Raw genomic sequence first — 57,671 nt, 5'->3', positions numbered from 1 at the left:
TTTGGGATCAAATCTTTGAAGAGATTAGTAAAGAATATCCGGATGTGAAAACAGCTTCTTATTTAGTAGATGCAGCTGCAATGTTGATGATTAAAGAGCCGCACCGGTTTGAGGTTGTTGTGAAATCGAACTTATTTGGTGATATTTTAACGGATTTAGGAGCGGCTCTTGCCGGTGGTTTAGGCTTGGCAGCAGGAGCAAATATTAATCCTGAAAGACAGTATCCATCGATGTTTGAGCCAATTCATGGTTCGGCGCCTGATATTGCAGGGAAACAAATTGCCAATCCTTTAGCGGCAATATGGTCAGCAAGCCAAATGCTCGATTTTTTCGGATACGAATCTTACGGAAAATTAATACTAGATGCATTGGAACAGACTTTGATAGAGGGGAAAGTTTTGACACCAGATATGGGGGGAACTGCTTCTACATCAGATGTTGGAAACCGCATAGTGGAGATTTTAACATCTCTTATTCTTATTCAAACGCATGAAAGCGTGTAAGTAGAGAGGAATGCTTCCATACTCGGCAGGGGATATGAAAAAATTCTTGCCGAGTTTAGGGCATTCTTTTATAGAAAGACAATGAATCTATTGAATGTATTTCTGAAGCGCTTTCAAATAAGTGCTCGTAAACTACGTTGTATTTTATCCTGCTATTTATACCATATAAAGTGTGAAATAGATGAGAAGAACGGCTTGTAATCTGGGGGAGCACGGATGGAAGGTTCACTTTATTTTTTCTATGAAATTCACAGTATGAAGAGAATAAACAGCTAGAAAGAGTCTTGCCAATTTTGAGGAGGAGGAGCTTTTCATGAAGAAAGTTTTCATTTGGATATTAGGATTGCTTCCTGTTGTTGGTTCATTCACGGTTGTAAACAGAATTGAGCCATATGTATTTGGTTTACCTTTCATTGTATTTTGGGCGGCTGCTTGGCTAATTTTAACTTCTGTCTGTTTATATGTGATGAGCATTATTCAAGATCGGCAGGAGGGGAAGCTTGATGAATAGTGCTATATTTATATTGATAGGCACCTTTTTACTTACCTTTTATTTAGGAATGCATGCTCGTAAAGGGCGAGAAATGCAGCTGGAACAATGGGCGGTAGGAAATCGGAATTTTGGTTCTGTTATTATGTTTGTTTTAATGGTTGGCGAAATTTTTACGACGTATGTATTTCTTGGTGGAAGTGGTGGGGCTTATCGAATGGGAGGGCCGATTATTTATATTTTTAACGCATTTTGTTATATTGTCCCATTTTGGATTCTTCCCCCTATTTGGCGCTATGCAAAGAAACATACACTTCTTACGCAGTCTGACTTTTTTGCGAAAAAATATAATAGCAAACCTCTAGGTTTATTAGTAGCGGTCGTTGGGATTGTTTCCATGATTCCTTATATTGTTTTGCAGTTAAAGGGGCTTAAGATTATTGTATCGGAAGCTTCATATGGTATGGTTTCCCCTAATTTAGCCGTTTGGATTGGCATGATTGCCGTCACTATATTCGTTTCACTGTCCGGTATACACGGTTCAGCATCCACAGCCATCTTAAAAGATATTCTCCTTCTCATTGTCATTTTATTTTTAGGTATTTATTTACCTTATCATTATTACGGCGGTATTAAGCCAATGTTTGAAACATTGGATGCAACTAAGCCGGAGTTTTTACTAATTCCGAAAGAAGGGTACAGTATATCGTGGTATATTTCTACTTGTATTACGATCGGGTTAGGACAATATATGTGGCCACAATGTTTCGGGGCTAGTTTATCATCAAAGGATGAGCGGACATTGCGAAAAAAATGCTGCTATTTTACCGCTGTACCAAATTATATTAGTGTTTATCTTATTTATCGGCTTCACAGCCCTGTTGCAAATTCCAAACTTACAAGGTGCAGATACCGATTTGGCGTTATTTAAAATTGCAAAAGCAACCTTTGATCCGTGGGTAGTCGGAGTAATCGGAGCGGCAGGTATTTTAACAGCACTTGTTCCATGCTCTATGTTATTACTGACAGCATCAACCATTTTATCAAAAAATATTTATAGGGCAATGAGACCAAATACAACGGATGCACAGATTGGACGATTGACTCGTATATTTGTTCCGATTGTTGCGCTAATCGCTGTATTTTTTACGTTTTATGGTGGAAGCAGCATTATTGCATTGTTGATTATGGCTTATAGTTTTGTATTGCAATTATTTCCACCGTTGTTTTGTAGCTTATGGAAAAGGAATCCGATTAATAAAGTAGGTGCTTCTGCAGGGATTATAGCTGGCGTCATTATCGTTGCATATATCACTATAAAACAAGCGACGATGGGAACATTCTTTCCACAAGCTCCGCAGTTTATAAAAGACATTGATGTCGGCATAGCGGCTCTTGTAGTGAACATAGTAATCATGTTTGTTGTCAGTGTTGTTATAAATAAAGGAAAGGAAAAATCAGAGCCTGAGATTACGTTGCAAAAAACAGTATAGATTCTTGAAGAAGAAAACTAGCTGAAAGAAACGATGTGTTCACAGTTGGGTTAGATTTTTTTATCCCGCATTAACGGGCAGTAAGACTCCCACCTCAAGATTCAGAGAAAAGCAAGGAAGATAGGTGGGAGTAGGGCTGCCCGTAACAGCCCGATTGGTGAGGGCTCATAATCAGTGGGGGATGAAGAAAACCCCCACTGATTAAAGTTTCACTTTATGAGAGTACATGATTAAGAACATAAAATATGTTACAAATACAAAAATGAAACCGTTCTGTATGTGTCGAATATTCCCCGTTTGTCATTTGAAAATGATCTCCCAATATGAATCTTTAATACGAATGAAAGTTAAGATATATGCAAAATTTTCAATTTTTGTTATAAAATAAGAATGTTGAGAAAAAAATAAAGGGATTAAGGGGAAAGGTGGAAATGCAGCATGAAGATTAAACAGTTTATGAGCGTTTGTTTTGCCGCTATTCTTACGGTAGGTTTTGTAAGTGGTTGCAGTTCATCTGAAAGTGCGACGGAAGTAAAAGAAAATAAGGTATACGAAGTTGGGGATACAGGGAAAACACAAAATGTTGAGCTGAAATTGGAAAGTGCGGAATTTGTCTTACCAGAACAATTTACGAAGCAAACAAATGATAGAATTTTAAAGGTGAATGTAAGTTTGAAAAATAAAGGTGATAAGGTAATTAAAATGTTGCCACAAGATTTTTATCTCTACCAAAAAGATGAGAAAACCAACCTGTATTATACGACAGATCCAAATATGTTAAAAGGGGGAGACGTCGATAAGGGGAGAAAAGTATCTGGAGCTATTTATTATGATGTGAAAGATTCGTCTTCTTATGAATTGGTTTATAAAAAGTTCGTAATGGAACCGAAAAAAGAAAAAGAAGAGAAAATTTCATTTAAAATTCAAGGAAAAGAATTGGCGAAAAAAGCAAAAGAGTTACAAAGACCTGCTGAGGCTTTGAGCGCATATTTAAATGCAGCCTTCTATGATAAAGATTCTGATAAAATTAATGATTTATCAGGTGAAGATGGGACTGCGTTTGTGAAAGAAGTAGAATCTTCTTTTAAAAGTACAAATGATAGAATCTTTAACAATCAAATCGATGAGCAAGGGTTGTTAAATTACTTTAAAGCTTTAAAAACAGCATTCCAAAAAAATGTGAAATTTGAAACGAAAGTAATATCCCAAAATGGAGATAAAGCGCAAGTTGAATTAAAAGCGAAGCCAATTATATTGAACGATTTGAGCTCTAAAGTTCAAAGTGAAGGGATGACAATCGCAAATCAAAACCCAAATATCACGGAAGAGGAGCTAACGAAGAAATTATTCGATTATGCAGTACAGTTAATACCAGAAGCAAGACCTAGTGATACGGAAGAAATAGTTAAAATTACTATGCTGAAACAAGGAAAAAATCAATGGCGTTTAGATACAGCCTCCGCAAATCAAATTATGAAAGTATTTATTAAATAATCGTAGTAAGCATTTTGTGTCTCTTATATGTCAACGCCGAATAGTAACTATGAACTAGGCGTGTGTAGACGGGAAAGCTATTGATATAGAAAGACAGATTATCGCATGAAAAGTACAAAACTTTGGAGATAATAAAATGTAACTGTTTGATGGTGAGAATTTCTAAACATCCCATTTCGTAAAACAAAAATAAACGTAGGAAAAGGATTAGGTGCTGCAACCTAGTCCTTCTCCTAATAAGAGCGCGTAGAAACATCATTGAATTAAAATGGATTCTGACCATTTGTGTATGTATTGAAAAGTTAGCTGTTATCTCAATACTGAGGCAAACTCTGCCGATTTTGTTATTTGAGCGCAATCCAGTATGTATAAAGAGAGGCAGCGCCATCCGATAGATATGGTAAGTGTTCTTTCAACTTGTGAGATTCGTAATGTTCAAATTTCAGCATATCTTTTCATGTTAACGAGAATTTTATTTTGTTAGTTTGCTAGTAATGTGGCGGTCCTCTTATTAAAGGGAAACAGTAGAAGAAATGTAGTTTTTTATATCATGCTTTACAAAGTAGTTGTCTGTGCAATTCATTATGATTCCGAAGCTACAAATATTTTAGAATTTGTTCAATATTGCATAATTTATTTTCGAAATCTTGTGCTATGATGAACCTGTAATTGAAATGTAACTCTTACATTTTGTCCAAGTATTGGTTATAGCGGTGTAGATAAAAGTTGTTAGATGGACTCATTGAAATTCTAAAATATGAAAGGAAGATCGCATATGAAAGCAGTAGTGGTTAATAAAAACAGCAAAGCAAACATTGAAGTTATCGAAAAAGAATTGCGCCCGTTACGAGCAGGCGAAGCGTTAGTAGATGTAGAGTATTGCGGAGTTTGTCATACTGACTTACACGTTGCCAATCATGACTTTGGTAACACGGATGGTCGCATTCTTGGGCACGAGGGCATAGGAATTGTAACGAAAATTGCGGATGATGTTACTTCACTTCAGGTTGGTGACCGTGTAAGTATCGCATGGATGTTCCAATCTTGTGGTCGTTGTGAATATTGCGTAACTGGTAGAGAAACATTCTGTCGTGAAGTTAAGAATGCGGGTTATACAGTAGATGGCGGTATGGCTGAACAATGTATCGTTACTGCTGATTATGCGGTAAAAGTACCAGAAGGATTAGATCCTGCTCAAGCATCATCCATCACATGTGCCGGTGTAACTACATATAAAGCGATTAAAGTATCCGATATTAAACCTGGCCAATCTATCGTAATCTACGGTTGTGGTGGATTAGGTAACCTTGCTGTCCAATATGCGAAACATGTATTTGGTGCAAAGGTTATTGCAGTAGATATCAATGACGACAAATTAGCATTGGCAAAAAAGGTTGGTGCGGATATGACAATCAATCCAACTACTCAAGGTCTTGCTGATAAGATAATTCAAGAGGCATTTGGTGGTGCTTATGCTGCTGTAGTAACAGCAGTTTCTAAAGTGGCCTTCAACTCAGCAGTTGATGCAGTCCGTGCTTGCGGTAAAGTCGTTGCGGTAGGTTTACCAGTAGAAACTATGGATTTAAGTATTCCACGACTTGTGTTAGATGGAATTGAAGTAGTAGGTTCTTTAGTTGGTACTCGTAAGGACTTAGAAGAAGCATTTATGTTCGGTGCAGAAGGCAAAGTAGTGCCGGTTGTTCAAACTTGTTCATTAGATGAAGTACAAGATGTATTCGAAGAAATGGAGCAAGGTAAGATTCAAGGTCGTATGGTAATCGATTTTAAACAGCATAAGTGTAATTGTTAGTGAAAACAAATTTATTTTGTTTTCACGATTGTTGGTGCGGTTCTCTTAGTAAATATGAAAATGGGATTAGTCTAGTATGAAATGAAGTCACTAAAAACTCCATTTGGTTTCACTCGGCGAGATATTCACCGATTCAATCGACGAATATCTCGCTTCTTTATTTTATAATAGAAAGATTAAATCAACGAGCAATCTAATTACAACATACATTCTATTCTTTTGATAAATCACTACACCGAAGATGAAAGATATCATCTTTTTCTCTTATTTTCTCCGAATACCAATTGTTCTTCCAGCTTGTTTCGGTTTTTGTAAACTTTTATGTGATTTGCCAAGCCTTTCAATACGCGTGTAAATCTCAGGTGGGAAAGGGGCAGGGCGGCCTTTGTTCATATCCATGCCCATCAACATTTGTTCACTCGTTGCGAGTAGTTCTCCTTGTTCATTTTCCATTGTGAAAAAGATATGCAATCGTTTGGAGTCATAATCTAACAGCTGGATTTTGACTTGAAGGGCTTGTCCTTCATGAGCCTCAGCTATATAGCAAAGGTGCGTTTCCAATGTGTAAATGGAATATTGCTGATTGTTACGAAAATCAGCATGGATTCCTAATTCAATCATGAATTGGTCTACGGCCTTGCTGAAGACGACAGCGTAGGCCGCATCTGTCATATGCCCATTATAGTCGATCCAATCTTTTTGGACGTTTTCTTTTAAGAGCGGGTTTTCCATTTGAGGCAATTGAATTTCTCCTTTCCTGTTAGAGCTTTCCGTTTAAGTTTGCTCCTGGCCAATATTTTTCAAGTAATTGAATCAGCTCAATTAAGAATTTATCACGACGTTGTTCTAGTTCTGTCATGGAATGTCCAGTTGTTTGCGCTTCACATCCTGCAACGACTTGATTGGTTAGTTCGGTAGTTAGTTCTGGTGCGACTAATTTCGTCCATGGCAGTTGTAAGGCTGGACCAAATTGCTTCAGCATATGTCTCATTCCTTGTTCACCACCTGCAAGATGAAGGGTGAGAAACGGTCCCATAAGTGCCCAGCGCAATCCTGGGCCATATATAATCGCTGCGTCCACTTCTTCTGTTGTGGCAACACCGTCATTGATAAGGTGTAGTGCTTCGCGCCATATCGCTTCCATAAGGCGGTCAGCAACATGGCCTTCCACTTCTGTTGAAATGACAAGCGGTTTCATATGAATAGATTGATAAAATTGCTCTGCAATTTTTATCGTTTCAGGAGAAGTAGCTTTTCCGCCAACTACTTCTACGAGTGGAATTAAATAAACGGGATTGAATGGATGTGCAACAATGACGCGTTCCGGTCGTTGGCAATCTTCTTGTAACGTACTTGGCTTTAGTCCGGAAGTGCTTGAGGCAATAATGGCTTCCGGTTTAGTGAAACGGTCAATTTCAGCTAAAACGTTTCTTTTTAACGCTTCTCGCTCAGGGACATTTTCTTGAATTAAATCGGCATCTGCTACAGCTTTTGCTAAGTTTGGTTCGAACGTAAGTCTATCTTTAGAAGCTCCTTTTGCTAATCCTTGTTTTTCAAGTGCTGGCCAAGCATTCTCTACACTTTGTCTCATACGTATTTCTGCATGTTCTGCTACGTCAGTTGCAACGACATCATAGCCTTGTGATAGAAAACGAGAAATCCATCCATTTCCAATAACACCTGTTCCAACAACGGTTACTTTTTTCATCATATTTGCGCTCAAATTATTCCGCCTTTCCATAAGGATTTCTTAATCCTAGCTGTTTCCGTGTTTCTTCTGGTGTCATGGGTGTAGCACCTAATCCGTTCATGCTTGTGACAACGCGGTCTACTAACTGTGCATTTGTTGCAAGCACGCCTTTATCTAAATAAAGGTTATCCTCCAGTCCTACGCGAACATTTCCGCCTAGAAGGATGGACTGAATCGCCATTGGTAGTTGCATCCGGCCAATTCCAAATGCTGACCAGTGAGCATTTTCAGGAAGTTTATCGCGCATATACAGCATTGTTTCTGCATCTGCATCTGCTCCCCATGGGATTCCGAGGCAAAATTGGAACATCGGATCACCATCGATAAGGCCTTCTTCTATTAATTGTTTCGCAAAGCGAACATGACCGGTATCAAAGCACTCTAGTTCAGGTTTCACACCGCTTTTTTGAATGAGGAGCGCTTGCTTGCGTAGCCAATCTGTTGGACTGACGTAAAGTTGGTCACCAAAATTTAGACTTCCACAATCTAATGTACAGATTTCGGGTAATAAAGCTTCTACAGGCTCATGACGCTCTTCTGGTGTTTGCATATCCGTTCCAGGACCACCGATTGCCGGATCCTCTTGGCTCGGAATCCAATCACCGCCGCCTCCAGCCGTAATATTTAAAATAACATCTGTATCGGATTCTCGAATTCTTTCCACTACTTCTCTAAATAAAGCAAGATCATGACTTAGCGCTCCCGTTTTTGGATCACGTACATGGATATGAGCGATTGTGGCACCGGCCTTCGCAGCTTCAATGGATGCTTGTGCGATTTCTTTCGGGGTAACTGGTACGTGTGAGCTTTTTTTCGTCGTTTCTCCAGCTCCTGTTACTGCGCATGTTACGATTACATTTTGATTCATGTTATCTCCTCCTTTTTTCATCCTGTACGAACGGGCACTTATAAATTAAGAGAAGCGAAAGTGCCTGACTCGTTCAATGAACCATGAGTGAGAATACGGATGGTTCATTCATTTTTTTGAATCCCTTCCATTTTAAAACTAATAATTCGAAATAGAAAGATATTTCTTGAAATAACAACATCTTAAACGGAGATTATTTTTCAAACAATTCAACTTAACTTTTATTCTGTAAATGAATGAAGCAAGCAATTAAAACCTATTTTGTTCCTTTAATATGTAACAAGAGATATGAAAATACGGTAAAATATTGGTAATGAATGAAGGGGATAGAGTGCTGATTTTCCCGAATTATTGCATTTTCTCTCTTGATTGTTGCAGTCGTTTTTACGTAGAGGATTTGCTAGTTTACTCTTTGTTTCTATGATTTAGCTAAAGGGATATTTGTATAGATTAGGAGGAAAGAGAATGAAAATTGTATGTATAGGAGATAGTTTGACAGAAGGATTAGGTGTTGAGAAAGGAAAATCTTGGCCAATAGTTTTAGCGGAGTTAGGAAAATTTGACGTTATAAATAGAGGGATTTCTGGTGATACAACAGCGGGTATGCTCGGCCGTTTTTATCACGAAGTTATCAATGCTCAGGCTACGCATTGCATCATTATGGGTGGTCATAATGATCTATGGTGGGACATGCCGATCAATATAATGTTAGCCAATGTATACAGTATGGTAAAACAGTCACTTCATCATAATATTACGCCGATTATCGGAATTCTTATTCCGCTCTATATGGAAGGAATTAGTCGTCAAAGCGTTGGGGAACCCATCGCTGGTTATGAAGTGTTTCAGCATAAGCAATCTCAATTTATTCATGATGTAAAACATATGGCGAGAGAAAACGGATGGCATTATATCGACTTTTATCGTCTGTACATGAATGAAAGAGAGGATGTGAATTCTTCTTATTTTGTAAAGACGGACGGTATTCATCCGAATGAAGATGGGCATCGGGATATGGCGGCGTTTGTATGGGAAGAGCTTAAGAAATGGTATCCATCTTATTTGTCTTGATGAACTGATATGGATAAGAACCCCTTATAACTCCCTACTAATACATAAATCATTAAAAAGAAACAAAATAAAAAACAACGACAAGCTTTTCTTCGAAGAATAGTAGTCGTGAAAAAATATACAATCATCCCGCCAAACTTCCTCGTTGATTCCTATATACATGATGGAACGATTTATTACATATGTTTCATTAAGGAATGGAGGAATCGAAATGGCAGTGTATCGTAATGTACAGGTGAATTTTTGGCAGGATGATTTTGTGATTGATTTAACGCCGGAGGAGCGCTATTTTTATCTTTATTTGCTGACTTGTTCGAAGACGACACAATGCGGGATTTATCCACTTCCGAAACGTTTGGCAGAGATGGAAACAGGCTATAATCGGGAGACGGTTGAGAAGCTATTGACGCGCTTTATTGAGTATGGAAAGATATTGTATGATGCGGAGACGAAGGAAGTATACGTTGTAAATTGGCTACGTTATAACCCGGTTACAAATACGAATATCGAGAAGTGTGTGTTACGCGAGTTAAAGACTGTGAAAAGTGTAGCGTTTATAAAGAGATTTTTGAAAAAATGCTTGGAGGAGAAAATGAATATTCCGCTACTCTTAGAGCATTTCGGCTCTCCGTATGATCTGTCTGATATTGTTACGCCAAAATTGATTGAGCAATATAGATCTGAAGAGGAAGTAGAGGAAGAAGAGCCAGAAAGTGATATATTTACGTTTTATGAACAGCACTTTGGCAGTGTATCGCCTTATGTGGCGGAGGAATTGAGCGAGTGGATGGCGGATTTATCGGAGGAGCTTGTGTTAAAGGCACTCCAGATTGCTTTTGAAAATAATAAACGGACAATTGCTTATGTGAAGGGGATTTTGCGAGAGTGGCATAGAAAGGGCTATACAAAGCTGAGTGAAGTAGAAGAAGCGGAAGCAAAGTTTCGAAAGAAGGAACTTCATGGCGTGCGTGAGACAGAGAAGTTTTTGGCGGAGTGTGAAGAGTGGGAGAAACATGCACCATCTGAAGAGGAATTGCAGAAGTTCTTGCAAGAGAATGGGTGGAGGCCGTGAGCATTCAAAATGTGGAAGCTGAACAGACCGTACTAGGGGCTTTGCTGCTTGAAGGCGAGCGAATGAAAGAATGCCGACTTACGAAGCAGCACTTTTCTACAGTGATACATCAAGCGATCTTTAAGATGATGCGAGAAATAGTGGATGGCGGGCAGCCGCTTGATATTGTTACGCTTGTGTCTAGGATGGATCCTCGTTTTTTGAAGGAAGTTGGTGGTGTTGAATATTTTGTAAATATGATAGAGAGTGTCCCAACCATAGCAAACTTCTCCTATTATGAGGGGCTTGTTTGGAGCGCGTGGAAAATGAATCAGGCTGGGAGTGTAGCACATCATATGTGTGAACAGCTTCTTGCGGAGAAGGATGAGAGAATTATTGGTGAGACAATTACGAGACTTTGTGAACTGGAAGAAGGAATTGATACGCTTGATTTTGATTTGAAGGATACGCTGGTAAATCTGTATGAGGAACTTCATGAAGATACAGATGAGATAACGGGGATTCGGACAGGTTTTACAGCGTTAGATAAAATGACATGTGGCTTGCAGGAAGGCGACTTCGTTGTAATTGGGGCACGACCTTCCATTGGAAAAACGGCGTTTGCTTTAAATATTGCACTTCATGCGGCGAAAACAAGTGCAGCCGCTGGAATCTTTTCTTTAGAAATGAGCAATAAACAACTGTTAAAGCGGATGGTTTCCTGCTTAGGTGAAGTATCTGGGGGAAGGTTAAAGAATCCGAAGCACCGTTTTACAATGGAAGACTGGAAAAAAACGAGTCAGGCATTTGCAGAAATTGGGGATTTACCTTTAGAAATCTATGATAAAGCAGGTGTTACAACGCAAGAGATTTGGATGCAAGTGCGGAAGCTGAAGAGAAAGTATGAAGGAAAAAAGTTACTTGTGATCATTGATTACTTACAGCTGATTACAGGAGACTCAAATTATAGAGGAAATCGGTTTCAAGAAATGAGTGAAATCTCTCGCAAACTAAAAGGGATGGCACGTGATTTAAATGTATGTATAATCGCATTGTCACAATTGTCCCGCGGAGTAGAATCCCGGCAAGATAAACGTCCGTTTTTATCTGACTTAAGGGAAACGGGGCAAATTGAACAAGATGCGGACTTGATTATGCTTATGTACCGAGAAGATTATTACAATAAGGAAACGGAGCATAAAGATATGACAGAAATTCAAATCGCAAAGCATCGAAACGGGCCTGTTGGAGGGATAAAGCTGCGGTTTTTGAAGGAGTATGGGAAGTTTGTATATGAGGAATAAATGAAGGCGAAGAGTAAACAGGAATAAGAAAGCTTTTGAATGAAATATCGATAAAAATAGTTTTCAATCATTTATAAATTGGTTCTATAAGTTTAGATTGTTCAACACTTATAGAACCAGTTTTCTTTTTATCCCGCTATTTGAGGGTAGTAAGACGTCCATCTCAAGATTTAGAGGGAAGCCAAGGAAGATAGGGGGAGCCTTACTGACCGTAAAAGCCCAATTGGTGAAGACTAATGATTAGAGAGGAACGAAGAAAACCCCACTGATTAAAGTTTCATTTTATTAGTGTTGATTATTTACGCTTATTATAGGGAGTTCAAAATGAATTGACGATTTCTACAACTAAAACTATCTTCAGCATAGGCTTCTTTTTTTATATGAAACGTTATAACTATAGGATGGCAATAAAAATCTAGATAAATTTTCTCAATATTCTGTATACTAAAAATATGTTAGGATGAAGACAAAAAGATAAAAGGGGGGAACGAAATGAATATTCAATTAAAAGAAAATGAAAGAGTTAAACAAATGTTAAACAAATGGCATCATGAAATTCGTAAAAGAAATATAGAAAAATCTCGTGAATTAAAAAGTGAAATTGAAACATATATTCATAATGTAAATGATGATCAAAATGTGCATTTACATTATGCTTTATTAAAGTTTAGATTTCAGTATTTAATAGATAGTTTGAGTATCGGTAAAGATAGCTTTAATAAAATAGAAGAGTTTGGAAAACCAACTGATCCTCTATTATCGTATTACTATCACTTTTTTAAAGCGATGCATTTAACTATGACTGGTGAATATAGTTTGGCTAAAAATCAATATGAGGAAGCAGAAAAGAAACTGCAACATATTTCGGATGAATTAGAACATGCAGAATTCTACTTTAAGCTTTCTACATTCAGTTGCCATAATCAACAATATGTTTTAGCTTTAAAACAAGCATCTAAGGCTAAAGAAATTTTTTCTAAACATCGCGATCACGAATTAAATATTGGGTACTGTGATAACCTGTATGGTTTAGCATGTATTCACTTGAAAGAATACGAATTAGCTGAAGAACATTTGATTTCTGCTTTAGATATATTTAAAAAACACGGTGACGATCATGCAAGCTTATATAGTCGTCATAACTTAGGGTTCCTATACGGTAGCCAGAATTTATCAGAATTAGCAGTTCGTCATATATCTGAAGTGATTGCTAAAATACCAAATAACTATAAAGCAATTTTAATTAAGGCATGCGAACTGGAAAAACTAGATAATAATAACGAAGCAAGAGAACTTTTTGAAAAAGGTTTAACAATTAGCGCTGATTTACAGAATAAAGAATATCAACACCATTTCCAAATTTTAAAAGGTATACATGAAAATATTTCAGGAGAAGAATTAGAACCATTGATAATGGCAGGTAATGAATATTTCAAACAAGAAAATTTATTTGAATATATTCAAGCATATAATGAAAAATTAGCAATAAAATTTTACAAGGAAGAAAATCATTTAAAAGCAAGTAAATACTTTTATTTAGGCTTAGAAGCAAAAGATGTAACACAAGAAAAGGGGGCTTTAAAATGAAGAAGATCATTTACTTATTAGTAGGCGTTGCAGCAGCTTTCACCTTAACTATAGGGAGTGCAGGTGTTTCTAAGGAAACTCAAATGTCAGCTGAAGACGTTACACAATATTCTCACGGACATACTGGTGGTTGATAAAACTATAAGCTTATCACTATAAACATATGGTGATATCTTATTTCATTGAAATATCAATTGATAACCTAGAGAGTTGATGGATAAAAAACCTATTTTTTGCAAAATAGGTTTTTTATATTGTATTCTATTTGATTTTGTACTTTTAACAGCATATAACTATATTCTATAACTTCTGAGTTATATTGTATTTTTTTCTTTTATTTTATCCCGCTATTTTAGGGCAGTAAGACTCCCACCTCAAGATTCAGAGAGAAGCAAAGAAGATAGGTGGGAGTAGAGCTGCCCGTAACAGCCCGATTGGTGAGGGCTCATAATCAGTGGGGGATGAAGAAAACCCCCACTGATTAAAGTTCCACTTTATCTGTAAGGATGTAATTGTTGTTCATTTAAGGGTGAATTTGTAAGGAAAGAAATACACCTTTTGCTTGCAAAAAATATCGATCTGCATGAAAACAAAACGGTGATAAATGTAAAAAAGTATTATAAAACCCAATGCGTCTTTTCTTAAGTATAGTGCGAGTTGTTTTTATTTTTTGTTATTTGGCATGCATCTTATGTATTTTGATAGAACGGTACTTGAGTGCGATTAGTATGGGAACAAAGGAACATCTGTAGTGGGAAATCACTTTATTGATGAGCAAAGTAATATTTCTGTACAAGGCTTATTATATGAGACCTACCGTTATGTTTTTGAATCGTTATTTTTCCACCATACGATTGTTTCTTCAATCCCGGAATGAATATCATATGATGGTTTCCAGTTTAGTTCATATTTTAAACGTGTAACACTTACGCCGATAAATAAAGGTTCATCCTTTGGAAAAGGAATTGCACCTAACTTAATTAAATGTTCTTTATTCATTTTGTTTGCGATTATATTCGCAATTTCTTTAATTGGAATAGAGTGGCCAGAAGCTATGTTAACCGTGCCTGTAATTTGAGAATGTAATAGTGATACAAGGGCGTTAGCAACATCGCTTACATGGAGGAAATCTCGAGATTGTTCGCCGTGTGTACATAAAGCTTCTTTGTTTTTTAATAAGGAAGTAATAATGTGAGAAATAAGGCGATTCCCCTGTTCATGTGGGCCGTATAAATGGAAAATTCGGCTCCAACATACACTGAGATTTGTTTGCTTAGCGTATGATTGTAACCAAGAATGTAATGCATTTTTGCATAAAGAATAAGGGTTTTTATAGCATAGAAGTTTAGAATCTTCATATAATACACCATTTATCCATTGATACTCTGCACCTGTGCCAGCTACGACAATTCTTTGGCCGCCACAATATGAGAAATGTTGGATTAATGTAATACTAGATTGTAACCAATAAAAATTGTTAATAGATTCATAACATTTTGGGGGTACAGCCTCCCAAGCTAAAAGAACAAGATGACTCGGTTGAAGATGGAATATGAGTTTTTTTATTTCTTCATCACAAAGTAAATTTACTTTGTGCCAATGACAAAGAAGTTGCTGAGGTGGTTTATTTTTATTGTAAGTCGCGTGAACTTCATAGCCCATTTGTACAAGGAAATGTACGACATATTTACCAATCCAACCATTCCCGCCCGTTACAAGAACTTTTTTCATGATTCAATCACTTCAACTTTAGGAATTGCCACAACAAACTTCCCACCCCATTCCTTTATAAATGAGCATTCTTTCATAATCTCTTCTTTTAAATTCCACGGTAATATGAAAACATAATCTGGTTTTGTGCGTTTCATTTCTTCTATTGATTTTACGGGGATGCGAGTCCCTGGCAAAAATAGATTTTGTTTATAAGGGTTTTTATCGACAGTATAAGGAAGAAATTCTTTCCCGATGCCGCAATAATTTAATAGAGTATTCCCTTTCGCGGGGGCGCCATAACCGATAATTTGTTTATTTAAAGAGTGTACGTCAATAAAAAAATTTAAAATATCCATTTTTAATTGTTTCACTTCTTTAGCGAAAAGAAGATAGGAATCTAGTTTATCTAAACCGTAATCCATTTCTTTTTGAATAATATTTGATACGTTTTCACTTATTTTTGCATCTCTGTTGATATGCTGTATAAATAAACGTAATGAACCACCATGTGTAGGGAGTTCCTCTGCGTCTATAATTTGCAAGTTATGGTGAGAAAAGATCTTTTGAAGACATATGAGTGAAAAATAGGAGAAGTGTTCGTGATAAATTGTATCAAATTGTTTTAAAGATATGAGGTTTAATAAGTGTGGGAATTCAATCGTTATACTGCCATTTGGCTTCAATAAAGTTTTTAAACCGGCGATAAAATCGTGTAAATGAGGAACGTGAGCTAATACGTTATTTGCAATAATTAAATCAGCTTGGAAATTTTCGTCTGTTAATTGTTTTGCTACATTGTTGCTAAAGAATTCTATTTTAGTTGGAATTCCTTTTTGAATGGCAATATCGGCAACATTTTTTGCAGGTTCAATCCCTAAGCTTGGAATCTTTTCTTTTTGAAAATATTGGAGTAAGTATCCATCGTTGCTTGCAATTTCAATGACTTGTGAGTCCTTCGTTAATTTGAATCGTTCCATTGCCATTTCTACGTATTGTTTCGCATGTAATAGCCAACTTGAGGAGTAAGAGCTAAAGTATAAATAATCATGAAAAATATTTTGTGGGGATTCGAATTCATCTAGTTGGACAAGTAAACAATGATGACAAACGAACGTATGCAATGGATAGAAAGATTCCATTTTGTGTGCATGTTCTGAGGTTATAAATGAATTTGCGAGGGGGGAAACACCTAAATCTAAAAAAGTGTTCTTTAGTGATGTGTGACAAAAGCGACATTTTTTCTGATTCATTGTATAGCCTCCCTATAATTTTTTAAATGCATCTATTTGATCGTTTGTAAAGGCTTCTATGTTTTCACCACATGCATATTTTTTGTACCATTCGACGGTCCAAGAAATAGAGTCTTCTATCGGTAGTTTTGGAGACCAACCAAGTTCAGACATCGCCTTTGTACTATCAAGTGTTAAGATGGAGGCTTCATAAGGTTGTAGCGTAGTAGGGAGCAGTATGTTTAATGGTTTATCCCAAAGCTTCATTACAGATTGAATAAGTTCATGAACTGTTATGTGATTTTGATTATTCGGCCCAAAATTCCAAGCATCAATATATCGATCGTTATCCCAAAGCTTCTCTACTAAAAGGATATATCCGTGTAGAGGATCTAATACATGCTGCCAGGGACGAATGGCATGAGGGTTTCTAATGTTTAATGTTGCACCATGTAAATAAGAACGAATAATATCTGGAAGTAATCGGTCTTCTGCCCAGTCTCCGCCGCCAATTACGTTTCCGGCTCTTACAGAGGCGAGTTTGGGAAAATACTCAAAGAAAGACTTTTGATAGGAAAGTGCTACTAATTCAGCGCAAGCCTTACTAGCGCTATAGGGATCGTGCCCACCTAACCGATCGCTCTCTTTAAATGCTCGATTGCCTGTCCCGTCGTTTTCATAACACTTATCACTGGTAACATTAATCATAACCTGTACGCTGTCAACATGTTTTGCAGCTTCTAATACGTGCGCTGTACCTAAAACATTTACTTTAAATGTATCAATTGGATTTTTGTATGAAGTAGTGACAATCGGCTGCGCCGCTAGGTGAAAAATAATATCTGGTTTATTTTGTTTTATGACCTGTAATAAAGAATCGTAATCTGTAATATCCCCTGTAAATGAACGGCATTTTTTTATAGCGTTCGATTGTTCGAATAAATATGGTGTTGAGGGTGGATGAGAAGAGTATCCGGTTATTTCTGCACCTAAAGAATGTAAAAAAAGTGTTAACCAAGTTCCTTTAAAGCCAGTGTGTCCAGTAATAAATACTTTTTTCTTATGCCAAAAATTTGAAGAATTCATTTTACCAAACCTTCCATGGAGCAGAGTTACTTTCCCACAACTCTACTAATTTTTTCTTATCACGAAGTGTGTCCATCGGATGCCAAAAACCTGTATGTTGATATGCTTCGAGTTCATTTTGAGCAACTAACTGTACGAGAGTATCGGTTTCAAATACAGATGTATCATCTTTCATATAGTTGAATACATCTTTATTTAAAATGAAGAATCCCCCGTTTATCCAGTTCCCATCCCCTAGTGGTTTTTCTTTAAACGCTGAGACAGATGTGCCATTCATAATGAGAGAGCCGAATCTACCAGGAGGTTGCACTGCAGTTACGGTGGCGATTTTTCCATGCTTTTTATGAAATTCAGCAAGTTTTTTTAAATTTACATTACTTAATCCATCGCCGTAAGTGAGGAAAAAAGAATCTTCGTCTATATATTTTTGTATTCTTTTTACCCGCCCAGCAGTTTGAGTGTTTTCTCCCGTATCAATGAGTGTAATCTGCCATGGTTCTATATGATGAAAATGATTGGTAATGGTATTATCTTTTAAATGAATTGTGAAATCAGACATGTGTAAATTGTAATTCAGAAAAAATTCTTTAATAGCATAGCCTTTATATCCTAAACAAATAATGAATTCAGTAATGCCATAATAATAAAATAAACGCATAATATGCCAGAGAATGGGCTTTGTGCCAATTTCAATCATCGGCTTTGGTTTCAAATGTGTTTCTTCACCAATTCGAGTACCATATCCCCCAGCAAGAATTACAGCTTTCATATCTGAAATCCCCCAGTTTAAAAGCATTTTTTAATGGCCATATCAACAACTATTATATGAAGTGATAACAGGTCTATGAATAAAACACATGATAATTTGCATGAAAAAAAGTAACCAAAATTGGTTACTGAAAACAAGGAAGTTGTATGACATCCCTGGAAAATAATCTGCAATAATAACATATGGCTTTACGGAGCATTTTATAACGAAAAATATTCAATCTTCTCATAATGGACAAAACGGTTGCTTATATATGGTAGTAAAGAATCGTTTAGGAGGGGGATATTATTGCCACTTTAATCTCTCACTTTTATAATGAAGAATACTTGCTACCTTGGTGGTTAATGCATCATAAACAGATTTTTAATCATGGGATTTTAATTAATAGGGGCTCTACAGATCAATCGGTAGAAATATGTAAAATATTTGCGCCAGACTGGGAAGTGAGAACTTCAAAGGTACCTGAGTTTGATGCAGAACAAGTTGATAATGAAGTTATGGATATTGAAAGTGAAGTGCACGGTTGGAAGATGGCTTTAAACACTACAGAATTTCTTTGTTGTCAAAATAAAACAAGCTTCTTTCATTCATTAAATGAGCTACAAAAAAGAATGTATGCGATTCGAATGATTTTAATGGTGGATCCCTTAAATAATCATTATTCTAATCCAAGGTATTCTATACCTCTAGTGAAACAGAGGTTTCATGGATATTTTCCATATGATCCATATCCTAATAAAAGTTGGAGATTCATTCATAATTATAAAAAGGGATACTATACACCAGGGAGACATTCATCCGCTTATCCATTTGAATTGTATACCTTGCCCGCCCTTGTACTAAAGTTTTATTTTAGTCCATGGAATGATCAAATGAAAAAAAGAAGGTTGCAAATTGCCCCGACTCTTTCGCAACGTTGGAGTGCCTTAAAAACTTTCTATGGAACAACTTTAGAAGAATTGGAGTCAAAATTTATCGGTGTTGCAGAACACACACAAGACCTTCGTCTAAATCCAGTATATCAAGAAGTATTTTCTCAAAAACAGGGTGAATCGTATATGGGAGGATTGACATGAACGAAAATAATGTTAAAAAAATCTTATTTATTCGATCAGGAATTCCTTCTTATTTCCCAGCACTAGAAACAGCAATTTTTAATAGTCTACAAAGGGTAAGTAGTAATGTAATGATGGTACATATAGAGAAAGCAATCAAAACAGCAGTACGGACAAAGCCGGATTTTATTTTGGTATTGCATGGTTTAAGAGAAGAGTTTAATCAAATAATCCCCGCATTAAAGAATTTGGGCTTTACGACAGGGATTTGGTTGACAGATGATCCTTATTATACGGATTTAACCCAAAATATTGTTCCGCATTATGACTACATATTTACTCAGGATTTAAATTGTATTAAATTTTATAGGAGCAGGGGATGTAAAAATGTTTTTCATCTCCCTTTAGCAGCGGATCATAACTTATATAAACCCGATTTTAAAGATAAGTCTAATCATTATGAAATTAGTTTTATTGGTACAGCGTTTGAAAATAGAATTGAATTCGTCGACTCGATTTCTGAATATTTAGTTTGTAAGAACTTGAAAATTGTAGGATTTGGTTGGGAAAAATTGAAGAGTTATAAAATCTTGAAAGATAAGATAAAACTCTTACCACTTGGTAAATATGAAGATGCGTTACAATATTATTTATCTACTAAAATTAATATTAATTTGCACCGTTCACCATATGATAAGGACATGAATAGTAATTCAGCAAATATTGCTGCATATTCAGTAAATAATAGAACATTTGAAATTAATTCTTCAGGTTCTTTTCAGTTAACTGATATACGTCCAGATATAGCGAAGCACTATATACCAAGTGTTGAAATTGAAACTTTTTGTAACCCACAGGAGTTTATAGAAAAAACGGAATATTATTTGGAAAATGTAAAAGAGAGAAAGCAAATAGCGAAAAATGGGTTGATTAGAACTTTAAATAATCACACATATGATAAACGTGTCATACAATTATTAAACTATATTAATGAAATGGATAAGTATCCAAAGAAATAGGGGAGGGGTCAAATAAATTCTAGTGACGATTTGAATGATCGTCATGTTGTATTTTTCAGCTTAAGTGTATATCTTTTAAAAGGATATACCAAGTTCTTTTATTTAGATAATTACTTGAAACTTGAATTGGAAAGACATGATTCATTCCCCATTCCAACTCATTTATCTCATTTTCAAGTCCTGTTGGATAGAGTAAAAGTATCTTAAAGTTATTTTTAACAATATTTGATAAAATTGATTGTAATTCTAACGTTTCAGTCAAATCTCCGCCCCATCTAACAAATAAAATAGATTGAGAATTTTGCATTCTTTTGTAAAAATTATCAATCCTTCGATCTAATTTTTGTTTGAAATCTTGGTATGTGATAAACCAATCTTTATTTGAGATGATAGGGAAATCATGATAGGATGTTACGTTATATTTTGTGTCTTTTATAATGTGAGAATAAACAGGTTGTATTACGCCATCATGAAAAAGAACATTTTTATCTGGCAATGCATGCATATTTTTCAAGTCCATAAAGTCTATAAAGTTATTTTTTAGTAATTTATTAATAGAAGAAAGGTCTGGAGACACAAACCAATCTAGAGGACCAGCATATTTACGTAGCCCATATTTTCTTAGATGGATAGCAGTATAACAATTTTGCCCTAGACTAATAACATCATCATATATCCCTTGAGCTCCTTTAATTTCCAATACAATCATCCTTTTCTTCATACAAATTAAAAGGTATTTATATGACAGCTTAAAATAATGTACCCTCATTACATATATTTTTTGAGAAATGTAATATTAAAAAAGTTTTACAGAATTAGGAAATTGATTTCTCATGAATAATATATGTATGTATAAATATGAATGTGAAAATAGTTTAAAAAGATTTATACAACCTTAGGGTTCTTTTTACTTGCCTATTGAGGGCTTTTTTTTTGCATTTAGAAACATAGAGCTTAAAAGGCTTTCCATTTTTTTAATCGTCATTGATAAAAGAAGAGAGAACCGGTTGAGTCACTTTGGATCATTAGAACTTTTGTGATTGGGCCTTCTACATATCCATTATCAAATATTTGTGCTTGGTGTAATTTTTATGATCAAAGTTATTTCACAAGAGTGTTCAAAAAAATATGTCACATGACTCCTAGGCAATATTGTGAACAGTATACGATAATATAAGTTTAATTGTTCAAATAAGATGCTGTTTTCCAAAAGGACAAAGTACGGTTTTTTGCGAACTCTAGTACATCGATGCAGCCTCCCATCAAACGTTCTTTTCTAATGCTGGAACCTTAAAGAGGCTCGTATCCATTATTTTTTCGCATAGTACGTCGTATGTTTTTGTTTGATGCAATCCATTCTAAACGTTCACAGTTTTGTCTAAAGTTCTTCTATTATCCTGTTGCAAACGCTTACTTGTTTGTGTATAATGAAGACAAACTTAAAGGATTGTTACTGTTCGGCAGGCAAAACCTAAATTGATTCGAAGACTACTATTACTATGTAGTTTTTGAAAATCAGTTTAGGTTTTTTTATTATTTGTGATCACATTAGAAATAAAAAGAGGCGGACAAAATGAAAATCCATAAAATTTTAAATAATAATGTTGTTTGTACAATAAAAGAGAATAATAGTGAAATGATATTGATGGGCAGAGGGTTAGGATTTCAGAAAAAAGTGGGGGATACAATTGATGAATCTAAAATTGAAAAAACATTCGTTTTAGAAACAAAAGAAGTATCTGAGAAGCTTGCTACGCTATTAACTGAGATTCCTGTAGAGCATTTAGAAGTGACAGAGAAAATTGTACAATTAGCGAAAACCATTTTGCCGGGTCGTTTAAGCGAATGTATTTATCTTACATTAACAGATCACCTTAGCTTTGCGTTCACGCGGCATAAAGAAGGAATTGAGCTGAAAAATGCACTTCTTTGGGAAATCAAAAAGTTTTATCAAACAGAGTTTGAAATTGGTTTACGAGCTTTAGAAATAATTGAAAAAGAAACAGGCATTAGGCTTTCAGAGGACGAGGCTGGTTCAATTGCACTTCATTTAGTAAATGCTCAGCAAGGGGAACCAGAAATGCAGCAAACAGTAACAATGACAAAAATCGTTCAAGATATTTTAAATATTGTGAAGTATCATTATAAGATGGATTTGGATGAAAATACATTTAACTATAGTCGATTTGTCACTCACTTACGATATTTTGCTAAGCGGTTACTTCAGCATGAATCAAGCTCAAATGAAGAGGGCTTTTTATTTGAACAAGTGAAACAAAAGTACAATGAAGCTTATCGTTGTACAGAGAAAATAGAAGAGTATTTACGTAGTAGACATAACACTCATCTTTCGAAAGATGAAAAAATGTATGTAACGCTTCATATTCACCGTGTAACGAAGCGGAATCAATTTGAATAAAATATAGGATTGTTACTGATTAGCAGGCAAAACCTAAATTAATTTCCATTCGCATGAAAATAAATTTGTGCAAGTGGGGGTTAGTTTAGGTTTTTATTTTTAGAATGACTGAAAAAGGGAGGCGTGCATGCGATGAAATACGAACAATTAGCAAAAGATATTCTTGAAAATGTTGGTGGAACCGAAAATGTAAATAGTGTGGTTCACTGTATTACCCGCCTAAGATTTCAATTAAAAGATGAGGGGAAAGCAAATACAGAAGTGCTGAAAAGTATGGAGGATGTCGTTACCGTTATGAAAAGCGGCGGACAGTATCAAGTTGTAATTGGCAATCATGTTGCTGATGTGTATAAGGCGGTTGTCAAGGTTGGAGGCTTTCAGACAAAAGAGGCTGAAAATACGAATGATCAAAAGAAAAGTAGTTTTATAGATATTGTTTCTAGTATTTTTACACCTGTTTTAGGTGTACTAGCCGCAACAGGAATGATTAAAGGGTTTAATGCGCTTATTTTAGCATTAGGTTGGTTAAGTCAAGAATCAGGAACGTATCAAATCTTAAATGCAGTGGGGGATTCATTATTTTACTTCTTCCCAATCTTTCTAGGGTATACAGCGAGTAAAAAGTTCCAAGGTGCACCATTTATTGGGATGGCAATTGGCGGCGCGCTTGTTTATCCAGCTTTAGCTGGTTTAACTGCCGGGAAACCGCTTTATACATTATTTGCAGGGACAATGTTTGAATCACCTATTCATATTACCTTTTTAGGCATACCTGTTATTTTAATGAATTACGCGTCATCTGTTATTCCGATTATTTTAGCTGCTTATTTTGCTGCTAAAGTAGAAAAAGCATTAAAGAAAATCATTCCAGATGTTGTAAAAACATTTTTAGTGCCATTTTTCACATTGCTGATTGTTGTACCGATTACCTTTCTTGTCATTGGACCAATTGCAACATGGGCAGGTCAATTTTTAGGGCAAGCTACACTATGGGCGTATCATTTAAGTCCGTTAGTCGCAGGTATTTTCCTTGGAGCGTTTTGGCAATTGTTTGTTATATTCGGTCTTCATTGGGGCATTGTGCCAATTGGATTTAACAATTTAGCAGTACATGGCGAAGATCCAATATTAGCTCTTATATTCGCTGCTTCTTTTGCACAAATTGGTGCTGTTCTTGGCGTTTGGATAAAAACAAATGAGAAGAAATTGAAAGAACTTAGTATACCTGCTTTTATTTCCGGTATTTTCGGGGTTACAGAGCCAGCTATTTATGGGATTACACTTCCGCAGAAAAAACCTTTCATTATAAGTTGTATCGCTGGTGGTATTGGCGGAGGAATTCTTGGCGTATTTGGTACAAAAGCGTATATGGCAGGTGGTCTTGGCATATTTCAAATTCCAACGTTTATTAGTTCAAAAACAGGTATTACAGCGGGACTATGGGGATCTATTATTGCGATGATTGTTGCATTTGTATTAGGATTTGTGCTTACTTACTTGTTTGGTATAAAGAAAAAAGAACAATCTGTTCAAGTAGATCCTGCCCAGACAAAATTATCTCAGCATGAGGACGTTCGTGCTACTATGAATAGTGAAGTTATTGCGAGTCCTTTTTATGGAGAAGTAAAACTGTTAAAAGATATTGAAGATGCAGCGTTTGCCTCAGGTGTTCTTGGAAAAGGGGTAGCGATTGAACCTTCAGAAGGAAAATTATTTTCACCAGTTTCCGGTACGGTTTCCGCCCTTTTTCCAACGAATCATGCGTTAGGAATTACGACTGAAACAGGGGCGGAGCTTCTCATTCATATCGGGATGGATACTGTGAAATTAGATGGGAAATTTTTCACTTCTCATATTGCACAAGGAGATTATGTCGAAAAAGGACAATTATTGATTGAATTTAACATAGCTGAAATTCAAAAAGCAGGCTATATTGTGACAACACCAGTTGTTGTGACAAATCATGATCAATATAACGTAATGATAAAAGAGAATGGTCAGGTAACACCTGAAGAATCTGTAATTGAACTAGAAGTAAAGTGATTTTTGAAATTTCATATTGTTTAAAATGAGGGGAGACATATTGCATGCCTTTCCTTCGATAATTCTTATATAAAGGAGTTTTCATATATGGCTAAAGTTACGTTTCCAAAAGGTTTTTTATGGGGTGGGGCAATGGCCGCTAACCAAGCTGAAGGAGCATATTTAGAAGATGGAAAAGGGTTAACAACAGTGGATCTACTTCCAACTGGTGAAAAACGTTGGGATATTATGAAAGGAAATATTCAATCTTTTACACCGATGGAAGGAGAATTTTATCCATCGCATGAAGCAATTGATTTTTATCATCGTTATAAAGAAGATATTGCTCTGTTTGCAGAAATGGGATTTAAAGCGTTACGAGTTTCGATTGCATGGACACGTATTTTCCCGAATGGTGACGAGAAACAGCCAAATGAAGCAGGTTTGCAGTTTTATGATGATTTGTTCGACGAATTATTGAAATATGGAATTGAGCCGGTCGTGACAATGGCTCATTTTGATGTACCTGTTCATTTAGTCGAAACATATGGAAGCTGGAGAAATCGAAAGCTTGTCCAGTTCTTTGAAACATATGCAAAAACGATTTTGAAACGATATAAAGATAAAGTGAAATATTGGATGACGTTTAATGAAATTAATATGCTATTGCATTTACCTTTCGTTGGTGCTGGTTTAACTTTTCAAGAAGGCGAAAATAAAAAACAAATTCAATACCAAGCAGCGCATCATCAGCTTGTTGCAAGTGCTTTAGCAGTGAAAGCGTGCCATGAAATAATACCGGATGCTAAAATTGGTTGTATGCTTGCAGCAGGAGCGACGTATCCATATACATGCAACCCAGATGATGTTTTCCGCGCGATGGAACAAGATAGAGAATCATTCTTCTTCATTGATGTACAAGCAAGAGGAGAATATCCTGGATATGCGAAGCGATTCTTTAAAGATCATCATTTAAAAATTGAAATGGAAAAAGAAGATGAAAAGATTTTAAAAGCACATACAGTGGATTATATTGGATTTAGCTACTATGCTAGCCGGGCAGCAAGTACAGACCCTGAAGTATTAAAGAGCATTACAAGCGGAAATGTGTTTGGCTCTGTTGAAAATCCGTATCTGGAAAAATCAGAATGGGGCTGGACAATTGATCCGAAAGGGTTCCGTATTACAGCAAACCAACTGTACGATCGTTATCAGAAGCCGCTGTTTGTTGTGGAAAATGGTCTAGGTGCCATTGACACATTACATGCTGAAGAAGAGATTAACGATGAGTATCGCATCGATTATTTACGAAAACATATGATTGAACTTTCAGAGGCAATCCAAGATGGAGTAGAGATAATTGGATATACAAGCTGGGGCCCAATTGACCTTGTCAGCGCTTCAACAGGTGAAATGAAGAAACGTTACGGATATATTTATGTTGATAAAGATAATGAAGGAAAAGGATCATTAAAAAGATTCAAAAAGAAAAGTTTTGATTGGTATAAACAAGTCATTGCAACAAACGGTGAAAGTTTAAACGCTTAAATCGTAAGAAAAACCTGTGTCAAAAGGTCGTACAACATGACCTTTTGGTGACAGGTTTTTCTTTTTTACACCATATGAATGATGCACACTTCATTATCTGCACTTCGATATGAGATGTCGACCAGTCGAAAAAAGGCCGTACATATCATTCTACGATCCTAGTTACATTTATAAACATTTGATATAATGTTATATTGATATTATATATGTATGATTTATATTTTTGATTTATATAATCGTTCATTACTCATGAAAGAAAAGAGGTACAAAATAATGGGTACGAAAAAGACTGTAGTGATATCTACACTTGCTTTAGCGATGATTACGGGAGTTGATACGACTCATGCTCAAGCGGATGAACCTACTCAAATACAGGATTCTATGAAACAAAATGTAGACGAGAAAGCTTCTGAATGGAAACAGGCGAAGCAAAATGTGAAAGACAAAGTTTCTGAATGGAAACAGGAAAAGCAGAATATAGAAAACAAAGTGGATGAATGGAAACAGGAAAAGCAAAATGTAAAGGACAAAGTCGAGGAATGGAAGCAAGAAAAACAAAATATAAAAGACAAAGTCTCTGAATTGAAACAGGAAAAACAAAATATAGAAAACAAAGTGGATGAATGGAAACAGAAAAAACAAAATATTGAAGAGAAAGTAGATGAAATGAAGCAGGCGAAGCAAAATGTGAAAGACAAGGTCTCTGAATTAAGACAGGAAAAGCAAAATATTGAAGAGAAAATGCCTGAATTGAAAGAAATTAAGCAAAATGTGGAAGAGAAAATAGCGGCATTCAAGCAGTTAAAGCAAACTGCAGAAGAAAGAGTGGCGGAACTGAAACAAGCAAAGCAAAATATAAACGAGCATGTGTCTGAATTAAAACAGCTTGTTAAACAGATGGAAGAAAAAGTGGACGAGCTAAAACAAATAAAGCAAACGATAGAAAATAAAATAGCTGAATGGAAACAGACGAAGCAGCCAGAAGACAAAGTCTCTGAATTAAGACAGGAAAAACAAAATATAGAAGAGAAAATCGCTGGATTAACAGAGGCGAAGCAAAATGTAGAAAAGCAAGTCTCTGAACTAGCGCAGAAGAAACAAGCGAAAGAGGAGAATCGCATTACCTTTTTTAAGTCGAAAACTGAAAATAGAGAACTTCCTAACGCCGGAGCGAGCGAATCTCATACAATGCCTTTAGGAGTGTTATCGATTTTAGGTGGCATTCTATTACTCGTGCGAAATAAAGTGAAACTTTAATCAGTGGGGGTTTTCTTCATCCCCCACTGATTATTAGTTGAACCAATCGGGCTGTTACGGGCAGTTGATCTCCCACCTATCTTCCTTGCTTTTCTCTGAATCTTGAGGTGGGAGTCTTACTGCCCTAAAATAGCGGGATAAAATGAAAAAAGTATGGTAAGCAACATACAAGAAAAAGAGCAGTTTTAAAAAATGAAAACTGTTCTTTTTTGTCTGTTTACTGTAAAGCGCTTTCATTTTAATATAGGTAATAATACGCTTTCAAATATAACATAACGGAAAGGGAGTTGGATCGAGGTAGGAATTTTCTATGAATTCATCTAATGATGTAAACATGTGAAAAATAATTGAAGAAAACAACAAAACGAATAAAGGTGGAATAGCAAATGAAAAAAATTATAAATAAGCCGGAAACGCTCGTGATGGAGATGTGCAATGGAATGGTTATGGCGCATCCAGAACTTGAGTTATTAAAAAAGTATAAAGTAGTGAAGAAAAAAGAAATGAATGAAAATAAAGTTACATTAATTAGTGGTGGCGGCAGTGGCCACGAACCAGCTCATGCAGGATTAGTTGGACAAGGAATGTTAGATGCGGCAGTGTGCGGAGATGTGTTTGCTTCCCCTTCACAAATTCAAGTATATCAGGCTATTAAAGCAACAGCGAGCAAAAAAGGTACGCTCCTTATTATTAAAAACTATAGCGGCGATATTATGAATTTTAAAAATGGTGCTCACTTAGCTACTGAAGATGGCATTCGAGTCGAATATGTTCGCGTAGATGATGATATTGCGGTGGAAGATAGCCTTTATACAGTTGGTCGCCGCGGTGTTGCTGGAGTTATACTTGTGCATAAAATTGCCGGTGCAGCAGCGGAAGAAGGTATGGACTTAATGCAGGTTAAAGCTGTAGCGGAAAAAGCAGCGGCGAATGTTCGAACAATTGGTATGGCGCTAACTTCTTGTACAGTTCCGGCTAGTGGTTCCCCTACTTTCAAACTAGGTGAAGATGAAATGGAATACGGGGTTGGTATTCACGGAGAGCCAGGAAGAAAGCGTGAAAAAATTATGAGTGCAGATGAGCTAGCAATGCGCATGACAAATGATCTTTTGAAAGATTTAGAGCTAGATGAAGCGGCGGAAATTGCTGTTTTAGTGAACGGTTTTGGCGGTACACCGCTTCAAGAATTGTATGTATTTAACAATGCAGTTACGAGAGAACTAAGTAAACGAAACATACGAATTAATAGGACGTTTGTTGGTAACTATATGACAAGTATTGATATGGCTGGGCTTTCTTTCACTATTATGAAATTGGATAAAGAGCTAAAGACATTGTTATCGAAAGAGTGTCATACGCCAGCATTTCAAGTAGATGGTCCGGTAGAGAGTGTAGCATATATGCCTCTAGAAGAAGAGGAAGAAAAACAAGTTTCGTTTGAAGTAGAAACAGCGGAGAAACATGCGATCATTCAAAATGAGGTAATCACAATAGACAATATGATGTATCTTGTTGATAAAATGAGTGAAGTTATTATTCAAAATGAAGTACCATTTTGTGAACTAGATACGCATGCAGGTGACGGAGATTTTGGAATGAGTGTTGCGAAAGGATTCAAGCAGTTGAAGCGTGAGTGGAGCTCGATATTGAAACAAGAGCCTTTCAATATTGGAACATTTCTAGATGCGTGCTCTATGGTCATTATGGAACATTGCGGCGGTGCTTCTGGTCCAATTTGGGGCGGAGCTTTCCGCGCTGCGAGTAAGGCTGCCGGAGATCGAACAGAATTAACAGTTGGAGAATTTGCCAACATGTTAGAAGCTTCCTTAAAAGGTATACAATCGATTGGAGAGCGCTCTTTCGGACGAGGAGCTGAAGTAGGCGATAAAACACTTGTGGATGCATTTGCACCTTGTGTACAGTCTTGGTTAGACAGTGCTACAAATGGTGTAGACTGTAAAACGGCTTTTGAAAAAGGAGCAGAGGCTGCTATTAAAGGGGCGGAATATACAAAAGAAATCGTTGCTCGAATGGGCCGTGCTGGTACAGTTGGAGAACGAAGCTTAGGATATCCAGATGCTGGTGCTTATGCATTAGGGGTAATCTTTACGGAGCTTTCTCGTGCTTTAAGATCATGAAAGGAAGAAACAGTAAAGCAAGTGTGAAGATCCATTCCTTACAAATCTGTCACGCTCTTGTAAGATGATGCAATAGTTTCATTTTTATTTTCGTGTAATAATAAAGATAAGAAATACAAAAATATGATAGGAGTGTCAGTCATGATTGTAACAACAACAAATGAAATTCAAGGGAAAGAAATTAGCGAGTATATTGATATTGTAAATGGTGAAGCGATTATGGGGGCAAATGTTGTCCGTGATTTGTTTGCTTCTGTTCGTGATGTTGTCGGTGGTCGTTCTGGAGCGTATGAAAGCAAGTTAAAAGAAGCGCGTGATGTTGCGATGGCAGAAATGAAAGAGCTGGCAAAACGAAAAGGTGCCAATGCAATTGTTGGCGTTGATGTAGATTACGAAGTTGTTCGTGATGGAATGTTAATGGTTGCGGTAAGTGGTACAGCGGTACGTATATAATAGAAAAAGTAGGTCCTCTTATAGTAGGCAGCATTTGCTTATTGTAAGAGGGTTTTTCTTTTTAATAGAAAATGTTTAGTTTATACATTTAGATAATTCTACATAAATAAAATATACTGTAAATATAAGGGTATAATATTACTTGTTCGACTAGTAAATAGATAAGGGGATTGGAGAGATTACAGTGTATTGTAAGAAATTTGTAGGGATTAGGGCGCTTACACTTGGGGGATGAGCGCTTGCAAATCAGCAGAAAGTACAAAGGAAGTCAAACAAGAAAGCTCTTCTAAGGGGCAGAAAGAAGAAAAGAATCAAAAGAGTAAAAGTTATGAGATGACATTAGAAAGTATAGAGTATACGCTGCCTGAACAAGATTCAACACCTCTTAATGGACGAGTTCTGAAAGGGAAGGTAAGTATTAAAAATATAGGGAAAGAAGCGTTGAGATGATCTCCAGAAGATTTTGCCCTATATGTCAAAGATGAAAAAATGAAAGCGTATTCGAAGTGTGATGAGGGTAGACTTTCTTTTGATGTGGTAGATCCAGGTAGAAAAGTATCTGGAGCTATATATTTTGATGTGAAAGAAGCTTCTTCTTATGAGTTAGAATATAAGAAGCATCGCACGACTCCTTCTGAAAAAGAAAAGCCGGAAAAAACAAAGTTTGTAATTGATGGGAAAGAACTTGCAAATAAGGCAAAAGCATTGGAACGTCCTGCTAAAGCGTTAGAAGCTTACTTAAATGCAGGTTTTTACAATAAAGATGTAGAGAAAATGAAAGACCTTACAGGTGAAGATGGAGCGGAATTCCAGAAGATGGTCGCAGAATCAGTTAAGAAATCCTCATTAGCAGGTTCTTCCTTATCTGGTATGACAGAAGAATCGCTCGAAATTTATATAATAGAAGAAAAGAAGCAATGCTCAAAAGCGTTGCTTCTTTTCTTCTATTAAGCAGATTGTCTTTTTACTTTTTCAAGTAAGCGAGCCAATATATGTGCACGATAAGATTCTAGTTTTCTACCTTCATACGTGCGAATACCTAATTTTTTCAGTTCTTTTACGTACCAACCTTTACTTCCGAAATGCATAGTATCTCTCCCCTTCAAGTTATTTTTTTATAATTGCTTCTGATTTTTGGAGCGGGACATAGATGAAGGAAATGAATTTCGTGTAAAATAGTTAACTTTGTTGCAAAAGACATATATACTAAAGGTAGTATATAACGAGGTGGACAGACGTGATTATAGAGAAGCACGAAATTCAAATTGACCAAATTACGAGCGGAAAGGTAAATATTTTTACTTTTTACCGAAATAGAAAGCAAATTGATGATCCGTTTTTAAAATTGCAAGAACCATCGCTAACAGCTAACTACTTTTTCCATTTTCATTTGGACGTAGAAGGTTTAAGCGTGCTGCAGGAAGAATTTCCAAGCATATATCCGTACGACGGGAATGGAACCATTCACGACTGGACGGAGAAAATGAAACAAGAATTAACGCGCCAAATTCAAACTGGACAGTGGAATAGACGCGTGCGTATTGGAAATCGTATTCTTGATGTGGTATTTACGTGGTGTGATGAAGATGTTGAATGAAAAAGAAGCGAATCACGCTTCTTTTTTAGCGCTGGAATAAAATAAGTTTTCCTGCAGAGGATGTGCAGCGATGTGTTTTTTCATACAATCCTTTGTCTCGTAAGATAGATTCTCCTTTTAATTTCGCTTCTTTTTCTGTTGCGGCCTCGAACGATTTATCTAATGCTTTGGAACCATCTTTTTCAAAGACTGTTAGAACGTATACTCCCATGAAAATTCCCCTCCAATTTAAAATCAGAATCTTATAACTATTTTGTCATAAAACGATAGAATATGCAAAGAAATATATGACATAGCGTGTTACAATAAAGTGAAACTTTTGAAGGATAGAAAGGATCGTTTGTTAGTGAAACAAATAAAGTTTATACATGCAGCTGATTTGCATTTAGATAGCCCATTTAAAGGTATGGAAATGAGTGTACCAACATCTATTTGGGAAAGAATGAAGCAAAGTACATTTCGATCATTTGAACGTATCATTGATAAAGCCATTCAAGAGCGCGTTGATTTTGTATTGCTTGCTGGTGATTTATATGATGCGGATACGAGAAGTTTACGCGCGCAAGTATTTGTAAGAGAGCAGATGAAACGACTTGCACAGTATAATATTTCGGTATATATCATTCATGGTAATCATGATCATTTAGGAGGAAGCTGGGCGGCGATTGAGTTTCCAGGCAATGTTCATATATTTACTGAGCCATATGTGGAAGAAAAGTCATTTTACAAAAATGGAGAACGTCTTGCTTCTATTTATGGATTTAGTTATTTACAGCAGGCGGTAACAGATAATATGACAGCGCAGTATACGAAAATGAGCGATGCGCCTTTTCATATTGGGATGCTTCATGGCAGTGTAGAAGGGGATGCAGAGCATAATCGTTATGCACCATTTCAAATTCGTGAACTGAAAGAAAAAGAATTTCATTATTGGGCACTTGGCCATATACATAAGCGTGAGATGTTAGTAGAGAATCCACCTATCATTTATCCAGGGAATATACAAGGGCGTCACCGGAAGGAAACGGGTGAAAAAGGTGCATATCTTGTGGAAATGACAGAGCAAGAGACAAAGTGTTCGTTTTTTCACACAGCGGATGTGATTTGGGAAGAGGTGGAGCTTTCAATTGAGGGACTTCATACTGTCGATGATTTTATGAAGGTTGCTGCAGAAGTATTGCAGCAGCAGCGTAAAGTGGAAGAAGGAGTTTTTCTAACTGTTATTTTGACAGGACAAGGCCCATTGTCTTCCTATTTACGTGATGAAAAACGTGTGGAAGAGATTTTTCATATTTTAAGTGCTGGAGAAGAGCGCAAAGATTTTGTTTATGTGATGAAGTGGAAAAATGAAACAGTGTCCTTGGCAGAAATTCAGCGGTTAAAGGAAGAAAATCATTTTGTGGGGAGCGTATTGCAAGAGTTAGAGTCTTTTTCAAATATGGATCCAATCCTTCAAACGATTTGGACATCACCTGTTGCCCGTAACGCTATTGAGCCGTTTTCAGATGAGGAACAAGCAGAGATTCGAAAGGAAGCAGAAAATATTATTTTAGAGCAATTATTCCAGCAAGAGAGGGAGACAAAATGAGAATTGAAAAACTCCATATTTATGGCTATGGAAAACTAGAAAATGTGGAAATGGATCTTTCCTTGTTGACGGTGTTATATGGTGAAAATGAAGCGGGAAAATCAACGATTCGTTCGTTTATGAAAAGCATTTTATTTGGCTTTCAGACAAGGGGACAAAAGCGTTATGAACCGAAAGAAGGCGGTAAGTACGGCGGAGCAATTACTGTGATGACGAAGCAGTATGGTCGGCTAAAAATCGAGCGCCTTCCGAAAACAGCAAGCGGAGAAGTAACAGTTTACTTTGAAGATGGAAAAACGGGCAGAGAAGAAGTGTTGCAAGCTATCACAAATGGGATGAACGAGCGGTTATTCGACTCTGTTTTTTCATTTGATATGCACGGTTTACAAAATATTCATCAGCTCGGTGAAGCGGAAATTGGAAACTATTTATTTTCAGCAAGTGCGGTTGGGAGCGATGCATTATTGCGACTAGATAAAAAGCTAGCAAAAGAAATGGATCAGCGCTTTAAACCGAATGGTCGTAAGCCTGAGATTAATGCATCACTGCAAGAGATGAAGAAACTGAAAGAGAAATTGAATGAATGGCAAGGAAAGATTGGTACGTATGAAAAACATGTGAAGCAGCTCAAGGAAAGTGAAGAGAAACTCGTTCAAATTCGCCATGAAAAAGAGCGAGCAGAGCAGCGCAAGCAAGATTATGAAATCTTGTCAGCACTTCAGCCACTTATGATTGAAAAACGAACTTACGAAATGGTATTGAAAGAGCAGCCAGGGCATTTTCCTGTTTCAGGTATAGCGCGCCATGAATCAATAAAAGCAAAGCTCGAACCACTTCATGTTCAGCTAGATACACTTCAAGAAAAGATGGACAGGGCACAATCGAAAATGAAATCGCTGCAAATAAATGAGTCGCTTTTGCAAAAAGAAAGTGATGTCGAAGAACTTCGCATGCAGCACCTATCATATGAAAATGCGCGCCAAGAAATGCGAGAGATGACGAGCGGTATTCAAAATATAAGAGAGGAAATAGAAGAATTACAACATCAAATTGGCGCTAGTTTTGAAGAAGAAAGCGTGCTCTCTTTTGATACAAGTCTTGCGGTAAAAGAATTGATTACACAAACGGTTCAAAAAGCGAGAGAATTAGAAGCGCGAAAACAGGAGTTAGATCGGAACTTTCAAGTGGCGCAGGAGCAATTGGAAGAACAGGAAGAACATATAGCATACATTCGAAAACAAATGTTGTCAGAGGAAGAAAGACAAGCGCTTATTCAGAAAGAAAAATCGTTTCAAGGTGGAATCCATATAAGTGCAGAACGTACGCAGCGTACATATGAAGAAAGAACAAGAGGCACATTTGAAAAGAAAAAGCGCTGGCAGAAAATTTGTTTTTTATTATTACTCATGAATATAGGAGTTTTACTAACGAGTGTATTGTTAGATCATCGTGCTTTATTATTTACAAGCGTCATTTTCTTTGTATTAATTGTACTGGCATTTGTTTTATATAAAGACCCCGCTTCAAGCCGCTTGCAAGAAGAATTGTTCACACTTCAGCAAAACAATGAGCGACGAAAAAGTGAAGAAGTTATGTCCATTCGTTATCAGTTAGAAAAAGATGAAGAAATGCGCAAAGTATTTGAGCGAGAGGCTTATAAATTGCAGCAAATAGAAAGAAGCTATGAAAAGATTGTTTCGGCATATGAAGAGTGGGAAAGGGATACGTTTCGTATAGGGGAGCAGGTAGAGGGATATAAAAAACGTTATCATTTCCCAACCTTTTATACGCATGCGCATCTATTGCCGGCATTTGAGCGAGTGGAAAAGATGCAACAATTGTACCGAGAATTAGGAAAGAAGCTCGAGCGAAAAGATGCATTATATGAAATGATTTCGCAATTTGAACATAAACGAAAAGATGTTTTGGCAGGAACAGATTTTGATGCACTTCTGAAAATCACTCATTGTATTCAGCAGGAAAAAGAAAAAATGCAAGAGCTGAAACAATGGCGAGAGAAGTTTGCGGAGTGGCAGGAAGAACAGGCAGCCTTACACTACCAAATGAAGCAGCTTCGATCTGAAAGAGATGGACTATGGAACATGGCGGGAGCTAAGGATGAGGAATCATTTTTAGAAGCAGGGGTGCAAGCAGAAAAACGTGAAGAGGCAGAGAAACAATTACAGCGCCTCTTGCCACAAATCGATATGTTAAAGCAGCGCTTAACACATTTATCTTTAGAAGAGAACTATCAAGTAGACGGTTATGAAGACAAATTAAGAGAAGAAATGCAGCACATACAAGCTCTTCTTTCGAAAGAAAAAGAACAAACGGAGCGCATTGCAGCGTGCCGCGTCGAAATTGCAAATTTAGAAAAAGGTAGTACGTATGGGGATGTATTACATGAATGGGAAATGAAAAAGTCACATGTACGAGAACAAGTGAAAAAGTGGGCGGCATATGCGGCAGCCAAAGCGGTGTTAACGAAAACGAAGCAATATTATCATGAAGTGCAGCTTCCGCGCATTTTACAAAAGGCGGAGGAGTATTTTGTTTACTTAACAGGTGAGAAATATAGCAAAATCTTTTCACCGTCAGAAACGGAGCCATTTATCGTTCAGCGCAGTGATGGACTTCGTTTCTACAGTTATGAGCTTAGTCAAGCAACGGCGGAGCAGCTCTATTTATCACTACGTTTTGCGCTTGCTCATACGTTTGAACATCACTATCCATTTATTATTGATGATAGTTTTGTTCATTTCGACGCGGTTCGGACAGAGCGGACAATCGCGTTAATGAAAGAGATTGCAAAGGAGAGACAAGTCATCTTCTTTACATGTCATGCTCACTTATTATCGTTCTTTACGGAAAAACAGATGATAAAATTAACGCCAGAAGCGTAAAGAAAATAGAGTGTAGTGTGCTATACTAAAAGTACTTAAGTTGGTGGAGGAATCAGGATGAAAAAGAAAATTGCAGAATATGAAGTTGGTGAACAAGTCGATCTTTTCTTGCTTATTAAGACAGCAACAAAAGGAATCGCAAGTAACGGGAAGCCGTTTTTAACAGTAATCTTACAAGACCAAAGCGGAGATATTGAAGCAAAGCTATGGGATGTATCACCGGAAGTGGAAAGACAATATACAGCGGAAACAATTGTAAAAGTAGCTGGTGATATTCAAAATTATAAAGGACGTATCCAGCTTCGTGTGAAGCAAATCCGTGTTGCAAATCCGAATGAAGTAACAGATATCTCAGACTTTGTTGAAAAAGCACCAGTGAAAAAAGAAGATATGGTGGAAAAAATTACGCAGTACATATTTGAAATGAGAAATCCGAACATTCAGCGTCTAACAAGACATTTATTAAATAAGCATCAAAACGATTTCTTAGACTATCCAGCAGCGACGAAAAATCATCATGAGTTCGTATCAGGACTTGCTTATCATGTTGTATCTATGCTGGATTTAGCGAAAGCAATTTCGACGCTGTATCCATCTTTAGATAAAGATTTACTCTATGCAGGTGTCATCTTGCATGACCTTGGTAAAGTCATCGAGTTATCAGGTCCAATTTCGACAACATATACATTAGAAGGAAACTTACTCGGTCATATTTCAATTATGGTGAACGAAATTGGAAAAGCAGCAGAAGAGTTGAAAATTGAAGGAGAAGAAGTATTAATCCTTCAGCACATCGTCTTATCTCATCATGGAAAAGCAGAGTGGGGAAGCCCAAAACCACCATTAGTAAAAGAAGCGGAAATTTTACATTATATCGATAATTTAGATGCAAAAATGAACATGATGGACCGCGCCCTTGGACGCACAAAACCAGGCGAATACACAGAACGCGTCTTTGCGCTTGATAACCGTTCGTTCTATAAACCGAAGTTCCAAACGTATTGTGACAAGTAACTTTAGAACATTGTTGAATTTATTCGCCCACAATTTGCCCACGAGATTTTAAAAATTGATCATATTGGTTTACGGCAGTTTCCTCTATAGATTTAGTTACATGTAAATAAATCTATAGAGGAATGCCCTAAACGTTCCGATACACACTTACAGATTTGTACCACTTTGTAATAGATGTACAGCATGAGTGTGTTTAAACACGTACAATGTGATGTATCTAAAATTTCCTTTTTTACAAACTTGAAGCAAAAAATTTAATGTACAAGAGTGCAGCATACATGAAGTATCTTCATGAGTAAATATAAAGTTATAATCTTCATAATACCTACCATGTTTTAAGATATTCTTAGATTGTTCTAATTTCATTTCTCCGAATACGGAAATAATATGAAGCTAATATTTTTTCGGAAACTTTGTAAGCCCGAGGAGCAATGTTACTTCTTTTAAAGACATGAAGTCACTCATATAAATATTCATTAAAGGTAATTTTATTATTCTTAACACTACCTCCGTTTGCTGGTTTTTCTTCAATTTTAGAAGAATTCAATTGAGCTTCTTTTTTAGTTTTAAACCGACCGTTTGAAGTTTATTTATATTTCCCCATTTCTTTATATCTAATTTGATATTCTCACTTCAATTAAGAACCAGATTTTTGTATATTTTGTAGATTATTCGAGCGAAGGTACTTACTGTGTAAATCCTTATATTTGGTTGTGTGAAGTTCACTATTTGGTATTTTTCCTCTATCTATTTCTATAACTGTACCTTGTATAAAATTATCGCCAGATTTAGCTTTAAGGTAATGGGATTCATCCTTTTTTTGAAGAATCCGGAAATATTTTTGGTGCTATGCAAATCCTTCTTTTATCATTCTGAATTATCGGGTGATTTAAATTTAGCATAAAAGGAGTTTTAACCGGCGTTAGAAGCCATCCGATTGCATTCGTTGTAGTGTTATGCGGTAACTTGTTTATTATTTCGGTAGTCAGGGACGAGGAATCTCGTTAATAAGTCGCACAGTGTAATCAGAATAATTTCGTTATGTATGAGATTGTTAGTTGAGATTATTAAATTGAGATAAAACATCTTGAAATTTTTTTCCTTATTTCATGTAAAATTATATTATTAATATTCTTAATAATATAATTTTACACTCGATTTTTTAGAGATAAATATAATCTTATTTATGGATAATTCTAATATTTAATTAGAAATAGGGGGATATGAATGGGAGAGATTAAGGTTACTCCAGGGGAATTAAGAAATAGAGCGAAAACTTTTAAATATGCTAGTTCTGAAGCAACCGATCGTCATAATAGAATTCTTTCAGAATTATTGAATCTTCAAATGAGATGGATAGGAGCTTCTAGTTTAGCTTTTTATAATGATTTACCTACTTTGAATAAAGCTTATGAAACTTATATTAATTATCTTAAACATATTGAAGAAGAGTTAAAACGTATTGCCCTTAAGTTTGAAACAGCGGATAATAATGGAGTTAATATGAAGAGTGGAAAAGGTATATTAAGTACTGATGGCGGCAGTACTAATAAAATTAATTTACAATCAATGACTGATGTGTTAAGTACTAAGTCTAAAGAAGCCTATTTATATAATGAAAAAAGTGGTCCGTTATATGCTAAAGCTATAGGTGGTGAATTGAAAGCTGGAGCAATCATTGGAGCAAGCGCCTCATATAATACTGTTAAAGTAGGAATTGAAGGTTCAGTAGATATTAATGGAAGAGATTTAAAAGGAGAAGCTAGTTTAAGCATGGCAAATGCAGAAGCTTCTGCTAAAATAGATAAAAATGGATTTGAATTTGGAGCGGAGGCTTCTTTGGCAAAATATGAAGCAGGTGTAGATATACCTATACCATTTACAGACCATGATTTGCACATTGGTGGTTCAGCTTCACTTGGCCAAGCGGGTGGGTCTGTTAAGATAAGTTCAAGTGGATTTAAAGTAAATCTTCCTTGGGGACCTGGAGCGAGTCTTGTCGGTACAGGTGTTGAAGTAGAGATAAAGTAAAGGAGTATCTTTTATGACTTTAGAAAGTTTGAAAAAAATTTTAACAATTCTTTTTGTTATTTGTTTTTTTGGTACTATTATCCTGACATTATTTGATGCTACATATAATATTAAAGAAAAAATGATTTTTTCTTTAATATATTTAATTACAGTGCCTATTTGCTTTTTAATTTTATATAAAATAGGTAAATTTTTCATTAAATAAAGAGGTGAATTATAATGGAGAAAATAGAGAAAATAGAGAAAGACACGTTACTTCCGATTGGTTCAGTGGTGAAATTTAAAACTTGGGAACAACCTTTGATGATATACGGTAGAAAACAAGAAGATTCAAAAACCAAGAAAACTTGGGATTATGTAGCTTGTTATTATCCTATCGGAAATATTTCAACTGAATATAATATGTTTTTTAATCATGAACATATATCAGAGGTTATTTTTACTGGTTACGTAAATGAAGAAGAAGTAAAGTTACGTGAAGAGTTAAAATGATAGCATTGATTTTATAACTATAATATTAATAATATATTTACTAGGATATATGATATTATGGTTGTTTTTTAAGTTTTAATAAGGGATAGATATTGTGAGTAGAAGGGGTAATGATGTTGAAAATTATTAAAAATGCAATGCTATTTTTTTTATGTTTGATAGTTCTTAGTGGTTGTTTTACAAGAGAAGGAACGGTTGTTGGTGGTAAAGTTCACGGTTCTTCAGATGGTATATCTGGAAAGTATAAAAAATTTACTGGTTCTGCAACTCAAGATATGAAAGTTAAAAAAGGGGAGAATTGGATATTTTCTTTTGATGATGAAACTACACAAGGAATTATAATCGCTTATGTTTTGGATTCAAATGATAATAAAATATTAGAATTTGATAGGGGAAACGGCGAAAAGAATATTAAAGTATCTCAAGATGATACATATAAAGTTAAAATTGTAACGGAAGAACATGGTGGAGAATTTCAAATATCATGGAAAAAACAAAAGTAGTTTTTGAGGAGGGAACAATTATTAGTTTGTTTATCCCGCTATTTTAGGACAATAAGAAACAAGGAAGATAGGTGGGAGCCTTACTGCCCGTAACAGGTCGATTGATGAGAGCTTATAATCAGTGGGGGATGAAGAAAACCCAGCTGATTAAATTTTGATTAAAATCCTGTTTTTTGCAGAATTTTTTTCTTTAGATATAGGAGAGGGCAGTTGAAAAAGTAAAATAAAATGTATTTTACTTTACTCGATTTTTTATCATGACGAAAACACTCGTATAACTTTTGGGCAGGTGGATGATTATGTACATTCCAAAATATTTTCAGGCCACAAATGTTGATGAAATTTGGGGTTTGTTCAAAATAACTCTGTTGGAACGATTGTCACAACAGAACAGAGGAAACCAATTGCCACTCATTTGCCTTTGGGGTTAAAGAAAAAGGATTATGATTACTATATTACTGGGCATATGGCCTATGGAAATCCTCAGTGGAGAACATTTGAAACCCGTGAAGATGTGCTTGTTATATTTCAGGGACCAAATGCTTACATTTCTTTTTCTTAGTATGAGCAGGAAGAAGTTCCTGCATGAAATTACCAAGCCGTTCATGTATATGGTAAACCCAGCATGTTAGAGAAAGCTGCATATAAATGAAGTCAGAACAGAAGTAAAACGGATTATATTAATATTATTAATCAATTACAAAATGAAGGAAATCCGAATTCAAAACAAATGGCAGAAATGATGGAAAAGCGATTAAATAATCACAAATATGCTCATTTCTATCCAACGCTCAGATGATAAAATTAAAGAACAGAGCTGCCATATTGGCACTTCTCTTCAGATTATCCAATATAAACTTAGGAGAGAGTAAGAATGAAGCAAGTATTTTGCATCGGTGAATTACTAATTGATTTTATTTGTTGTGATCATGCATCATTACGCGATGGAATACATTTTGAAAAGAAAGCGGGCGGAGCTCCAGCAAATGTTGCGGCAGCGATTGCAAAATTAGGCGGAAACGCTTCTTTTATGGGGCAAGTTGGCAAGGATCCTTTTGGTGATTTCTTAGAAAAAACATTGCAAGAAAACAATGTTGATACGTCTATGCTTGTCAAAGACAAGCAAACAACATTTGCTTTTGTTTCAATTGATAAGCACGGTGAACGTGATTTTACTTTTATGCGCGGTGCGGATGGAGAGTATCAGTTTCAGCAAATTGACCTTTCTAAGATGCAGCGAGGTGATATGATTCATTTCGGATCCGCAACAGCTTTATTACCAGGGGAGTTGAAGGAAACTTATTTTAAATTACTGCAATATACGAAAGAACAAAATCACTTCATTTCGTTTGATCCAAACTATCGCGATGCCCTCGTTACAGATCCAGAGCAATTTTGTAAGGATTGTTTATTTTTTATAAGCCAAGCTCATTTTGTAAAAGTAAGTGAGGAAGAAGCGATCATGTTATCGAAAGAAACGAATAGGAAGAAAGCTGCACAATTTTTGCTTAGAGCAGGAGCAAAGTGTGTTGCGATTACGCTTGGAAAAGAAGGAACACTTTTTGCAACAAGGGAAGGCGAAGCAATCATCCCTTCTATTCCTGTAAAACAAGTGGATTCAACGGGTGCAGGTGATGCATTTGTAGGTGCTATGTTGTATCAATTTGCAAAAGAAGAAAATATACTTGATGTGAGCTTTGATGCGCTTTGCACATTTGCTACATTTGCGAACAAAGTAGGAGCCATTACGTGTACAAATTATGGAGCGATTCCATCGTTACCAACATTAGAAGATATCGTTACGTTTGGATAAATGTATAGAAAGAGAGGAACGTTTCCTCTCATAAAGAGGCGTTCTTCTTTTTTATCTCATTATTTTGAAATAGGGTTGTTCCGAAATTTTCCTTTCGATATGATGAATGTAAGTAAGGGGGATTGTTTATTATTTTGCGAACGAAAAAGAGAAGCTATTATGTTTAGAAAAGGAAGGGGTCATGATGTTTCAACATTCTCGTTTTATTCATGTAAGGCGTACGATGAAAGAAGATATTGAGTTTATTTACAATATGGAACGTGAAAATGAAAATGTACAATTTATTGTTCCGTGGTCTAAGGAGCAGCATGAGGCTTCTTTAGCGGATGAGGATATATTACATTTCATTATTGAGGATAAAGAGAGCCATAGATGTGTGGGATATATGATATTGGCAGGTTTACAAAGTCCAAATGATAGCGTGGAGTTAGTACGAATTGTAATTGGACCAAAAGGGAAAGGGTATGGAAAAGAGGCATTTCGGTTAATCAAGAATTGGGTCTTTCATCACCAAAAAGCAAATCGGTTATGGTTAGATGTGAAGGTGCATAATACACGTGCCATCCATTTATATAAAACACAAGGTTTCACAATTGAAGGGACATTAAGAGAATGTTTAAAAGGTACAGAGGGCTACGAGTCGCTTCACATTATGTCTTTGTTGCGGCATGAATATTTAGAAGCACACTTTGATTCAACTCCTCAATGTAAAAGTAGATTGCTAGAATAGCATTTGATAACAACATCATCTAACTTCTTTCAATCGACAAAAACTAGGGGAGAAATTTTGTTTTATTATTTCAATGTCTCCTATGATCATTGGTAAAGCATCTTTTTCCTCTTATGTAAAATACAATTTTGGTAATGGAAGTGTTTGGATGAGAACGGTCAATTCTTTTTAGAGAAGGAATTGACTTACTTTTAGTTTGTAACTATAATGATTACAAAATATTTAGTGTGAAGAAAATGGAATGCGAAATATATTTTTTATTATAGTTGTAATCATATTGGTTACAACTATAAGGGATATAAAATGTTCATAAAAAGTCAAAGCTAATAGTAGGAAGAGTTGTTCATCATTCAAAATAGAGGAAGGGAGACAATCACTTTGAAGCGATTGAAGTTGTATGTGATTTGTTGTATTGCTCTTGTTGCGTTAGTTGTATGCAGCATGGCTGAGAAGCCAACGGCGAAAGTAGAAGAAGTGAAAGATACGGTAGTAACAAAACTGAATACAAAAGAAAAAATGGCACAGATTGGTGGACAAACGATATATTTTAAGCAAATTGGTGAGGGCAAACCACCGCTTCTTATGCTTCATGGATTTGGCGGTTCTTCCGATGGGTTTCGTGATATTTATCCGGAACTCGCGAAAGATCATACGATTATTGCGGTTGATGTTTTAGGATTTGGCCGTTCTTCCAAGCCGATGGATTTTCAATATACATTTCCAAATCAAGCAAATTTATATTATAAGTTAATGAAAAAGTTAGGGTATAATCAGTTTGCGGTACTCGGTCATTCTATGGGCGGAGAGTTATCTCTTAATTTAACATATTTATACCCAGATGCAGTGACACATCTTATTTTAGCTGATGCGACAGGAATTGAATCTTTTCAGCAAAAAGGAAGCGACACTAAGCCGAACTTTTCATCTCATAGCGAGTCTATCTCCATTACGGACTATGATAAAAACGCAGTGAAAAATAGACGAGATGATAAAGAACATTATAAGGAACTAACGAAAATGAGAGAGCGCCGCATAGTGATGGATGCAGATAAAATGAAAGTGCCAACTTTAATTATATGGGGGCGACATGATAAGAGTGTTCCGTGGAAAAATGGTGAGTTGTATCATAAGTTGTTTAAAAATAGCACATTCCATATTATCGAAAAAGGATATCATGCACCATTTCGCCAAGAACCAGAGGAATTTATGAAATATGTACAAGACTTCTTTGCAGCTACATCTCATAATGAATAAAAGTATGTTTTGAAAGAGGCTATTCTAAAAGGTGGCAAAATGACCTTTTAGAATAGCCTCTTTTTTATTTTCAGAAAAAATTTTCTCAATATTTTTTGTATTTAATTTTCGAAATATATTGAAATCTAGGAATTATAACAATATTATTAGTATATCGACAAAAAAATTGATTATTCGCAATACATAGGGGGAAATGCTTTGAAAAGAAAGAAACGTTTTAAAGGGTATTCAATGCTAGTCGTAGCGGGGATGTTAAGTAGTATATGTACTTTTGGGAATGATGCTGCTTATGCTGAGTCAAAACCGGTATCATCTATACCGATGGATGAAAGTTTAATACCGGAAGAACGGTTAGCAGAGGCACTGAAAGAACGGGGAGTAATCGATAAGAGCGCATCTCAAGCTGAGGTGTCAAAGGCTGTTGAGAAATATGTAGAAAAGAAAAAGGGACATCATCCTGAGAAAGATATGATTCCCGAGGATACAATTACACAGGAAGCCTCTGAATTTATGAAACAAGTAAAAGATGCAAAGATGAAAGAGAAAGAACAGGCAAATAAACCAAATAAAGCGGCAACAGGACTACCATTAGATGGAGGCAAGCAAGGAATGAATGCGGGGCATTTAAAAGGGAAGGTTCCGATTTCCCCTGCTAAACAAGCGAAATATAATGGCCCTGTTCGTAAAGATAAAGTGCTAGTTTTACTTGTAGAATTTCGTGACTTTAAACATAACAATATTGAGAAAAAGCCAGGATATATGTATTCGAATGATTTTAATCGTGAGCATTATGAAAAGATGTTATTTGGAGATGAACCATTTACACTATTTGATGGTTCGAAAGTGCCAACATTTAAGCAGTATTATGAGGAACAATCAGGCGGCAGTTATACAGTTGATGGTACTGTTACGGAATGGTTAACAGTACCAGGAAAGGCCTCTGACTATGGTGCAGATGATGGGGAAGGTGGACGAGATAATAAAGGGCCTTTAGGGCCTCGTGATTTTGTGAAGGAAGCGTTAAAAGCAGCAGTTGCACAAGGAGTTAACTTAGCTGATTTTGATCAATATGACCAATACGATTACAATGGCAATGGTAATAGAAATGAACCAGATGGTATTATTGATCATTTAATGGTGATACATGCCGGAGCAGGACAAGAAGCTGGTGGTGGTAAGCTGAAAGATGATGCGATTTGGTCTCATCGTTTTAAGCTGGGGTCTCAACCATATCCAATTGAGGGAACGAAGTCTTCTGTTTCAAATTGGGATGGAAAAATAGCAGCATACGACTATACAATCGAACCAGAAGATGGAGCTGTTGGTGTATTTGCGCACGAGTTCGGCCATGATTTAGGATTACCTGATGAATATGATACAAAATATTCAGGGGAAGGAGAGCCAATTCACGCTTGGTCAATTATGAGCGGTGGCAGTTGGACTGGAACAATTGCTGGAACGGAACCAACAAGTTTTTCACCACAAAATAAGGAATTTTTCCAAAAGAATATGGGCGGAAATTGGGCGAATATCGTTGAAGTTGAGTATAATCAGCTTCGCAGCGGCATCGGTATTGCGACATATTTAGATCAAAGTGTTACAAAGTCGAAACGACCAGGAATTGTTCGAGTGAACTTACCTGATAAAGAGATAAAAAATATTGAACCGAGTTTTGGGAAGAAATTTTATTACAGTACAAAAGAAAATGACATGCATACAACGCTTGAGACACCGTCTTTTGATTTAACAAAGGTTGAGAATGTAACGTTTACTTATAAGGCATTCTATGAAATAGAGGCGAATTATGATTTTCTTGAAGTAAATGTAGTTACAGAAGACGGCGCGAAGACGCGCATAGATCGAATCGGTGAGAAAGAAGTTCAAAAAGGTGTAGATACAACAGAAGGGAACTGGATTGATAAGTCATACGATTTAAGTCAATTTAAAGGACAAAAAGTAAAACTACAGTTTGAATACATAACGGATCCAGCTACATCGTATAAAGGGTTTGCTTTAGATAATGCTACGTTAACTGTAGATGGTAAGGTTGTATTTACTGACGATGCAGAAGGTGAACCATTGATGACACTAAACGGTTTTACAGTATCGGATGGATTGGAATACAAGAAGCATCATTATTATTTAGAATGGAGAAATTATGCCGGTTCTGATAAGGCATTGAAACATATAAATGGTCCAGTATTTCATACAGGAATGCTCGTATGGTATGCGGATCAAAGTTTTACAGACAACTGGGTTGGTATTCATCCGGGCGAAGGCTTTTTAGGAGTAGTCGACTCTCATCCAGAGGCAGTCGTCGGTATGTTAGAGGGACAGCCGACTGTGAAAAAGAGTACACCTTATCAAATTGCGGATGCCGCCTTTTCATTTGATCAAACACCTGCTTGGAAGGTGAATTCATTAAAAAACGGTACTTTTGATTATAAAGGGTTACGAGGAGTCCCGACATTTGATGATTCTAAGCGATATATAAACGATATCATTCCAGATGCAGGGCGTAAATTACCAAAGCTAGGGTTGAAGTTTGAAGTAGTAGGACAAGCTACAGATAACTCGGCAGGTGCCGTTTGGATTCATCGATAAGCTTCATTTACATGATATAGTCATAAAAATCTCCTTCCTTTCATACAGTGAAATTAACAAGGCTTGTCTAAAAGAAAGGAAGGAAGAAAAGTGGAAACTTTACCATGGTGGATCTATCTTGTTATTATTGGGATTGTTGTAAGTGGCTACATGGTTTTATATACTTCTAAAAAAGAGCAAGAAATAGATAATGAATTCATCGAAAAAGAAGGCGAAATATATATGAAACGTTTAGAGGAAGAACGGGAGCGCCGCAACCAAGACAATGATAAGGATTCTGTGTTACTATAAGCGTAAGTGGATAACGAATAGGTTATCCACTTTTTTCATGGTCCTACAAGATACAAGATATTCGACAAAATAAGACAAAAAAAGATGTGAATTTTTTATGAACTAGCTATACTATAAAAGTAGAGAGGAAGGTAGAGCTTAAATGGAATTTCATGAACAGAAAATTTTACCAGCAGTAAGGCAAATTAAAGACTTAGAAAAGCTTGTGCATAGTTCTTATGAGTATATTGTCATTTTAGATATTCATATTGGACAATTGAAAAGTGTTGTGAACCTAGCGAAGCAATATGAGAAAAAGGTGTTTTTACATGTTGATTTAATTCATGGATTGCAAAGCGATGGTCATGCGACAGAGTTTTTATGTCAAGAGTATAAGCCGTATGGACTTTTATCGACGAAGGCAAGCGTGATTATGAAGGCGAAGCAAAAAGGCGTTGTAGCAATTCAGCGCATCTTTTTAATCGATTCAAGCGCGATGGAAAAAAGCTGTCATTTGTTAGCGAAAACAAAACCGGATTATATTGAAGTGCTTCCAGGAGCTTTAACAGGTGTGATTGCGGAAGTAAACGAACGCACAGGAATACCGATTTTAGCCGGTGGTTTTATTCGTACAGTAGCTGATGTGGAAAGGGCTTTAGAGGCTGGTGCGACAGCAATTACAACGTCGAAAAAAGAGCTATGGAAACATTTCCAAAAAAAGTGACGAAAATGTGAAAGAAATTCGTTGACACCGCTTTCATTTGCGGTTAACATTATAGATAAGTTAATAAACGTGACGGAGAAAAAGAAGAGATCCACATTTTATTGTTTCTATATTGTTATATAGAGGCATGTAGGCTGTGGGTCTTTTCTTTTTGAAAAAACGAATGGCCATTCATTTTCTCTCCTTCACATTGTAAACGTTTAATTTGATTGTGGAGGGATTTTATGTCAGCATTTTTAGGAGAGTTAATAGGGACAGCGTTATTAATCGTTCTTGGTGGCGGTGTTTGTGCTGGGGTAAGTTTAAAGAAGTCGTTTGCTAAGGATTCTGGCTGGATTGTAATTACAATGGGTTGGGGCTTAGCGGTTGCAGTAGCAGCATATGCTGTTGGATCTATTAGTGGGGCGCATTTGAACCCTGCATTAACAATAGGACTAGCATTTAAGGGAACGTTCCCATGGAGTGATGTTCCAGAATATATCGTAGCACAAATGATTGGGGCAATAATCGGTGCTGTTATCGTATATTTACATTACTTACCGCATTGGAAAGAAACAGAAGATCCAGGAGCAAAGTTAGGTGTATTTGCAACAGGACCAGCAATTCCAAACACATTTGCAAACCTTCTGAGTGAAATGATTGGTACATTCGTTTTAGTATTTGGTATATTAGCAATTGGTGCAAATAAATTTGCGGATGGTTTAAACCCATTTATCGTAGGGTTCTTAATTGTAAGTATTGGTTTATCATTAGGTGGAACAACGGGATATGCGATTAACCCAGCACGTGACTTGGGACCTCGTATTGCACACTTCTTCCTTCCGATTGCAGGAAAGGGCGGATCAAATTGGAAGTATGCATGGATTCCGGTTGTAGGACCGATTTTAGGCGGATCACTTGCAGGTTTATTTCATCAAGTTGTATTTGACGGAAAACAAAATACAGCACTTATGTATGTGGTGATTGCAACGGTTATTATACTAGCAATCTCTTATATAGCAGGTAAAAAGAACGGAAACGATACAAATAGTAGAAAAGTAGCATAATAGGGAGGAAACAAGGATGGAAACATATATTCTTTCATTAGATCAAGGCACAACAAGTTCACGTGCCATTCTGTTTAATAAAAAAGGAGAAATCGTTCATTCTGCTCAAAAAGAATTTACGCAATATTTTCCAAAGCCAGGTTGGGTAGAGCATAATGCACAAGAAATTTGGGGATCCATTCTAGCGGTTATCGCAACTTGCTTAAGTGAAGCGGATGTGAAACCAGAACAAATCGCTGGTATTGGGATTACAAACCAACGTGAAACAGCAGTTGTTTGGGAGAAGGCAACTGGGAAACCAGTTTATAACGCAATTGTATGGCAATCTCGTCAAACAGCTGAAATTTGTGAAGAGTTAAAAGAAAAAGGCTATAGCGATATGGTTCGCGAAAAAACAGGTCTTTTAATTGATGCATATTTCTCAGGTACGAAAGTAAAATGGATTTTAGATAACGTTGAAGGTGCAAGAGAACAAGCAGAGCGCGGTGAATTATTATTCGGTACAATTGATACATGGCTTGTATGGAAATTGTCTGGTGGTAAAGCACATGTAACAGATTATTCAAATGCATCACGCACATTAATGTTCAATATTCATGACTTACAATGGGATGATGAATTATTAGAAATGTTAACGGTGCCAAAGAGCATGTTACCAGAAGTACGTCCGTCATCTGAAGTATACGGTCATACAGTTGATTATCACTTCTTCTCTCAAAGTGTACCGATTGCTGGTGTGGCAGGTGACCAACAAGCAGCGTTATTTGGGCAAGCGTGTTTCGGTGAAGGTATGGCGAAAAACACATACGGAACAGGTTGCTTCATGTTAATGAATACGGGTGAAACAGCAGTTAACTCTAATCATGGCCTATTAACAACAATTGCATGGGGTTTAGATGGTAAAGTAAATTATGCATTAGAAGGAAGTATTTTCGTAGCAGGTTCAGCAATTCAGTGGTTACGTGATGGCATGCGCATGGTTCATGATGCAAGTGAGAGTGAAGAGTATGCATCACGCGTTGAATCAACGGACGGTGTATATGTTGTACCAGCATTCGTAGGACTTGGAACACCATACTGGGATAGTGAAGTGCGCGGAGCTGTATTTGGTGTAACGCGCGGTACAACGAAAGAGCACTTCATTCGTGCAACGTTAGAATCATTAGCATATCAAACAAGAGATGTATTATGCGCAATGGAAGCAGATTCTGGCATTAAGCTGAAAACGTTACGCGTTGATGGCGGCGCAGTGAAAAATAACTTTTTAATGCAATTCCAAAGCGATGTGTTACAAGTTCCAGTAGAGCGTCCAATGATTAGTGAAACGACAGCGCTAGGGGCTGCATATTTAGCAGGGCTTGCAGTTGGATATTGGGAAAGTCAAGAAGAAATTAAAGCACAATGGGATATGGATCGAAGCTTTACACCAGAAATGGAGATGGAAAGAAGCGAAGAACTATATGCTGGATGGAAAAAAGCAATTGAAGCAACAAAAGCTTTTAAATAATCATAAACAGTGTTATAATGATGGTAAGTTAATAATTCGGTAGGAGATATGGAGAGACCATAACGCGCTATAGAGAGATTTCTATAGTGTTGTTTGTGGTCTCTTTTTTTCGTATCAAAGGGAGGAAATACCATGAAATTTTCAAGTAAACAACGTAAAGACGTATTAAAAGGTGTTCATAAACAAGAGTTAGATTTAATTGTAATTGGTGGCGGTATTACTGGTTCTGGTATCGCATTAGATGCTGTAACGCGCGGATTATCAACAGTTGTGTTCGAAATGCAAGACTTTGCAGCAGGAACATCAAGCCGCTCAACAAAACTTGTACATGGCGGTTTACGTTATTTAAAACAATTTGAAGTGAAGATGGTAGCAGAAGTAGGGAAAGAGCGTGCGATTGTATATGAGAACGGTCCCCATGTAACAACACCTGAGTGGATGTTACTTCCATTCCATAAGGGCGGTACATTTGGTGCATTTACAACATCAATCGGTCTTCGTGTATATGACTTCTTAGCAGGTGTAAAACGAAGCGAACGCAGAAAAATGTTTAGCCGTGAGGAAACAATGAAGAAAGAACCACTTGTAAAACAAGAAGGGTTAAAAGGCGGCGGTTACTACGTAGAGTATCGTACAGATGATGCTCGTTTAACAATCGAAGTTATGAAAGAAGCAATCGAGCACGGCGCAAAAGCTGTTAACTATGCAAAAGTAGACGGTTTCTTATATAAAGACGGAAAAGTATGTGGTGTACGTGTCATCGATTTATTAGATGGAAGCGTATATGAAGTTTACGGTAAGAAAATTGTAAACGCAGCAGGTCCTTGGGTAGATACACTTCGTGAAAAAGATAATTCGAAAAAAGGAAAAGTACTACAATTATCAAAAGGTGTTCACTTAGTTATCGACCAAAAACGTTTCCCACTTGGCCAAGCGATTTATTTCGATACACCAGATGGACGTATGGTCTTCGCGATTCCACGTGGTAACAAAACATACGTTGGTACAACTGATACATTCTATGATAAAGATGCAGCGGTACCAAAAATGACAACAGAAGATCGCGCATATATTATTAAAGCGATTAACTATATGTTCCCAACTGTGAAAATTACAGAAAAAGATATTGAATCAAGCTGGGCTGGTGTTCGTCCGTTAATTTATGAAGAAGGTAAGAGCGCATCTGAAATTTCTCGTAAAGATGAAATTTGGACTTCTGATTCAGGCCTAATTACAATTGCTGGTGGTAAGCTAACTGGATATCGTAAAATGGCAGAAATGGTTGTTGACTACGTTGCATCTTTAATGCAAAAAGAAGGTCACAGTGCATTACCAAAAACAAAAACGAAACATATGCCAATCTCTGGTGGACATGTAGGTGGTTCTGAAGGATTACCAGCGTTCGTTTCGAAAAAAGCAGGAGAAGGTACGAAATACGGCTTAACAACTGAGCAAGCAGAAGCATTTGCGAAATTCTACGGTTCTAACGTTGATGTTCTCTTTAACTTAGCAAAAGATTTAAAAGAGGAAGCAAAAGAATACAACATGCCATTAGACGTCCTTGTACCGCTTGTATACGCAATGGACTATGAAATGACAGCAAAACCTGTCGACTTCTTTGTACGCCGCAGAGGAGCTGTATTCTTCAACATTCAATGGGTATATGACTGGAAAGAGCCTGTTATTGCATACATGGCTGCAAAACTAGGCTGGACGAATGAAGAAACAGCAAAATATACAGCAGAATTAGAACAAGCATTAAAAGACGCTGCTGTGCCTGTAGACGAACAAAAATAAGCAGCATTCTAAATAGCAAATTGTGATAAAAAGCGCTTAGAGGGAGAAAATAACTCCTTTAGGCGCTTTTTTTCTTGTTTATGCTGTTTTATGGAATTTTACATGTAACTTTAGGAGATAATTTGCATAGTTTTTTAATGGTAAATTGCATATAAAAAAGAGAAGTCTATAAAATTATAGACTTCTCTTTCTGCTTGTTTATTCATTTTCTCCAATTACTAAAGAATCTCTTGCTACATCAACGACTTCTGTAGTGATTTTGTCTAAATGATTAATTTTCATTATTCTTTCAATTTGAGAGAATAATCGTTCAAGTAATCGAAAGTTCCCTCGACTCATCTTTATAATAGTATTCACTGCTTCATAATCTTCAAAATTCTCATAGTGTAGTTTGTTCCCTAACTTCTCCCACTTATATGTTAAGATATGTTTCATTTCTGTTGGAGTTAATTTTTTAAATTCATGAATAAAACCAACTCTCGAGTATAGCTGAGGATAACGTGATAATCTTTTTTCAATTCCTGGCATACCAATAAACACCATACCTACGTTGTACTGGTCATAGATATCTCTGAGAATTTCAAGTGTTGGAAACTTTAAACGATCGATTTCGTCAATGATGATGAGATCAATCGTACTAAATTCATCTGCTTTTTTAAATGAACTTGTCCAATTATTTTCATAGTTATCTCTTATTGCTAGATAACCATCTTTAGACATTTGAAGGTTGAAGCATGTATGCTTAATCATGTCATATAACCTTGAAGGTCGGACAGATGGAGCGGTATGAAAAACAGTATTACTTTTTAAAATCGTATCATCTTTTATATTTTTCCCTTGGTCACTATAAACAGAAAATTCGTTAATCTTAGAATGGATATAATCCCAATTAGCATATTGACGAGCTGAAATTGTTTTTCCCACACCGGGTAATCCATGACATATACCGATATATTTAAATTCAGCGCATGCATCACAAAATTCAGCGAATTTTTTATATTCTTTGGTTTCAATGAAGTGGCTCTGTTTATTCATTTTTATACCTCTTAAGTTTTGAAGTGATAGGCTTAACTTGTTTCACTTTTTCTGATGCATCTTTTTCAATCTTTAAATGCTCAACAACCGATTTTGTTGTGATAATAACGCTATTTTTTAATTTTCTGCGTTGTTTATTTCTTGCAGCTTGAAGTTCTTTCAAGCCAATTGAATACCCATCAACTGTAGAAGATATTGCAGTACATAGATAGGTACCTTTATAAAAAACACGAATCTCAGCAATATCTCTTGGATCGTATCGAATCATTACATCTTCACCCACAAATGCTGAAAGGTTTGTATGCATATATTTTAATCCAAGAAAATGGATACCGTCTGAATGGATTTTGCGTGGCTTAGCCGATGAAAGCAAAAGTAAATCTAAAGACTGTAAGCTTTCAGGCATATTAGGAAGAAATCCAGATTCATTCCACATTTCAATTGGACGTTTATTTGTTGTCCCATGAATTCTATAATGGTAAGTATTTAAAGTGAATTGCTGAAATTGCTCTATTAATTCATCTAGTGTCATTAATTTTTTTGATGTAGGATTCTTTATATATCCTGGTAAATCTTGAAGAAACATCATATTAACAGTTCGAAAGAATCGTTCTATTTTTCCACGTCCTCTAGGAACTCCTACCCGTGAAAATGACAGTACCATTTTTAAATCCGCTGAGATTTGTTCCATATGTTGAGATGTATAATCACTTCCGTGATCTGTATAAAATGTTTCAGGTATACCACAAATCGGCCAATTTTTATCTCCTTTTCTCCAAATTGCCTGACGTAGTGTTAAAGCGGTTCGAATAGTATCTGGTGCACCAAAATCGATGTAAAATCCCGCGATTGCTCTACTATAATCATCTAGTATTACAGTTAACCATGGTCTTTCTGGTTGACCTTTTGCGTTCAAAATTTCTATATCTAACATAGTGTGGTCTGCTTGCCAGAATTCATTAGGATATTTAGCTTCACGCAAATAAACTAAATCATATTTATTCTCATAATGTTTTCTTCCGTAATGAGCTAATTCAATTAAATTCTTAGGGATGTTCCTTATGAAACTCCAGACTTGATAATAACTAGGTTCAGCAAGTGCATTTTCTTCACACCACTTTTTTATTCTTCGATGAATAGAAGAAATAGAAATGTTTTTATTTTCAAGATAAATTTTTTGAATCTGCTGTTGAACTAAATCAGGCATTTTAAATTTCCCACAATCACAACGTTCTTTTCTGACAAGACCTAATAAACCATTTTCTTTGAATTTGCAAATCCAATATTGAATGATGCGAATTGATAATTTTGTCTCTTCACTGATTTGTTGAACAGTTTTTTCATTTTCTAAATAAGGAAAAATAATTTTATATTTTTTGTATGCATCTTCCAATTGTTGTTCTGTACATTGTGTCAATGAATGATAATACTCTTTGTCCATTTATTTATCCCCTTTCCATAAAATGTAACACAATTATTTCACATACCTTCTTATGTGTCTATTATGGGTGTACCCTAATTTTACATAGGTGATATATTGAGAAACGGATGTTTTAAGTGTAAAATTAGGGTGTAAAATAAATAGAGAGAAACTGGAGGATTTTTGAGAGTGAAAATTGCTTATGCTAGAGTCAGTTCTATGGATCAAAATTTAGAGCGACAAATTGTGGAATTTAAAAATCACGGTGCGGAAAAAATATTTGTAGAGAAAAAATCCGGAGCGGATTTTATGAATCGTGTAGAATTTAAAAGAGCTTTAGATTTTGTACGAGAAGGTGATTTTTTAATGGTAGAAGCGATTGATCGATTAGGACGTGATTATAATGAAATCATTCGTACAATAAATTATCTGAAGCAAGAAAAAATCGGTTTACTTGTTACAAGTATGCCTATATTAAGTGAGCCCCTAGGCGATCCGCTATTAGATCGTTTTGTCAAAGATTTAATTCTGCAACTCTTGGCTATGATTGCGGAAAAAGAACGAACAGAAAGTAAACGACGTCAGGCACAAGGAATAAAAATTGCGAAAGAAAAAGGGGTTTATCAAGGGCGACCAACCCTTTATGGACCAGATGCGCGAGATCCTCAAAAACAAGCTGTCTATTATCAAATTGTACAAATGTTAAATTCAGGATTACCTATAAAGAAGATTGCTGAAAAAAATGGTGTGACCAGACCAACGGTTTATCGTATCCAAAAAGAACTCGAGGAAGATATTAATTGACAATAAAGTTTAATCAAAACTAAAAATGTTGATTTTTCAATAAAAAATCCCTGCACTTTGAAAAATATTTGAGCAAAATGCAGGGGTTATCTTTTATATGGATGTTCCGATTTTAAAGATTGTTTTGAAGTGTTATCGTTCATTTAAAGAGTGTTAAAATGATAACTCTGTATTGTAAACACTATTTATTCATAATTAATTTTCATCTTCCATTTTTCGAAATAGTAACCATTCGACTAGTATATAGAGCGCAATAGGCAAAATAATGCTAAGAATGACAAAAGTTTGATTTTTACCACCCTGTACAAATTCCTTTGTTTGTGGAATCCTTAATAATAAACCGAATATTCCTAAAGTGACAACGAAAGTAAGGCCCCCAAAGAATTCACGTTTCTTCTTAGATATAACATAAACGATAGACACGATTAAAATAACAAGAATAGCAATCCAATCAAATGGGGTACTAATTTTTAAAATTCCTTGTTTTGGTGTATAAAGTCGAATGAGGATAAATACCCCAAACGGAATCATTGCTATTATCCATACTACGAAAAATTTAATTAACCTTGGTAATTGCGTTTTCATATAAATACTCAGGTGTAACAATTTAAAAACACCATAAACGAATGCAACGGAGAATATTCCATTCAATAATATAACAAATCCATTTATTTGTAATGATGGGGCTGTAAAACTACCTACAATATCGTAAAACATACTAATTAAAAAAATTAAACCACTAATTTTAAAAATCGATTTCCATGAAGGTTTATCAAATTGCTTTGTCAGTTGATCGACAACCTCTTTGGGATTTTTACCTAAATACTCTTCTGCCGATTCACCATGCTTTTGTGCTTCTAAAATATCTTGTAATATCACCATTAAATGTTGTTCTGTTTCTAATTCTTCATAGAAAAACCCAAATGTACGCATATACAGTAAAATATCTTCATAATATATTTTATTTTCTGGGGATAGCTGTTCTCTAAGCTTGCTATTTTGCTCCACTAATTGTTTAGCGGTATTATTTTTCATCCGATTCACTCTCCATTTTTTTCAAAATCCGATTCACTTTTACAATCAATGAACCCCATTGTTCTTCAAAACTCTCTAGTTGTTCTTCTCCTTTATGTGTAATAAAGAAGTATTTCCTATTCGGTCCATCAGGTGAAGCGAGCTCCTTACTTTTAATTAATCCTTGTTTTTCTAATTTTTGCAGTAGAGGATAAATCGTTCCACCTACTATTGTTGTAAATCCATAATCACGCATCATTTGTACAAGTTCATAACCGTATACTTGTTGTTGTTTAATAATAGATAGCACGCAACCTTCAAGTACCCCTTTTAGTAGTTGTGTTTCCTTCATTTACTCACCTCACTAATTTGTAATACATATTAGCTAGAAATACGGCACCGTGCAATAACTAGTTTGTAAAACATACTAGTTAGAAATACTGTATCATATAATAACTAGTTTGTAAAACATACTAGTTATATGCAAACTTTTTTGGATTAAAGTACAGTTTAGTCAATATCATGCTATAAATGTTATTTTTGGATAAATATTTAGAGTTTTTTGTCCAAGTAAGACTTTTTAACAACTGTATCTTATTTTTTCGTTCGGTGAAGTATTTTTCATCCAAAATAAAGCTGTTTTATGTGCAATTTATCATTTGGAAACTACGCAAATTATCTCCTAAAGTCACAGACACAATTTGGACACATTTTGAGCGTTTCCTGTACGTTAAGAGACATCTGTCCAGAAACCCTTATATTTATGAACAGAGGAGAAAACTCAATAATATCAACGTTTTCTAACTATAATCATGTTCATAAAGTGTGTAAATAAATCAATGTTCAATTAAACTTAGGTTTTTATCTTTCTGAACATATATTCATCTTTAAAAAATACTGTAATGATAAGGGTTTGTAGTCCTTATCGTACAATTTTCCCAAAATGATATAGTGACCCCATGAATAAAGTAATAAAATAAAAAAGCACATGGAATAGGGATCATGTGCAAGAAAATAATAATTTAGGTACAATAACATAAACGTCCCCAAAATAAGGCGATTTTCTTTTTTTATCAAAAAAATACTGATTTAAATATTAAAAAACACTCCTAGCGAGTGTTTTTTAATATTTAGGACCCATATAATCATAACTTTGATCTAATGCCTTAATTAAGTCAATCGCACTCTTTAATTCATGCTTATCAGCCTGAAGTTCTTCCATCTTTGTACCAATATTTTTCTTGAAAGTTTCTAAATCACTGATTGCTTTTTTTCCCACTCCAAGTTGCGACCAACTTGATAGAAGTAAATCATGTACAGTGCTTATGACTCTTTTATTATCGTTTAAATCTTGAATCATATAGTCAAATTGTTGTAACGCTTGCTTTAATGCTTC

50 protein-coding genes and 7 pseudogenes (1 of these 57 running past the window's edge) are annotated in these 57,671 nt (G+C 35.9%); 41 read left to right on the top strand and 16 right to left on the bottom strand.

Annotated elements, in window-relative coordinates; genetic code table 11:
• The 5 genes and pseudogenes from MR063_RS18425 to adhP all read left to right on the top strand — a co-directional run.
• Positions 1 to 503, top strand: partial view of a tartrate dehydrogenase gene (locus MR063_RS18425; RefSeq protein WP_242200658.1) — the final stretch only. It extends 592 nt beyond the left edge of the window; only the last 503 of its 1,095 coding nucleotides appear in the window; the start codon falls outside the window, past its left edge; it ends in the stop codon at positions 501 to 503.
• 313 nt (positions 504 to 816) lie between these two features.
• On the top strand, positions 817 to 1,014 hold the full coding sequence (locus MR063_RS18420; protein WP_242200656.1) for a DUF3311 domain-containing protein: 198 nt from the start codon (positions 817 to 819) through the stop codon (positions 1,012 to 1,014).
• Positions 1,007 to 2,486, top strand: a pseudogene (locus tag MR063_RS18415) (sodium:solute symporter family protein). Before MR063_RS18420 ends, MR063_RS18415 begins: the two are co-directional and overlap by 8 nt.
• Before the next feature lie 438 nt (positions 2,487 to 2,924).
• The gene (locus MR063_RS18410) at positions 2,925 to 3,980 is read left to right on the top strand and encodes a DUF5105 domain-containing protein (RefSeq protein ID WP_242200655.1); all 1,056 of its coding nucleotides are present in this window, start codon (positions 2,925 to 2,927) and stop codon (positions 3,978 to 3,980) included.
• A 775-nt stretch (positions 3,981 to 4,755) separates the two neighbouring features.
• Entirely contained in the window at positions 4,756 to 5,790 is a 1,035-nt protein-coding gene (gene adhP / locus MR063_RS18405; RefSeq protein ID WP_242200653.1) for an alcohol dehydrogenase AdhP, read from the top strand.
• 264 nt (positions 5,791 to 6,054) lie between these two features.
• Here the strand turns inward: adhP and MR063_RS18400 are convergent, their stop codons facing one another.
• From MR063_RS18400 to MR063_RS18390, 3 genes are read right to left on the bottom strand one after another with little or no spacing between them, the layout of a single operon-like run.
• Positions 6,055 to 6,531, bottom strand: a complete 477-nt coding sequence (locus MR063_RS18400) for a thioesterase family protein (protein WP_396021859.1) — start codon at positions 6,529 to 6,531, stop codon at positions 6,055 to 6,057.
• A 19-nt stretch (positions 6,532 to 6,550) separates the two neighbouring features.
• A complete protein-coding gene (locus MR063_RS18395; RefSeq protein WP_242200650.1) occupies positions 6,551 to 7,531 on the bottom strand; it encodes an L-carnitine dehydrogenase in 981 nt (326 codons plus the stop codon).
• Positions 7,515 to 8,408, bottom strand: coding sequence for a beta-keto acid cleavage family enzyme (locus tag MR063_RS18390; RefSeq protein ID WP_242200648.1), 894 nt, complete (start codon positions 8,406 to 8,408; stop codon positions 7,515 to 7,517). The genes MR063_RS18395 and MR063_RS18390 overlap by 17 nt, the downstream gene beginning before the upstream one ends.
• A 465-nt stretch (positions 8,409 to 8,873) precedes the next feature.
• On the opposite strand from MR063_RS18390, the gene MR063_RS18385 reads away from it, so the two are divergent.
• The 5 genes from MR063_RS18385 (at position 8,874) to MR063_RS18365 (ending at position 13,555) form a co-directional block, all read left to right on the top strand.
• The gene (locus MR063_RS18385; protein ID WP_242200645.1) at positions 8,874 to 9,479 is read left to right on the top strand and encodes an SGNH/GDSL hydrolase family protein; all 606 of its coding nucleotides are present in this window, start codon (positions 8,874 to 8,876) and stop codon (positions 9,477 to 9,479) included.
• A gap of 211 nt (positions 9,480 to 9,690) precedes the next feature.
• Positions 9,691 to 10,551 carry a DnaD domain-containing protein gene (locus tag MR063_RS18380; RefSeq protein ID WP_242200643.1) on the top strand — a complete coding sequence of 287 codons (861 nt, stop codon included), beginning with the start codon at positions 9,691 to 9,693 and terminating at the stop codon, positions 10,549 to 10,551.
• A complete protein-coding gene (gene dnaB, locus MR063_RS18375; protein WP_242200641.1) occupies positions 10,548 to 11,834 on the top strand; it encodes a replicative DNA helicase in 1,287 nt (428 codons plus the stop codon). Before MR063_RS18380 ends, dnaB begins: the two co-directional genes overlap by 4 nt.
• A 492-nt stretch (positions 11,835 to 12,326) precedes the next feature.
• A complete protein-coding gene (locus tag MR063_RS18370) occupies positions 12,327 to 13,421 on the top strand; it encodes a response regulator aspartate phosphatase (RefSeq protein WP_242200638.1) in 1,095 nt (364 codons plus the stop codon).
• Positions 13,418 to 13,555, top strand: a complete 138-nt coding sequence (locus MR063_RS18365; protein ID WP_242200636.1) for a hypothetical protein — start codon at positions 13,418 to 13,420, stop codon at positions 13,553 to 13,555. The genes MR063_RS18370 and MR063_RS18365 overlap by 4 nt, the downstream gene beginning before the upstream one ends.
• A gap of 630 nt (positions 13,556 to 14,185) precedes the next feature.
• On the opposite strand, the pseudogene MR063_RS18360 reads toward MR063_RS18365, so the two are convergent.
• The 4 genes and pseudogenes from MR063_RS18360 to rfbF all read right to left on the bottom strand — a co-directional run bounded on the left by MR063_RS18360 (position 14,186) and on the right by rfbF (position 18,218).
• Positions 14,186 to 15,152, bottom strand: a pseudogene (locus tag MR063_RS18360) (NAD-dependent epimerase/dehydratase family protein).
• Positions 15,149 to 16,384 carry a class I SAM-dependent methyltransferase gene (locus MR063_RS18355; RefSeq protein WP_242200634.1) on the bottom strand — a complete coding sequence of 412 codons (1,236 nt, stop codon included), beginning with the start codon at positions 16,382 to 16,384 and terminating at the stop codon, positions 15,149 to 15,151. The pseudogene MR063_RS18360 and the gene MR063_RS18355 overlap by 4 nt, the downstream one beginning before the upstream one ends.
• 12 nt (positions 16,385 to 16,396) lie before the next feature.
• Complete coding sequence (gene rfbG, locus MR063_RS18350) at positions 16,397 to 17,449, bottom strand: CDP-glucose 4,6-dehydratase (RefSeq protein WP_242200632.1); 1,053 nt, start codon at positions 17,447 to 17,449, stop codon at positions 16,397 to 16,399.
• A 1-nt stretch (position 17,450) separates the two neighbouring features.
• Complete coding sequence (rfbF, locus tag MR063_RS18345) at positions 17,451 to 18,218, bottom strand: glucose-1-phosphate cytidylyltransferase (RefSeq protein WP_242200631.1); 768 nt, start codon at positions 18,216 to 18,218, stop codon at positions 17,451 to 17,453.
• 344 nt (positions 18,219 to 18,562) lie between these two features.
• Between rfbF and MR063_RS18340 the strand changes: the two genes are divergently transcribed.
• Together MR063_RS18340 and MR063_RS18335 are read left to right on the top strand one after the other, a co-directional pair.
• Positions 18,563 to 19,294, top strand: a complete 732-nt coding sequence (locus MR063_RS18340) for a glycosyltransferase family protein (protein ID WP_396021858.1) — start codon at positions 18,563 to 18,565, stop codon at positions 19,292 to 19,294.
• Positions 19,291 to 20,292, top strand: a complete 1,002-nt coding sequence (locus MR063_RS18335) for a CgeB family protein (RefSeq protein WP_242200629.1) — start codon at positions 19,291 to 19,293, stop codon at positions 20,290 to 20,292. Before MR063_RS18340 ends, MR063_RS18335 begins: the two co-directional genes overlap by 4 nt.
• Before the next feature lie 55 nt (positions 20,293 to 20,347).
• Here MR063_RS18335 and MR063_RS18330 read toward each other — a convergent pair whose 3' ends face one another.
• The gene (locus MR063_RS18330) at positions 20,348 to 21,001 is read right to left on the bottom strand and encodes a DUF1796 family putative cysteine peptidase (protein ID WP_242200628.1); all 654 of its coding nucleotides are present in this window, start codon (positions 20,999 to 21,001) and stop codon (positions 20,348 to 20,350) included.
• Positions 21,002 to 21,286: 285 nt separating this feature from the next.
• Here MR063_RS18330 and MR063_RS18325 point away from each other — a divergent pair.
• The 10 genes and pseudogenes from MR063_RS18325 to MR063_RS22000 all read left to right on the top strand — a co-directional run.
• A pseudogene (locus MR063_RS18325) lies at positions 21,287 to 21,469 on the top strand (helix-turn-helix domain-containing protein); the annotation flags it as partial.
• Between the two features lie 396 nt (positions 21,470 to 21,865).
• Positions 21,866 to 22,711, top strand: coding sequence for a BglG family transcription antiterminator LicT (gene licT / locus MR063_RS18315; protein WP_242200626.1), 846 nt, complete (start codon positions 21,866 to 21,868; stop codon positions 22,709 to 22,711).
• A gap of 132 nt (positions 22,712 to 22,843) precedes the next feature.
• Positions 22,844 to 24,754 carry a beta-glucoside-specific PTS transporter subunit IIABC gene (locus MR063_RS18310; protein ID WP_242200624.1) on the top strand — a complete coding sequence of 637 codons (1,911 nt, stop codon included), beginning with the start codon at positions 22,844 to 22,846 and terminating at the stop codon, positions 24,752 to 24,754.
• 87 nt (positions 24,755 to 24,841) lie between these two features.
• Positions 24,842 to 26,281, top strand: a complete 1,440-nt coding sequence (locus MR063_RS18305; RefSeq protein ID WP_242200622.1) for a 6-phospho-beta-glucosidase — start codon at positions 24,842 to 24,844, stop codon at positions 26,279 to 26,281.
• Positions 26,282 to 26,554: 273 nt separating this feature from the next.
• Positions 26,555 to 27,538 (top strand): coiled-coil domain-containing protein, encoded by a 984-nt coding sequence (locus tag MR063_RS18300; RefSeq protein ID WP_242200621.1) that lies wholly within the window; start codon positions 26,555 to 26,557, stop codon positions 27,536 to 27,538.
• Between the two features lie 386 nt (positions 27,539 to 27,924).
• On the top strand, positions 27,925 to 29,676 hold the full coding sequence (gene dhaK, locus MR063_RS18295) for a dihydroxyacetone kinase subunit DhaK (RefSeq protein WP_242200620.1): 1,752 nt from the start codon (positions 27,925 to 27,927) through the stop codon (positions 29,674 to 29,676).
• Between the two features lie 141 nt (positions 29,677 to 29,817).
• Positions 29,818 to 30,129, top strand: coding sequence for a heavy metal-binding domain-containing protein (locus tag MR063_RS18290; protein WP_242142054.1), 312 nt, complete (start codon positions 29,818 to 29,820; stop codon positions 30,127 to 30,129).
• Between the two features lie 231 nt (positions 30,130 to 30,360).
• Entirely contained in the window at positions 30,361 to 30,579 is a 219-nt protein-coding gene (locus MR063_RS18285; RefSeq protein WP_242200618.1) for a DUF4352 domain-containing protein, read from the top strand.
• 18 nt (positions 30,580 to 30,597) lie between these two features.
• Positions 30,598 to 30,735: pseudogene (locus tag MR063_RS22005) on the top strand (DUF5105 domain-containing protein); the annotation flags it as partial.
• Positions 30,709 to 31,080, top strand: a complete 372-nt coding sequence (locus tag MR063_RS22000) for a DUF5105 domain-containing protein (RefSeq protein ID WP_396021860.1) — start codon at positions 30,709 to 30,711, stop codon at positions 31,078 to 31,080. The pseudogene MR063_RS22005 and the gene MR063_RS22000, both read left to right, overlap by 27 nt.
• Here the strand turns inward: MR063_RS22000 and MR063_RS18275 are convergent.
• The gene (locus MR063_RS18275; protein ID WP_011983883.1) at positions 31,077 to 31,217 is read right to left on the bottom strand and encodes a YflJ family protein; all 141 of its coding nucleotides are present in this window, start codon (positions 31,215 to 31,217) and stop codon (positions 31,077 to 31,079) included. The two genes, MR063_RS22000 and MR063_RS18275, sit on opposite strands and share 4 nt — an antisense overlap.
• Before the next feature lie 149 nt (positions 31,218 to 31,366).
• On the opposite strand from MR063_RS18275, the gene MR063_RS18270 reads away from it, so the two are divergent.
• A complete protein-coding gene (locus MR063_RS18270) occupies positions 31,367 to 31,726 on the top strand; it encodes a hypothetical protein (protein ID WP_242200614.1) in 360 nt (119 codons plus the stop codon).
• Positions 31,727 to 31,751: 25 nt separating this feature from the next.
• Here the strand turns inward: MR063_RS18270 and MR063_RS18265 are convergent, their stop codons facing one another.
• Complete coding sequence (locus MR063_RS18265) at positions 31,752 to 31,937, bottom strand: YhzD family protein (protein ID WP_242200612.1); 186 nt, start codon at positions 31,935 to 31,937, stop codon at positions 31,752 to 31,754.
• Positions 31,938 to 32,072: 135 nt separating this feature from the next.
• On the opposite strand from MR063_RS18265, the gene MR063_RS18260 reads away from it, so the two are divergent.
• The 3 genes and pseudogenes from MR063_RS18260 (at position 32,073) to yhaM (ending at position 37,231) form a co-directional block, all read left to right on the top strand.
• The gene (locus tag MR063_RS18260) at positions 32,073 to 33,314 is read left to right on the top strand and encodes a metallophosphoesterase family protein (protein WP_242200666.1); all 1,242 of its coding nucleotides are present in this window, start codon (positions 32,073 to 32,075) and stop codon (positions 33,312 to 33,314) included.
• Positions 33,311 to 36,233: pseudogene (locus MR063_RS18255) on the top strand (ATP-binding protein). Before MR063_RS18260 ends, MR063_RS18255 begins: the two are co-directional and overlap by 4 nt.
• Positions 36,234 to 36,274: 41 nt before the next feature.
• Positions 36,275 to 37,231: a 3'-5' exoribonuclease YhaM gene (yhaM, locus tag MR063_RS18250; RefSeq protein ID WP_087097936.1), complete on the top strand. Its 957-nt coding sequence runs from the start codon at positions 36,275 to 36,277 to the stop codon at positions 37,229 to 37,231.
• 19 nt (positions 37,232 to 37,250) lie between these two features.
• Here yhaM and MR063_RS21995 read toward each other — a convergent pair.
• Positions 37,251 to 37,835 (bottom strand): annotated as a pseudogene (locus tag MR063_RS21995) (tyrosine-type recombinase/integrase).
• Positions 37,836 to 38,458: 623 nt separating this feature from the next.
• Here MR063_RS21995 and MR063_RS18245 point away from each other — a divergent pair.
• The 14 genes and pseudogenes from MR063_RS18245 to MR063_RS18180 all read left to right on the top strand — a co-directional run bounded on the left by MR063_RS18245 (position 38,459) and on the right by MR063_RS18180 (position 52,002).
• Positions 38,459 to 39,262 (top strand): WXG100 family type VII secretion target, encoded by an 804-nt coding sequence (locus tag MR063_RS18245; protein WP_242200610.1) that lies wholly within the window; start codon positions 38,459 to 38,461, stop codon positions 39,260 to 39,262.
• A 13-nt stretch (positions 39,263 to 39,275) separates the two neighbouring features.
• Entirely contained in the window at positions 39,276 to 39,467 is a 192-nt protein-coding gene (locus MR063_RS18240; protein ID WP_242200608.1) for a hypothetical protein, read from the top strand.
• A 14-nt stretch (positions 39,468 to 39,481) separates the two neighbouring features.
• Positions 39,482 to 39,754 carry a DUF4176 domain-containing protein gene (locus MR063_RS18235; RefSeq protein WP_242200607.1) on the top strand — a complete coding sequence of 91 codons (273 nt, stop codon included), beginning with the start codon at positions 39,482 to 39,484 and terminating at the stop codon, positions 39,752 to 39,754.
• Between the two features lie 113 nt (positions 39,755 to 39,867).
• On the top strand, positions 39,868 to 40,257 hold the full coding sequence (locus MR063_RS18230; protein ID WP_242200605.1) for a hypothetical protein: 390 nt from the start codon (positions 39,868 to 39,870) through the stop codon (positions 40,255 to 40,257).
• A gap of 299 nt (positions 40,258 to 40,556) precedes the next feature.
• Positions 40,557 to 41,056, top strand: a pseudogene (locus MR063_RS18225) (FMN-binding negative transcriptional regulator).
• 75 nt (positions 41,057 to 41,131) lie between these two features.
• Positions 41,132 to 42,070, top strand: a complete 939-nt coding sequence (locus MR063_RS18220) for a carbohydrate kinase family protein (RefSeq protein ID WP_242200603.1) — start codon at positions 41,132 to 41,134, stop codon at positions 42,068 to 42,070.
• 184 nt (positions 42,071 to 42,254) lie between these two features.
• Complete coding sequence (locus tag MR063_RS18215; protein ID WP_313929699.1) at positions 42,255 to 42,800, top strand: GNAT family N-acetyltransferase; 546 nt, start codon at positions 42,255 to 42,257, stop codon at positions 42,798 to 42,800.
• A gap of 378 nt (positions 42,801 to 43,178) precedes the next feature.
• Positions 43,179 to 44,054, top strand: coding sequence for an alpha/beta fold hydrolase (locus MR063_RS18210; RefSeq protein WP_242200598.1), 876 nt, complete (start codon positions 43,179 to 43,181; stop codon positions 44,052 to 44,054).
• Between the two features lie 198 nt (positions 44,055 to 44,252).
• Positions 44,253 to 46,658 carry an immune inhibitor A domain-containing protein gene (locus MR063_RS18205; RefSeq protein WP_277927938.1) on the top strand — a complete coding sequence of 802 codons (2,406 nt, stop codon included), beginning with the start codon at positions 44,253 to 44,255 and terminating at the stop codon, positions 46,656 to 46,658.
• A gap of 90 nt (positions 46,659 to 46,748) precedes the next feature.
• On the top strand, positions 46,749 to 46,949 hold the full coding sequence (locus MR063_RS18200) for a sporulation YhaL family protein (RefSeq protein WP_242200597.1): 201 nt from the start codon (positions 46,749 to 46,751) through the stop codon (positions 46,947 to 46,949).
• Between the two features lie 142 nt (positions 46,950 to 47,091).
• Entirely contained in the window at positions 47,092 to 47,652 is a 561-nt protein-coding gene (locus MR063_RS18195) for a glycerol-3-phosphate responsive antiterminator (protein WP_242200595.1), read from the top strand.
• A 224-nt stretch (positions 47,653 to 47,876) separates the two neighbouring features.
• Entirely contained in the window at positions 47,877 to 48,698 is an 822-nt protein-coding gene (locus tag MR063_RS18190; RefSeq protein ID WP_242200594.1) for an MIP/aquaporin family protein, read from the top strand.
• A gap of 16 nt (positions 48,699 to 48,714) precedes the next feature.
• Positions 48,715 to 50,205 carry a glycerol kinase GlpK gene (glpK, locus tag MR063_RS18185; RefSeq protein ID WP_242200593.1) on the top strand — a complete coding sequence of 497 codons (1,491 nt, stop codon included), beginning with the start codon at positions 48,715 to 48,717 and terminating at the stop codon, positions 50,203 to 50,205.
• Positions 50,206 to 50,337: 132 nt separating this feature from the next.
• Positions 50,338 to 52,002, top strand: coding sequence for a glycerol-3-phosphate dehydrogenase/oxidase (locus MR063_RS18180; protein ID WP_242200591.1), 1,665 nt, complete (start codon positions 50,338 to 50,340; stop codon positions 52,000 to 52,002).
• Positions 52,003 to 52,200: 198 nt separating this feature from the next.
• On the opposite strand, the gene MR063_RS18175 is transcribed toward MR063_RS18180, so the two are convergent.
• Together MR063_RS18175 and MR063_RS18170 are read right to left on the bottom strand one after the other, a co-directional pair.
• Positions 52,201 to 53,037: an AAA family ATPase gene (locus MR063_RS18175; protein ID WP_242200589.1), complete on the bottom strand. Its 837-nt coding sequence runs from the start codon at positions 53,035 to 53,037 to the stop codon at positions 52,201 to 52,203.
• Positions 53,030 to 54,478: a Mu transposase C-terminal domain-containing protein gene (locus MR063_RS18170; RefSeq protein WP_242200587.1), complete on the bottom strand. Its 1,449-nt coding sequence runs from the start codon at positions 54,476 to 54,478 to the stop codon at positions 53,030 to 53,032. Before MR063_RS18170 ends, MR063_RS18175 begins: the two co-directional genes overlap by 8 nt.
• A 168-nt stretch (positions 54,479 to 54,646) precedes the next feature.
• Here MR063_RS18170 and MR063_RS18165 point away from each other — a divergent pair, with 168 nt between their 5' ends.
• Positions 54,647 to 55,261, top strand: coding sequence for a recombinase family protein (locus tag MR063_RS18165; RefSeq protein ID WP_242200586.1), 615 nt, complete (start codon positions 54,647 to 54,649; stop codon positions 55,259 to 55,261).
• Between the two features lie 195 nt (positions 55,262 to 55,456).
• On the opposite strand, the gene MR063_RS18160 is transcribed toward MR063_RS18165, so the two are convergent.
• The 3 genes from MR063_RS18160 to MR063_RS18150 all read right to left on the bottom strand — a co-directional run.
• The gene (locus MR063_RS18160; protein ID WP_242200584.1) at positions 55,457 to 56,296 is read right to left on the bottom strand and encodes a DUF1129 domain-containing protein; all 840 of its coding nucleotides are present in this window, start codon (positions 56,294 to 56,296) and stop codon (positions 55,457 to 55,459) included.
• Complete coding sequence (locus MR063_RS18155; RefSeq protein WP_016126019.1) at positions 56,286 to 56,627, bottom strand: PadR family transcriptional regulator; 342 nt, start codon at positions 56,625 to 56,627, stop codon at positions 56,286 to 56,288. Before MR063_RS18155 ends, MR063_RS18160 begins: the two co-directional genes overlap by 11 nt.
• A gap of 771 nt (positions 56,628 to 57,398) precedes the next feature.
• A partial coding sequence (locus tag MR063_RS18150; RefSeq protein WP_242200582.1) for a hypothetical protein occupies positions 57,399 to 57,671 on the bottom strand: 273 nt, incomplete at its 5' end.

The organism is Bacillus cereus group sp. BfR-BA-01492 (assembly GCF_022662815.1).
In the GTDB taxonomy this organism is placed as follows: Bacteria; Bacillota; Bacilli; order Bacillales; family Bacillaceae_G; genus Bacillus_A; species Bacillus_A cereus_BD.
This window is presented reverse-complemented; position numbering and strand designations above follow the sequence as displayed.

What these genes read in the sequence shown, in the direction of transcription:
- MR063_RS18410 (WP_242200655.1), top strand. Translation starts at nt 2,925, where the DNA reads ATGAAGATTAAACAGTTTATGAGCGTTTGTTTTGCCGCTATTCTTACG.
- MR063_RS18155 (WP_016126019.1), bottom strand. Translation starts at nt 56,627, where the DNA reads ATGAAGGAAACACAACTACTAAAAGGGGTACTTGAAGGTTGCGTGCTA.
- MR063_RS18390 (WP_242200648.1), bottom strand. Translation starts at nt 8,408, where the DNA reads ATGAATCAAAATGTAATCGTAACATGCGCAGTAACAGGAGCTGGAGAA.
- MR063_RS18215 (WP_313929699.1), top strand. Translation starts at nt 42,255, where the DNA reads ATGTTTCAACATTCTCGTTTTATTCATGTAAGGCGTACGATGAAAGAA.
- MR063_RS18190 (WP_242200594.1), top strand. Translation starts at nt 47,877, where the DNA reads ATGTCAGCATTTTTAGGAGAGTTAATAGGGACAGCGTTATTAATCGTT.
- adhP (WP_242200653.1), top strand. Translation starts at nt 4,756, where the DNA reads ATGAAAGCAGTAGTGGTTAATAAAAACAGCAAAGCAAACATTGAAGTT.
- yhaM (WP_087097936.1), top strand. Translation starts at nt 36,275, where the DNA reads ATGAAAAAGAAAATTGCAGAATATGAAGTTGGTGAACAAGTCGATCTT.
- MR063_RS18180 (WP_242200591.1), top strand. Translation starts at nt 50,338, where the DNA reads ATGAAATTTTCAAGTAAACAACGTAAAGACGTATTAAAAGGTGTTCAT.
- MR063_RS18310 (WP_242200624.1), top strand. Translation starts at nt 22,844, where the DNA reads ATGAAATACGAACAATTAGCAAAAGATATTCTTGAAAATGTTGGTGGA.
- MR063_RS18340 (WP_396021858.1), top strand. Translation starts at nt 18,563, where the DNA reads ATGCATCATAAACAGATTTTTAATCATGGGATTTTAATTAATAGGGGC.
- dhaK (WP_242200620.1), top strand. Translation starts at nt 27,925, where the DNA reads ATGAAAAAAATTATAAATAAGCCGGAAACGCTCGTGATGGAGATGTGC.
- MR063_RS18245 (WP_242200610.1), top strand. Translation starts at nt 38,459, where the DNA reads ATGGGAGAGATTAAGGTTACTCCAGGGGAATTAAGAAATAGAGCGAAA.
- MR063_RS18335 (WP_242200629.1), top strand. Translation starts at nt 19,291, where the DNA reads ATGAACGAAAATAATGTTAAAAAAATCTTATTTATTCGATCAGGAATT.
- MR063_RS18300 (WP_242200621.1), top strand. Translation starts at nt 26,555, where the DNA reads ATGGGTACGAAAAAGACTGTAGTGATATCTACACTTGCTTTAGCGATG.
- MR063_RS18380 (WP_242200643.1), top strand. Translation starts at nt 9,691, where the DNA reads ATGGCAGTGTATCGTAATGTACAGGTGAATTTTTGGCAGGATGATTTT.
- MR063_RS18275 (WP_011983883.1), bottom strand. Translation starts at nt 31,217, where the DNA reads ATGCATTTCGGAAGTAAAGGTTGGTACGTAAAAGAACTGAAAAAATTA.
- MR063_RS18290 (WP_242142054.1), top strand. Translation starts at nt 29,818, where the DNA reads ATGATTGTAACAACAACAAATGAAATTCAAGGGAAAGAAATTAGCGAG.
- MR063_RS18420 (WP_242200656.1), top strand. Translation starts at nt 817, where the DNA reads ATGAAGAAAGTTTTCATTTGGATATTAGGATTGCTTCCTGTTGTTGGT.
- rfbG (WP_242200632.1), bottom strand. Translation starts at nt 17,449, where the DNA reads ATGAATTCTTCAAATTTTTGGCATAAGAAAAAAGTATTTATTACTGGA.
- MR063_RS18175 (WP_242200589.1), bottom strand. Translation starts at nt 53,037, where the DNA reads ATGAATAAACAGAGCCACTTCATTGAAACCAAAGAATATAAAAAATTC.
- MR063_RS18330 (WP_242200628.1), bottom strand. Translation starts at nt 21,001, where the DNA reads ATGATTGTATTGGAAATTAAAGGAGCTCAAGGGATATATGATGATGTT.
- MR063_RS18195 (WP_242200595.1), top strand. Translation starts at nt 47,092, where the DNA reads ATGGAATTTCATGAACAGAAAATTTTACCAGCAGTAAGGCAAATTAAA.
- MR063_RS18235 (WP_242200607.1), top strand. Translation starts at nt 39,482, where the DNA reads ATGGAGAAAATAGAGAAAATAGAGAAAGACACGTTACTTCCGATTGGT.
- MR063_RS18370 (WP_242200638.1), top strand. Translation starts at nt 12,327, where the DNA reads ATGAATATTCAATTAAAAGAAAATGAAAGAGTTAAACAAATGTTAAAC.
- MR063_RS18230 (WP_242200605.1), top strand. Translation starts at nt 39,868, where the DNA reads ATGTTGAAAATTATTAAAAATGCAATGCTATTTTTTTTATGTTTGATA.
- licT (WP_242200626.1), top strand. Translation starts at nt 21,866, where the DNA reads ATGAAAATCCATAAAATTTTAAATAATAATGTTGTTTGTACAATAAAA.
- MR063_RS18240 (WP_242200608.1), top strand. Translation starts at nt 39,276, where the DNA reads ATGACTTTAGAAAGTTTGAAAAAAATTTTAACAATTCTTTTTGTTATT.
- rfbF (WP_242200631.1), bottom strand. Translation starts at nt 18,218, where the DNA reads ATGAAAGCTGTAATTCTTGCTGGGGGATATGGTACTCGAATTGGTGAA.
- MR063_RS18385 (WP_242200645.1), top strand. Translation starts at nt 8,874, where the DNA reads ATGAAAATTGTATGTATAGGAGATAGTTTGACAGAAGGATTAGGTGTT.
- MR063_RS18160 (WP_242200584.1), bottom strand. Translation starts at nt 56,296, where the DNA reads ATGAAAAATAATACCGCTAAACAATTAGTGGAGCAAAATAGCAAGCTT.
- MR063_RS18365 (WP_242200636.1), top strand. Translation starts at nt 13,418, where the DNA reads ATGAAGAAGATCATTTACTTATTAGTAGGCGTTGCAGCAGCTTTCACC.
- MR063_RS18170 (WP_242200587.1), bottom strand. Translation starts at nt 54,478, where the DNA reads ATGGACAAAGAGTATTATCATTCATTGACACAATGTACAGAACAACAA.
- MR063_RS18305 (WP_242200622.1), top strand. Translation starts at nt 24,842, where the DNA reads ATGGCTAAAGTTACGTTTCCAAAAGGTTTTTTATGGGGTGGGGCAATG.
- MR063_RS18395 (WP_242200650.1), bottom strand. Translation starts at nt 7,531, where the DNA reads ATGGAAAGGCGGAATAATTTGAGCGCAAATATGATGAAAAAAGTAACC.
- MR063_RS18220 (WP_242200603.1), top strand. Translation starts at nt 41,132, where the DNA reads ATGAAGCAAGTATTTTGCATCGGTGAATTACTAATTGATTTTATTTGT.
- MR063_RS18285 (WP_242200618.1), top strand. Translation starts at nt 30,361, where the DNA reads ATGAGCGCTTGCAAATCAGCAGAAAGTACAAAGGAAGTCAAACAAGAA.
- glpK (WP_242200593.1), top strand. Translation starts at nt 48,715, where the DNA reads ATGGAAACATATATTCTTTCATTAGATCAAGGCACAACAAGTTCACGT.
- MR063_RS18265 (WP_242200612.1), bottom strand. Translation starts at nt 31,937, where the DNA reads ATGGGAGTATACGTTCTAACAGTCTTTGAAAAAGATGGTTCCAAAGCA.
- MR063_RS18355 (WP_242200634.1), bottom strand. Translation starts at nt 16,384, where the DNA reads ATGAATCAGAAAAAATGTCGCTTTTGTCACACATCACTAAAGAACACT.